The 55,588-nt window shown below is 73.3% G+C and carries 49 protein-coding genes and 4 pseudogenes (1 of these 53 cut by a window edge); 26 read left to right on the top strand and 27 right to left on the bottom strand.

Going from position 1 to position 55,588, the window contains the following annotated elements:
- From AB0F04_RS22415 to AB0F04_RS22375, 9 genes are all read right to left on the bottom strand, one after another.
- Positions 1-771, bottom strand: the 5' portion of a protein-coding gene (locus AB0F04_RS22415) for a 3-hydroxyacyl-CoA dehydrogenase NAD-binding domain-containing protein (protein WP_362043821.1). 201 nt of this gene lie to the left of the window's left edge; the window shows 771 of its 972 coding nt (coding positions 1-771); the start codon lies at positions 769-771; the stop codon falls past the left edge of the window.
- Complete coding sequence (locus AB0F04_RS22410; RefSeq protein WP_362043819.1) at positions 768-1,514, bottom strand: acetoacetate decarboxylase; 747 nt, start codon at positions 1,512-1,514, stop codon at positions 768-770. Before AB0F04_RS22410 ends, AB0F04_RS22415 begins: the two co-directional genes overlap by 4 nt.
- Positions 1,515-1,521: 7 nt before the next feature.
- The gene (locus AB0F04_RS22405) at positions 1,522-2,298 is read right to left on the bottom strand and encodes a crotonase/enoyl-CoA hydratase family protein (protein ID WP_362043817.1); all 777 of its coding nucleotides are present in this window, start codon (positions 2,296-2,298) and stop codon (positions 1,522-1,524) included.
- A 31-nt stretch (positions 2,299-2,329) separates the two neighbouring features.
- Positions 2,330-3,499, bottom strand: coding sequence for a CoA transferase (locus AB0F04_RS22400; RefSeq protein ID WP_362043815.1), 1,170 nt, complete (start codon positions 3,497-3,499; stop codon positions 2,330-2,332).
- 152 nt (positions 3,500-3,651) lie between these two features.
- Positions 3,652-4,563, bottom strand: a complete 912-nt coding sequence (locus AB0F04_RS22395) for a LysR family transcriptional regulator (protein WP_362043813.1) — start codon at positions 4,561-4,563, stop codon at positions 3,652-3,654.
- A gap of 71 nt (positions 4,564-4,634) precedes the next feature.
- Positions 4,635-5,144 carry an inclusion body family protein gene (locus tag AB0F04_RS22390; protein ID WP_362043811.1) on the bottom strand — a complete coding sequence of 170 codons (510 nt, stop codon included), beginning with the start codon at positions 5,142-5,144 and terminating at the stop codon, positions 4,635-4,637.
- Positions 5,137-6,978 carry a thiamine pyrophosphate-binding protein gene (locus AB0F04_RS22385; RefSeq protein WP_362043809.1) on the bottom strand — a complete coding sequence of 614 codons (1,842 nt, stop codon included), beginning with the start codon at positions 6,976-6,978 and terminating at the stop codon, positions 5,137-5,139. Before AB0F04_RS22385 ends, AB0F04_RS22390 begins: the two co-directional genes overlap by 8 nt.
- Positions 6,975-9,032 carry an FAD-dependent oxidoreductase gene (locus AB0F04_RS22380; RefSeq protein WP_362043807.1) on the bottom strand — a complete coding sequence of 686 codons (2,058 nt, stop codon included), beginning with the start codon at positions 9,030-9,032 and terminating at the stop codon, positions 6,975-6,977. The genes AB0F04_RS22385 and AB0F04_RS22380 overlap by 4 nt, the downstream gene beginning before the upstream one ends.
- Complete coding sequence (locus AB0F04_RS22375; RefSeq protein ID WP_362043805.1) at positions 9,029-9,421, bottom strand: hypothetical protein; 393 nt, start codon at positions 9,419-9,421, stop codon at positions 9,029-9,031. The genes AB0F04_RS22380 and AB0F04_RS22375 overlap by 4 nt, the downstream gene beginning before the upstream one ends.
- On the opposite strand from AB0F04_RS22375, the gene AB0F04_RS22370 reads away from it, so the two are divergent.
- Complete coding sequence (locus AB0F04_RS22370) at positions 9,420-9,740, top strand: GYD domain-containing protein (protein WP_362043803.1); 321 nt, start codon at positions 9,420-9,422, stop codon at positions 9,738-9,740. The two genes, AB0F04_RS22375 and AB0F04_RS22370, sit on opposite strands and share 2 nt — an antisense overlap.
- Positions 9,741-9,776: 36 nt before the next feature.
- Here the strand turns inward: AB0F04_RS22370 and AB0F04_RS22365 are convergent, their stop codons facing one another.
- Positions 9,777-11,033, bottom strand: a complete 1,257-nt coding sequence (locus AB0F04_RS22365) for an MFS transporter (protein WP_362043801.1) — start codon at positions 11,031-11,033, stop codon at positions 9,777-9,779.
- A gap of 97 nt (positions 11,034-11,130) precedes the next feature.
- On the opposite strand from AB0F04_RS22365, the gene AB0F04_RS22360 reads away from it, so the two are divergent.
- Both AB0F04_RS22360 and AB0F04_RS22355 read left to right on the top strand, forming a co-directional pair.
- Positions 11,131-11,511 (top strand): ArsR family transcriptional regulator, encoded by a 381-nt coding sequence (locus AB0F04_RS22360; protein WP_362043799.1) that lies wholly within the window; start codon positions 11,131-11,133, stop codon positions 11,509-11,511.
- Between the two features lie 128 nt (positions 11,512-11,639).
- Complete coding sequence (locus tag AB0F04_RS22355; RefSeq protein WP_362043797.1) at positions 11,640-12,542, top strand: hypothetical protein; 903 nt, start codon at positions 11,640-11,642, stop codon at positions 12,540-12,542.
- On the opposite strand, the gene AB0F04_RS22350 is transcribed toward AB0F04_RS22355, so the two are convergent.
- Positions 12,539-16,342, bottom strand: a complete 3,804-nt coding sequence (locus AB0F04_RS22350) for a WD40 repeat domain-containing protein (protein WP_362043795.1) — start codon at positions 16,340-16,342, stop codon at positions 12,539-12,541. The two genes, AB0F04_RS22355 and AB0F04_RS22350, sit on opposite strands and share 4 nt — an antisense overlap.
- A 281-nt stretch (positions 16,343-16,623) precedes the next feature.
- Between AB0F04_RS22350 and AB0F04_RS22345 the strand changes: the two genes are divergently transcribed.
- The 3 genes from AB0F04_RS22345 to AB0F04_RS22335 are packed head-to-tail and all read left to right on the top strand — an operon-like array spanning position 16,624 to position 19,312.
- Entirely contained in the window at positions 16,624-17,463 is an 840-nt protein-coding gene (locus tag AB0F04_RS22345; protein WP_362043793.1) for a glycoside hydrolase family 16 protein, read from the top strand.
- Between the two features lie 29 nt (positions 17,464-17,492).
- Complete coding sequence (locus AB0F04_RS22340) at positions 17,493-17,912, top strand: hypothetical protein (protein ID WP_362043791.1); 420 nt, start codon at positions 17,493-17,495, stop codon at positions 17,910-17,912.
- Positions 17,909-19,312 carry a hypothetical protein gene (locus tag AB0F04_RS22335; protein ID WP_362043789.1) on the top strand — a complete coding sequence of 468 codons (1,404 nt, stop codon included), beginning with the start codon at positions 17,909-17,911 and terminating at the stop codon, positions 19,310-19,312. The genes AB0F04_RS22340 and AB0F04_RS22335 overlap by 4 nt, the downstream gene beginning before the upstream one ends.
- Before the next feature lie 12 nt (positions 19,313-19,324).
- Here AB0F04_RS22335 and AB0F04_RS22330 read toward each other — a convergent pair whose 3' ends face one another.
- Positions 19,325-19,471 (bottom strand): hypothetical protein, encoded by a 147-nt coding sequence (locus AB0F04_RS22330; protein ID WP_362043787.1) that lies wholly within the window; start codon positions 19,469-19,471, stop codon positions 19,325-19,327.
- A 290-nt stretch (positions 19,472-19,761) separates the two neighbouring features.
- On the opposite strand from AB0F04_RS22330, the gene AB0F04_RS22325 reads away from it, so the two are divergent.
- Positions 19,762-19,974, top strand: a complete 213-nt coding sequence (locus tag AB0F04_RS22325; protein ID WP_362043785.1) for a hypothetical protein — start codon at positions 19,762-19,764, stop codon at positions 19,972-19,974.
- A 3-nt stretch (positions 19,975-19,977) separates the two neighbouring features.
- Here the strand turns inward: AB0F04_RS22325 and AB0F04_RS22320 are convergent, their stop codons facing one another.
- Positions 19,978-21,459, bottom strand: a complete 1,482-nt coding sequence (locus tag AB0F04_RS22320; protein ID WP_362043783.1) for an MFS transporter — start codon at positions 21,457-21,459, stop codon at positions 19,978-19,980.
- A gap of 62 nt (positions 21,460-21,521) precedes the next feature.
- Here AB0F04_RS22320 and AB0F04_RS22315 point away from each other — a divergent pair, with 62 nt between their 5' ends.
- The 3 genes and pseudogenes from AB0F04_RS22315 to AB0F04_RS22305 all read left to right on the top strand — a co-directional run.
- Positions 21,522-22,493, top strand: coding sequence for a WYL domain-containing protein (locus AB0F04_RS22315; RefSeq protein ID WP_362043781.1), 972 nt, complete (start codon positions 21,522-21,524; stop codon positions 22,491-22,493).
- Between the two features lie 280 nt (positions 22,494-22,773).
- Positions 22,774-23,544 (top strand): annotated as a pseudogene (locus AB0F04_RS22310) (histidine kinase); the annotation flags it as partial.
- Between the two features lies 1 nt (position 23,545).
- Positions 23,546-24,016, top strand: a pseudogene (locus tag AB0F04_RS22305) (serine hydrolase); the annotation flags it as partial.
- A gap of 16 nt (positions 24,017-24,032) precedes the next feature.
- Here AB0F04_RS22305 and AB0F04_RS22300 read toward each other — a convergent pair.
- The 3 genes from AB0F04_RS22300 to AB0F04_RS22290 form a co-directional block, all read right to left on the bottom strand.
- Complete coding sequence (locus tag AB0F04_RS22300; RefSeq protein WP_362043779.1) at positions 24,033-24,710, bottom strand: response regulator transcription factor; 678 nt, start codon at positions 24,708-24,710, stop codon at positions 24,033-24,035.
- Entirely contained in the window at positions 24,707-25,939 is a 1,233-nt protein-coding gene (locus tag AB0F04_RS22295; RefSeq protein WP_362043777.1) for a sensor histidine kinase, read from the bottom strand. The genes AB0F04_RS22300 and AB0F04_RS22295 overlap by 4 nt, the downstream gene beginning before the upstream one ends.
- A 109-nt stretch (positions 25,940-26,048) precedes the next feature.
- The gene (locus AB0F04_RS22290) at positions 26,049-28,256 is read right to left on the bottom strand and encodes an MMPL family transporter (protein ID WP_362043775.1); all 2,208 of its coding nucleotides are present in this window, start codon (positions 28,254-28,256) and stop codon (positions 26,049-26,051) included.
- 347 nt (positions 28,257-28,603) lie between these two features.
- Between AB0F04_RS22290 and AB0F04_RS22285 the strand changes: the two genes are divergently transcribed.
- Both AB0F04_RS22285 and AB0F04_RS22280 read left to right on the top strand, forming a co-directional pair.
- Positions 28,604-28,807, top strand: coding sequence for a cold-shock protein (locus tag AB0F04_RS22285; protein ID WP_003991681.1), 204 nt, complete (start codon positions 28,604-28,606; stop codon positions 28,805-28,807).
- 151 nt (positions 28,808-28,958) lie between these two features.
- Positions 28,959-30,407 (top strand): DEAD/DEAH box helicase, encoded by a 1,449-nt coding sequence (locus AB0F04_RS22280; RefSeq protein ID WP_362043773.1) that lies wholly within the window; start codon positions 28,959-28,961, stop codon positions 30,405-30,407.
- Positions 30,408-30,813: 406 nt separating this feature from the next.
- Here AB0F04_RS22280 and AB0F04_RS22275 read toward each other — a convergent pair whose 3' ends face one another.
- Entirely contained in the window at positions 30,814-32,868 is a 2,055-nt protein-coding gene (locus AB0F04_RS22275) for an RICIN domain-containing protein (RefSeq protein ID WP_362043771.1), read from the bottom strand.
- 312 nt (positions 32,869-33,180) lie between these two features.
- Between AB0F04_RS22275 and AB0F04_RS22270 the strand changes: the two genes are divergently transcribed.
- Positions 33,181-34,170, top strand: coding sequence for a LacI family DNA-binding transcriptional regulator (locus AB0F04_RS22270; RefSeq protein WP_362044275.1), 990 nt, complete (start codon positions 33,181-33,183; stop codon positions 34,168-34,170).
- Here the strand turns inward: AB0F04_RS22270 and AB0F04_RS22265 are convergent.
- Together AB0F04_RS22265 and AB0F04_RS22260 are read right to left on the bottom strand one after the other, a co-directional pair.
- Positions 34,167-34,514, bottom strand: a pseudogene (locus AB0F04_RS22265) (LysR family substrate-binding domain-containing protein); the annotation flags it as partial. The gene AB0F04_RS22270 and the pseudogene AB0F04_RS22265 overlap by 4 nt on opposite strands.
- A 54-nt stretch (positions 34,515-34,568) precedes the next feature.
- Positions 34,569-35,501, bottom strand: coding sequence for an NAD(P)-binding domain-containing protein (locus AB0F04_RS22260; RefSeq protein WP_362043769.1), 933 nt, complete (start codon positions 35,499-35,501; stop codon positions 34,569-34,571).
- Positions 35,502-35,549: 48 nt separating this feature from the next.
- Here AB0F04_RS22260 and AB0F04_RS22255 point away from each other — a divergent pair, with 48 nt between their 5' ends.
- From AB0F04_RS22255 to pip, 3 genes are all read left to right on the top strand, one after another.
- Positions 35,550-35,900: a helix-turn-helix domain-containing protein gene (locus AB0F04_RS22255; protein ID WP_362043768.1), complete on the top strand. Its 351-nt coding sequence runs from the start codon at positions 35,550-35,552 to the stop codon at positions 35,898-35,900.
- A gap of 155 nt (positions 35,901-36,055) precedes the next feature.
- The gene (locus AB0F04_RS22250) at positions 36,056-36,685 is read left to right on the top strand and encodes an ankyrin repeat domain-containing protein (protein WP_362044273.1); all 630 of its coding nucleotides are present in this window, start codon (positions 36,056-36,058) and stop codon (positions 36,683-36,685) included.
- A gap of 75 nt (positions 36,686-36,760) precedes the next feature.
- Positions 36,761-37,723 carry a prolyl aminopeptidase gene (gene pip, locus AB0F04_RS22245; RefSeq protein ID WP_362043766.1) on the top strand — a complete coding sequence of 321 codons (963 nt, stop codon included), beginning with the start codon at positions 36,761-36,763 and terminating at the stop codon, positions 37,721-37,723.
- Positions 37,724-38,462: 739 nt separating this feature from the next.
- Here the strand turns inward: pip and AB0F04_RS22240 are convergent.
- Positions 38,463-39,806 carry a BTAD domain-containing putative transcriptional regulator gene (locus AB0F04_RS22240; protein WP_362043764.1) on the bottom strand — a complete coding sequence of 448 codons (1,344 nt, stop codon included), beginning with the start codon at positions 39,804-39,806 and terminating at the stop codon, positions 38,463-38,465.
- 121 nt (positions 39,807-39,927) lie between these two features.
- Here AB0F04_RS22240 and AB0F04_RS22235 point away from each other — a divergent pair, with 121 nt between their 5' ends.
- The 5 genes and pseudogenes from AB0F04_RS22235 to AB0F04_RS22215 all read left to right on the top strand — a co-directional run bounded on the left by AB0F04_RS22235 (position 39,928) and on the right by AB0F04_RS22215 (position 44,849).
- On the top strand, positions 39,928-40,434 hold the full coding sequence (locus AB0F04_RS22235) for a hypothetical protein (protein ID WP_362043762.1): 507 nt from the start codon (positions 39,928-39,930) through the stop codon (positions 40,432-40,434).
- Between the two features lie 72 nt (positions 40,435-40,506).
- Positions 40,507-40,641: pseudogene (locus tag AB0F04_RS22230) on the top strand (amidohydrolase family protein); the annotation flags it as partial.
- Between the two features lie 172 nt (positions 40,642-40,813).
- Positions 40,814-43,018, top strand: a complete 2,205-nt coding sequence (locus AB0F04_RS22225) for an MMPL family transporter (protein ID WP_362043761.1) — start codon at positions 40,814-40,816, stop codon at positions 43,016-43,018.
- 5 nt (positions 43,019-43,023) lie between these two features.
- Entirely contained in the window at positions 43,024-44,214 is a 1,191-nt protein-coding gene (locus AB0F04_RS22220) for a sensor histidine kinase (protein ID WP_362043759.1), read from the top strand.
- On the top strand, positions 44,211-44,849 hold the full coding sequence (locus AB0F04_RS22215; RefSeq protein WP_362043757.1) for a response regulator transcription factor: 639 nt from the start codon (positions 44,211-44,213) through the stop codon (positions 44,847-44,849). Before AB0F04_RS22220 ends, AB0F04_RS22215 begins: the two co-directional genes overlap by 4 nt.
- A 5-nt stretch (positions 44,850-44,854) precedes the next feature.
- Here AB0F04_RS22215 and AB0F04_RS22210 read toward each other — a convergent pair whose 3' ends face one another.
- The 3 genes from AB0F04_RS22210 to AB0F04_RS22200 all read right to left on the bottom strand — a co-directional run bounded on the left by AB0F04_RS22210 (position 44,855) and on the right by AB0F04_RS22200 (position 48,982).
- Positions 44,855-46,288 (bottom strand): VWA-like domain-containing protein, encoded by a 1,434-nt coding sequence (locus tag AB0F04_RS22210; RefSeq protein ID WP_362043756.1) that lies wholly within the window; start codon positions 46,286-46,288, stop codon positions 44,855-44,857.
- A complete protein-coding gene (locus AB0F04_RS22205; protein ID WP_362043754.1) occupies positions 46,285-47,526 on the bottom strand; it encodes a MoxR family ATPase in 1,242 nt (413 codons plus the stop codon). The genes AB0F04_RS22210 and AB0F04_RS22205 overlap by 4 nt, the downstream gene beginning before the upstream one ends.
- 106 nt (positions 47,527-47,632) lie before the next feature.
- Positions 47,633-48,982 (bottom strand): hypothetical protein, encoded by a 1,350-nt coding sequence (locus AB0F04_RS22200; protein WP_362043752.1) that lies wholly within the window; start codon positions 48,980-48,982, stop codon positions 47,633-47,635.
- A 224-nt stretch (positions 48,983-49,206) separates the two neighbouring features.
- Here AB0F04_RS22200 and AB0F04_RS22195 point away from each other — a divergent pair, with 224 nt between their 5' ends.
- From AB0F04_RS22195 to AB0F04_RS22180, 4 genes are read left to right on the top strand one after another with little or no spacing between them, the layout of a single operon-like run.
- The gene (locus AB0F04_RS22195) at positions 49,207-49,611 is read left to right on the top strand and encodes a sortase-dependent protein (RefSeq protein WP_362043750.1); all 405 of its coding nucleotides are present in this window, start codon (positions 49,207-49,209) and stop codon (positions 49,609-49,611) included.
- Positions 49,608-50,267, top strand: a complete 660-nt coding sequence (locus AB0F04_RS22190) for a class F sortase (RefSeq protein ID WP_362043748.1) — start codon at positions 49,608-49,610, stop codon at positions 50,265-50,267. Before AB0F04_RS22195 ends, AB0F04_RS22190 begins: the two co-directional genes overlap by 4 nt.
- Positions 50,264-50,755 carry an RNA polymerase sigma factor gene (locus AB0F04_RS22185; RefSeq protein WP_362043746.1) on the top strand — a complete coding sequence of 164 codons (492 nt, stop codon included), beginning with the start codon at positions 50,264-50,266 and terminating at the stop codon, positions 50,753-50,755. The genes AB0F04_RS22190 and AB0F04_RS22185 overlap by 4 nt, the downstream gene beginning before the upstream one ends.
- Positions 50,739-51,263, top strand: a complete 525-nt coding sequence (locus AB0F04_RS22180) for a hypothetical protein (protein ID WP_362043744.1) — start codon at positions 50,739-50,741, stop codon at positions 51,261-51,263. Before AB0F04_RS22185 ends, AB0F04_RS22180 begins: the two co-directional genes overlap by 17 nt.
- A 21-nt stretch (positions 51,264-51,284) precedes the next feature.
- On the opposite strand, the gene AB0F04_RS22175 is transcribed toward AB0F04_RS22180, so the two are convergent.
- Positions 51,285-52,259, bottom strand: a complete 975-nt coding sequence (locus AB0F04_RS22175) for a cytochrome c oxidase assembly protein (RefSeq protein ID WP_362044271.1) — start codon at positions 52,257-52,259, stop codon at positions 51,285-51,287.
- 321 nt (positions 52,260-52,580) lie between these two features.
- On the opposite strand from AB0F04_RS22175, the gene AB0F04_RS22170 reads away from it, so the two are divergent.
- Positions 52,581-53,432 (top strand): putative RNA methyltransferase, encoded by an 852-nt coding sequence (locus AB0F04_RS22170; RefSeq protein WP_362043742.1) that lies wholly within the window; start codon positions 52,581-52,583, stop codon positions 53,430-53,432.
- Here the strand turns inward: AB0F04_RS22170 and AB0F04_RS22165 are convergent.
- The 3 genes from AB0F04_RS22165 to bla are packed head-to-tail and all read right to left on the bottom strand — an operon-like array spanning position 53,426 to position 55,435.
- Positions 53,426-54,100, bottom strand: a complete 675-nt coding sequence (locus AB0F04_RS22165) for a DUF4328 domain-containing protein (RefSeq protein ID WP_362043740.1) — start codon at positions 54,098-54,100, stop codon at positions 53,426-53,428. The genes AB0F04_RS22170 and AB0F04_RS22165 overlap by 7 nt on opposite strands.
- A gap of 4 nt (positions 54,101-54,104) precedes the next feature.
- The gene (locus AB0F04_RS22160; RefSeq protein ID WP_362043738.1) at positions 54,105-54,467 is read right to left on the bottom strand and encodes a DUF952 domain-containing protein; all 363 of its coding nucleotides are present in this window, start codon (positions 54,465-54,467) and stop codon (positions 54,105-54,107) included.
- Entirely contained in the window at positions 54,464-55,435 is a 972-nt protein-coding gene (gene bla / locus AB0F04_RS22155; protein ID WP_362043736.1) for a class A beta-lactamase, read from the bottom strand. The genes AB0F04_RS22160 and bla overlap by 4 nt, the downstream gene beginning before the upstream one ends.
- Between the last annotated feature and the right edge of the window lie 153 nt (positions 55,436-55,588).

Here is a 55,588-nt window from a genome sequence, read left to right as displayed (position 1 = left end):
CATCGACTTGCCGATGTGCTCGACCAGGTGCCGGTAGCCGCCGGGTCCGCCGCCCAGGTGCGCGCCGAGGAACGGCCCGACGGTGGCCCAGCGCAGGCCCAGCGAGTTGATCACGACCTTGTCGAGGTCCTCGGGGGTCACCACACCCTCCTGGACGAGGTACGCGGCCTCGCGGCTGAGGGCGTTCTGCAGGCGGTTGCCGACGAAGCCGGGGATCTCCTTGCGCTCGACGACCGGGGTGCGGCCGACCGAGGTGTAGAAGTCCACCGCGTCCAGCACGGCGTCCTCGCCGGTGCGTATCCCGGGCACGACCTCGACGAGCGGGACCAGGTGCGGCGGGTTGAAGGGGTGGCCGATCAGCACCCGGGCGGCGTCCTCGTCGGACAGCTCCCCGGTGAACGCGCTCGACGGGATCGCCGAGGAGGAGCTGAGCAGCAGGGCGTGTGCGGGTGCCTCCCGGGCGAGCGTGGCGAACAGGTCCTTCTTGAACCCGGCCCGCTCGGGGCCGTTCTCCTGGACGACGTCGGCGTCCCGGACGGCCTCGGTGACGTCGGCGGCGAGGTGCACGCGGCCGGCGAGGCCGGTGACGTCCAGGCCGCGGGCGGCCAGATGCGGGGCGTAGGTGGCCAGGGCCTCGTCCACGGCCTCGGCGAGGTCGGGGCGCGGGTCGCTGACCCGTACGGTCAGGCCGTGCGCGGCGAACAGCGTGGCCCAGGACAGTCCGATGGTCCCGGCGCCGATCACCCCGGCGGTACGGAAGGCGCGGTTCATGACGCGGCTCCCTTCAGGTAGTCGTGGACCGGCTCGACGCCTGCCAGCGTCAGGTCGGTGAGGATGTGGCTGGCGGAGACGACCTCCAGCACCGGCAGGTCGGCCAGCGGGGCGAGCACGTGCTGGAACAGCTGGAGCCGGGCGGGGCCGGTCCAGGCGCCCTTGACGGTGACGTCGGTGATGCGGGTGCGGACGAGTTCCTGCACACGCGGCAGACCGTCGTAGCCGGGGATCGTCTTCAGCATGAAGGTGGGCACGGTGATCTGTGCCTCGGCCTCGGACCGGTCCAGCTCGTGGTGCTTGTAGCCCATGGTCGCGGTGGCCACCCGCAGGCTGCCGTGGTCGAGGGTGCCGACGAGCGCGCCGGAGTCGATGTACAGCGCCGGGGAGCCGATGACCTTCGGGTAGGCGGAGACCTCGCGGCCGGAGGCGGTCGCCGGGAAGTTGTCCAGGTGCATCGCGTGCAGGTACTCGCCCCGCTCGCCCTCGAAGCGGACGGGAATCGCCTGGCCGGCCTCGGTGTAGGGACCGTATCCGCTGACGTCGCCCATCTTCATGACCTCGAACCGGACCAGCGGCTCGTCGATCCGCAGGGGTTCGGGGACGACGGCCCGCAGCGCGTCGGGGTCGGTGCGGTAGACGACGTTGAGGTATTCGCGGTCGGTGAAGCGCGGGACCATCGGCGCGTACGCCGGGCTGGTGAGGGGGGTGGTGACGTGCTGTCGTACGTCTGCGGCCTTCATGTCCGGCTCACCGCCCGGTCCACCGCGCGGGGCGGCGCTCGGCGAAGGCGGTCATGCCCTCGCGTACGTCGTCCGAGGCCATCAGGGGCTTCGTCTGCGTGCGCTGGAAGGCGAAGGCCTCCTCGTCGGACGCTCCCTCGGCGGCGCGCACGACGCGCTTGACCGTCGCGAGGGCGAGCGGGGCGTTCTCCGCGACCCGTTCGGCGAGCCGCAGCGCCTCGGCGACGGCCTGCCCCTTGGCGGTGACCCGGTTGGCCAGGCCCAGTTCGCCGGCCCGGCGGCCGTCGACGGGATCGCCGGTCAGCAGGAACTCCATCGCCAGGTGGTGCGGGATGCGCCCGGGCAGCCGGATCACGCCGCCACCCGCGGCGATCAGGCCGCGCTTGACCTCGGGCAGGCCGAACCGGGCGTCCTCGGCGGCGACGATCAGGTCGCAGGCCAGGGCCAGTTCGAAGCCGCCGCCCATGGCGAAGCCCTCCACGGCGGCGATGAGGGGCTTGTCCGGCCGGGCCTCGGTCAGGCCGCCGAATCCGCGGCCCTCCACCTCGGGCGACTCGCCGCGCAGCGCGGCCTTGAGGTCCATGCCGGCGCTGAACGTGCCGCCCTCGCCGGTCAGGACGCCGACCCGCAGGGCGGGGTCGGCCTCCAGCTCGTCGAGAGCGGCGGCCAGCGCGGTGGCGGTCGCCGCGTTCACGGCGTTGCGGGCCTCGGGACGGTCCAGGGTGATGAGCAGGGTGGAGCCGATGCGTTCGGTGCGCACGACGGGAGATGTGGGGGTGCTCATGGCTGTTCCTCCTGTGACGATCAGCTGACGATCAGCGGGTGGTGGCGTCGAGTTCGGCGAAGACGTCCTCGGTGTCCTGGCCCGCGACGGGGGCGAGGCGGCGGATCGAGCCGGGGGTGGCGGAGAAGCGCAGCGGGATGCCGATGGTGCGGACCGTGCCCTCGGTCGGGTGCTCGACGCTGTCGAGCAGGTGGCCGTCACGGACGTAGGGGTCGTCGTGGGCGCGGTCGAGTTCCAGCACCGGGGCCATCGGGATGCTGTGCTTGGCGCACACCTCGGCCCACTCCTCGGTGGTCAGCGCCGGTGCGCAGGCCGCCAGCAGCTCGGCCAGGTCCTCGTGGTCGGCGCTGTCGATCGCGTCGCCGTTCACACGGGGGTCCTCGGCGAGGTCCGGGCGTCCGGCGGCGGTGAAGAAGTCCCGGTAGTTGTGCGGGTTGTACGGCATGACACAGGCCAGGCCGTCCTTGGTGCGCACGGCCTTGTGGCCCTTCAGCATCGACAGCGCGAAGCCGGTGGGGCCCGTCTCGGGCACGTGGGTGTGGCCCGCGAGGTGCTCGACCAGGTTGAACGCGATCAGCGTGTCGGTCATCGGGATCTCGATGAGCTGGCCCTGGCCGGTGTTGTTCCGGTGCAGCAGGGCGGCCAGCACGCTGTAGGCGATGGTCAGCGAGGAGACCTTGTCGCCGATGATGGTCGGCAGGTAGACGGGCTCGCCGAGCGCCCGGTCGGCGATGTCGACGAGGCCGGAGGCGGCCTGCACGGTCTCGTCGTAGGCGGCGTTGCCGGCCCGGTCCGAGTCGCTGCGGAAGCCCTGGGCGTGCGCGTAGACGAGGCCGGGGTTGCGGGCGGCGATGTCGTCGTAGGACAGGCCCAGGCGGTGCAGGGCGCCGGGGCGCATGTTGGTGATCAGGACGTCCGCGGTGTCGATCAGCCGCAGGGCGCGCTCGCGGTCGGTGTCGTCCTTGAGGTCGAGGGCGACGCTGCGCTTGTTCCGGTTGACGTTGAGGTTCAGCGGGGTCATGCCCGGGGTGGTCTTGTAGTGGCCCACGCGGACGGTGTCGGCCGGGGACTCGATCTTGATCACGTCGGCGCCCAGGTCGCCGAGGATCTGGGCGGCGTAGGGGCCCATCACCACGGTCGAGAGGTCGATCACGCGGACGCCCTGCAGCGGGCCGGCGACGGTGTCGTTGATGTCCGTCATCGGTTTCTTCACTCCTTCGCTCGCCATGTGTGTGTATCTGGAAACTAAGTTAGCGCGGCGAGTCGGCGAAGGGAAACGAATGGCGTGACCGAATAGCGAAAAGCGGTATGACCACAGTGGTCATACCGCTTTTCGTGAAGGTTTTCCGGAGGTTATGAGTGGAGCGGCTCGGCGAAGATCTCCCGGGCCGCCTCTACCACTTCCCGCAGGTCACCGCCGTTGGCTCGGTCCTTGCGCCAGATCAGCCCGGTCTCCAGACGAGGGTGGAAATCGGAGAACGGGAGGACGGTGACGCCGTCCAGACGGTAATTCTGCACGGGACTTCTGGGGTCCAGCATGGAAATGGAGAACGCCAGACCACTGGAAACTATTTCGGAGATTCCCTCGAAGGTGGCGGTGCCCAGTTCGATGCGCTTTTTGATGCCGAGTTCCGCGAGCTGCTGGTCGAGGCCGCGGAAGTAGGCGTTCGTCACCGCCGTCGGGGAGCCCGCGTAGGCGAGTTCCGCCAGTTCCGCGAGGGCGACGGACTCGCGCCCCTCGAACAGGTCCCGGGGCACGACAGCGCCGAGCCGCTCCGACATCACCGGCATCTGCTCCAGCGCCGGATCACCGCCGGCCGGGAGCCGGGCCAGGGTCAGCGCCAGCCTGCCGTCGCACACGGCGTCGACGAGCCGGTCGGTGCCGCCGGGCCAGCGTTTGATCTCGAACCGCTCGCCGACCCGCTCGGCCAGGGCGTCCATCCGTTCCCGCAGGTCGGGATGGACCCCGGTGGGCACGCCGAGCAGCAGGGTGGTGCGCTGCGGCCGGGCCGTCTCGTCCAGCCGCCACTTGATGGAGTCGACCTGTTCCAGCACCCCGCGGGCGATCGGCAGCAGCGCGTTGCCGGCCTCGGTGAGCCGTACGTGATGGGTGTCCCGGTCGAACAGCCGGTGCCCGACCTCGTTCTCGAGGTCCTTGATCCGCCGGCTCAACGGGGAGGCCGCCATGTGCAGTTTGCGGGCCGCGGTGGAGAAGTTCAGCTCTTGGGCGACGGCGAGGAAATAGCGCAGGTGCAGGAGCTCCACGGGATCAAGCGTAGCCTCTGCGCCCGTGCCCCTCGCCGCCGCCGGAGACGTCAGGTGTCAGACGTCAGGCGTCAGGCCTCTTCGATCGTGATGAAGGGGTCCCACTGGAAGTAGCCCTTCAACTGCCGGTGTCGGTCGAGAATCTGGAAGAAGAAGTGGTACGTGACCTTGCCGGTCCTTTTGACGGTCGTGCGCCAGTAGTGGTCCGCATAGCGCTGGGTCTCGAACTCCGGCCTGCCTTCCGTGCCCTCCTTCGGCAGGGGGTAGACGCCGTCGACGACCTCGATCTCCGGAGTGCGGATGAGCTGGTGCTGGGGGTCGCTGCTGACGTACCGGTAGAGCAGGGCCTTGTAATCGCTGCCGAGGGAGAGGGTCGTCTCGCGCCAGCGGATGCTGTCGCCCGGCTCGGCCCGCAGGTTCAGCTCGGCGCCGGACGTGCCGACGATGTGGTCGTGGCGGGTCGTCATGTAGATCAGGCTCTGGTCGACCTGGGTCGGCGCCTCGGGGTTCCGGGAGGCGCCCGGGTTCCGCTCGACGATCGTCGCCGCGTCGAACGCGATCAGGACGTTGAGATCAGCCATGTGACTGCTCCTTCTCGTGGGAAACCTTGTAGGCCATGGCCCTCGGATAGTCGTGCCGGTGCAGACGGACCCGGACCAGGAGTGGTCCGGCGTTGAGCGGATCGGCCGGGTCGGCGAGGCGGTCCAGGAGGTCGTCCAGGTCCCCGGCGTGCGCGACGACCACCCCGTTCGCCGGGGTGTCCCGGCCGGTGAAGACGTCCGCCAGGCGGTCGTAGTGCCAGGGGTGCAGGACGTTGTAGTGGTCCGGCTCGTGGTCCCGGTCCGCGTAGTACGACGGGTGCACCAGCATCTGCTCGATGCCGTAGAAGTGGCCGTTGTCCATGACGAACACGACGGAGCGCAGTCCGAGCCGGGTGTGGGTGGAGAGTTCCTGGCAGGTCTCCTGGAAGGCGCCGTCCCCGACGAACACCATGGGGCGGGCGTCCTCGCGCTCGGGGGCCAGGGCCGCTCCGGTGGCCGCGCCGACCGACCAGCCGATGGACAGCCAGCTGACCTGGGAGAGGAACCCGCCCGCGGGCAGGGACAGGTTCATCGAGCCGATGAGGGAGAACGCCGCGTCGGAGACGACCGTCCAGTCGTCCGCGCTCTCGTGGTTCAGGAAGTGGTTGATCCGGTCGAAGACGCCGTCGTAGGTGAGGCGTTCGGAGCGCCGGTGGGGCGAGCGTGCGGTGCGGAGCGAGGCGCGGTGGTCCTCCAGGGCCGCCGGGCGGTGGCCGCGCGAGCCGTGGTGGCCGTAGGGCTGGGCGTAGTAGTCGGCGGTCAGGCCCCCGGAGCCGTACGCCTTGACCAGCGCGTCCTGGAGGGCGGGCAGCAGCTGTTCGAGCCGGACGTCGGGGAAGTAGGTCGTGCCGATGCTGACCCCGCCGTGCGCGGCCATCACCCAGTCGCCGCCGACGGACTGCTCGCCGCCGAGGTTCTTCGACGTGGACCAGGCGCCGAGGCCGATCCGGCAGGTGGCCCAGTCCTTGAAGACGCCGTGCACGTCCGGGTGGCCGGCGTGGCCGTTGTAGACGCCGTGGAACTGCGGCAGGTCCTCGTCGACGACGGCCTTGGCGCCGACGGTGGTGCAGAACGGCACCCCGGTGGCCTCCACCAGGTCGGTGAGCTGTCCGGCGAGCCGGAACCGGTCGATCTCCTCGCCGGCCCAGATGATCGGACGGGGCCTGCCGTCCGGGCCCGGATGGTCCTCGACGAGGGTGAGGACCGCCTGCACGGCACTGTCCAGCATGGTCCGGCCGCGTGCGCCGAACGGCCGGTCGCGTCGGACGAGCGGCGCATCGGCCTCGGGGCAGGACTCGTCCCAGAGGTCCTCCATGACCTCCAGGTAGACCGGCCTGCGCTCGGAGAGGCACGCGGTGAGCGCCGCGTCGATCTGGCCCGGCGCGAGCCCCGGGTTGGAGATGACCTGCGCGTCGACGGTGACCTGCCGGTAGGCCTCCAGGTTGCTCTCGGCGCGGGGGCTCATGTGCGAGGTGAGCAGACCGAGGGCACGGTAGTTCTGCCACTGCTCGTAGGGCGGCGAGGCGTTGACGGCGATCAGCGGGACCTGCTCGACGTAGGCGCCCCCACAGGCGTTGAGCAGATTGAACGCGCCCACGCTGTAGGTGACGGCCGCCGCTCCCACGCCGTGGATACGGGCGTAGGCGTCGGCGGCCTGGCCCGCGCCGCCCTCCGTCGGGGTGCCGACCCACTCGATGTCGCCCTCGGCGCGCAGGGTCGTCAGGAACGGGCCGAGGTGGTTGCCGGGGACGCCGAACAGGTGGGTGATGCCCAGCTCGGCCAGCCTGAGCGCGAGATGGCGGGCGACCGTGCACGGCGGGCTGATCGCGATCACGAGCGCTCCCCCTCCCGGTGGGGACCCGGGGTGGTGACGGCCGGGGCCCGGTGGACGGCGAGGGCGGCGCGCACGGCGCTCTCCAGTGCGCCCTCGATCCAGGCGTGCTTGAGGGAGGTGTGCTCGCCGGCGAAGTGCACCGGGCCCTCGGGCCGGGAGACGTCCAGGTGGAAGCTGGTCATCTGGTGGGCGGTGTAGATGGCGGCCTCGCCGAAGGCGTACGGATCGCGGGCCCAGCTCTTGGTGGCGCCGCGGCCGGTGAAGAACACCTCGATGCGGCGGCCGTGCAGGGCCTGGAGGTTGCGCAGGGCGTAGACGTAGCGCTCGGAGGCGCGCATGGAGTCCCAGCGGGCGGCGTCGTCGGACCAGCAGTAGGAGGCGAGGACGACACCGCCGGTGCTGCCCTCGACCCGGTGCGACGGGTAGTACATGAACCGGTTGGGGTTGTCGGCGGCCGAGCCTCCGCCGAAGCAGTGGGTGGCGGGGCGGACGGCCGGGCCGCGCAGCGGCAGGCCGCTGTTCAGCTCCCGCATCTCCTCGGTGACGCTGCTGTCCTTGACGGCGGCTCCGAGCAGCTCGGTGTTCCCGCCGGAGAAGGTGAGGAGGGGCCCGCTGTCCGTCTCGGCGAGCGCCGGGCCCGGCCCGCTCTGCCGGTAGTACTCGTACAGTCCCGGCGCGATGCGGCCGAGTTCCTCGCGCCAGTCGTCCTCGGTGAACTCCCACCACCGGTGGCTGAACTCCAGCAGCACCTTGGTGGCCTGGTCGTAGTGGGTCTCGATGATCGCGCGACGCTTCTTGTACGACATCGACGGGACGATCTCCACGAAGCGCAGGGCGGAGAAGGGCACGGTGACGATCGCCAGGTCCGCCGTCCACAGCCGGGGCGGGGCCTGGAGATCGTCCTCGGCGACGGTCTGCACGGCCACGCCCCAGCCGTCGGGCCCGACGGCGCCGGTGCCCTCGGGGTCGGTGTCGCGGCTGGGGTCGTGGTACTCCAGGCGGATCATGCGGTGACCGAGCCGCACCTCCTCGCGCAGCCCCTGGTGCAGGGCGTGCGGCAGGCGCCAGCTGCCGCCGGGAATCTCCCAGTAGCGCACGCCGGGGTTGATGTCGCTGCGGCTGAGGAAGCTGTGGAAGAACGACAGGTGCAGCCGCGAGGACATGTTCTCCAGGGTTCCGACGGCCTCGATCGCCTCGTCGCTGAGCCCGGCGTGGTCGCGCAGGAAGCCGCCCATGGAGTAGCCGTCGAAGTCGCGGATCACCCGGGCCCAGCCCTCGACCCACTCGTCGTACGGCTTGTCGACGCGCCTGCCGTCGACGACGTCGGAGTAGTAGTCGCGCACGGTCTCCAGCGCCTCGTCGACCATCTTCACGACGGGGGCGCGGACTTCGTCGCCGGTGAGGTGGAAGCCCTCGTTGATCCGCTCGGGCGTGCTCGCGTAGTCGGAGCGCCTGACCTGGACGCGGTTGGTGCGGATCCAGGAGTTGCCGCGCTTGTCGGGCTCGCGGAAGCCGGGGCTGTCGTCGCCGTAGGTCCACGTCCGGCCGGTGGGGGACGTGTACGTCACCGGGGGTGGGGCGATGTCGGGGCCGCTGCCGGTTTCCGGATCGACGTCCACGTTGTAGAACTGGCGGCGGCCGAGCCCGAGTTTGTCGACCAGGGCGAGGACGAGCGGGTGGAAGTCGGGAAGCCGCATGGCACCGGCTTCGGCGTACTGGGCGGGGTCGTCGAAAGGCTGATGGTGTTTGGTGGCGCGAAAGGTTTTGATGCGCCCGCCGACGCGGCCGGCGTTGGCCTCCAGAATCGTGACGTCGTGGCCGGCGTCCTTGAGTAATCGCCCGGCGACGAGTCCGGTGATTCCGGCACCGACGACGAGGATTTTCTTGCGCGGGTGGCGGGTGGGGCCGAGGCGGCCGGTGTCGATCAGAGTGTGCAGGTAGTCGAGCTTGAGGTCCTCGCCGTCCGGCCCGACGAGGAGGAGTTCACGGGCGAGCTCGAGGCAGGTCTGCCAACGGGCGCGGGTGGCGGAGTCGTCCCGAGGTAAGTCGGTCATAGCCAGCGATCGTAGATATGCCGGAACGATTTCCCGGACGCCCCGGAGAACAACGACTTGAAATAAACGATCGCGCAGCCGGGCGGAATCTCGACAGGATCTTCCGCCCCCTGCGAGAACGGATGTTCCGCCAGGGACGGAAGGGAAGGAGAAATGAAGTCGGTTCGAATACCCATTCGCGGAATATGAACCTCCTGAAAAACCCGACGGTCGAGGTCGCGCCAGCGGATTCGAGGCGGCGTGGTCCCCGTCGGCCGGTTCCCGCCGGGCGCGAGATGACCCCGCGACGGCTGCCAACGGGTGAATCCGGGCCCCGCGCGCAGGGCGATCGCCGGCGCACCGGGAAGGCATGCCGCACCTCCGACAAGCGATGGGCGGGAGACAGCCATGCCGAAGTTCCTCATCCAGGCCGGTTACACAACCGAAGGCACCAAGGGACTGCTCAAAGAAGGCGGCAGTGGGCGCAGGGCCGCCGTGGAGCAGGTCGTCAGCGGGCTCGGGGGGCGGGTCGAGGCGATGTACTTCGCCTTCGGGGACGACGACCTCGTGATGATCGTCGACTTCCCCGACAGCGTCTCCATGGCCGCCGTCAGCCTCACCGTCAAGGCCAGCGGAACCGTCCGCACCCGGGCGACGCCGCTGCTCACCGTCGAGGAGATCGACGAAGCCGCCCGCCGGGAGGTCACCTTCCGGGCAGCGGGAGCATGAGGGGGCTCACGCGCGCGGCGAAGCCGTGAGGACCCGTCACACCGGCTCGGACACCCGGCGCCGGCCGGAAAGGACGACGAGCCCGCCGACGACGGCGAGTCCCGTCAGGACGGTGCCGAAGAGGGTCGCGCCGGCCGGCAGTCCCACCGCGTCCATCAGGTAGCCCGTGGACACCGGAAGCAGGCCGGCCGGGACGTAACCGCCCACGTTGAGCGCGGCGTTGGCCTCGGCGAGGCGCTGCGCCGGGACGGTGGAGTTGAGCAGCGACAGACCGCCGAGCTGGCCCATGCCCTGGCCGGCCCCGGCGAGCAGGGCGGAGGCGACGAGCAGCACGACCGACGAGGCCCGCACGGCGGCGATCAGCGCGGCCATGCTGAGGGTGGTGCTGATCGCACCGGCGGTCAGGATGGTGCGCCGGGGCAGCTTGCGCACGGCGAACTGGACGCCGGTGGCGGCGAGGAACATGACGAACGCCATGGCTCCGGCGACGATCCGGCTGGTGGTGCCGAGCAGTTCGGTCAGCAGGGTGGGACCCAGCGACAGCACGAAGGACGTGGCGGTGATGCCGGGGGCGAACACCGCGATGCCGAGGGTGAGGTGGATGCCGTTGCCGTGCGGGACGCCGGGCACGCGCACCCAGGCGCCCTCGCCGCGGGCGGCGGGGCGGCGTAGCGGCATGCGCAGCACGGCGAGGACGGCCGTGACCAGCAGGACCGCCTCGACGGCGAAGACGGTGGCGGTGGGGGCCGGGAGCGTCTCGGACAGCAGGCCGGCGAGCAGCGGGCCGAGGCCGGCGCCGAAGACCATCGCGCAGGAGGCGAGCAGGGCGGCCAGCCGCTTGCGCTCCGGACCCGCCACGTCCGTCACGGCGGCCATGCCGGCGGAGACGACCGCGCCGACGGCGATGCCGGTGAACAGCCGGGCGACGATCAGTGCGGCGACCGTCGTGGCCGTCGCGAAGATCGCGCAGGCGGCCAGGGCGAGCCCGAGGGCGGGCAGCAGCACCGTCTTGCGTCCCAGCCGGTCGGAGACGACACCCGACACGAGCAGCGAGCCGAGCAGTCCGACGATGTAGAACGCGAAGACGACGGTCAGGGTGCCCTTGGAGAACCCGATGTCGCGCTGCCACAGCACGTACAGCGGGGTCGCCGCGTTGGACAGCACGAAGACGGCGGTGACCGGCCAGGCCGCCAGCCACACCCACCAGGTGGGCGTGCGGGCCGTGGCCGGCTCCGGCGGTGCGGCCTGCTGTTCGTCCGCCGTCTCGGCGGACAGGGTCCGGCTCTGCGACATGGGGTGCTCCTCCGGCGAGGCAAGTACGAGTTTTTTCGAACTTAGCACGCGGTACGATTGAACTCGTACAGCAGATCTCGGTGATAGGGAGCTGACCATGTCTGCGACGGTTCGACCGACGCCGGTCGTCGAGGCGGTGCCGGAGCCGGAGGACCTGCCGGAACCGCTGCCCGAACCGGCGGTCGGGGAGCTGCGGCTGGAGAGCGTGCTGGGCGCGCTGAGCGACCCGCTGCGGCTGCGGATCGTGCGCAAACTCCTGCTCGAGTCGGAGGCGTTCGACCACTCCTGCGGCTGGTTCGGCCTCGACCGCCCCAAGTCCTCCCTCACCCACCACTTCAAGGCACTGCGCGAGGCGGGCGTCACCCGCCAGCGCCAGTACGGCCTGGAACGCCGCAGCCACGTCCGCGTCGCCGACCTCAACGCCCGGTTCCCCGGTCTCCTGGACCTGGTGGCGGCCTGGACCCCCGACAGGCCGTGAGCTGACCCGGGACCACCACGGCCGGCCCTGGCGCGTTGTTCGGGTTGCGGTACGGCTCGCCGAACAATGCGCGCCGCGGCTGAACTGGACCTGGGGAACCAGGTCGCAGCAGGGAGAGGAGCCGTCGGATGGGCAGGGGCAAGGGCGTCGTCGTCGCGGTCGCCGGGCTGGTGCTGGCCGTCGCGGGATGCGGGGGCGGCGGGACGGACGAGAAGACCGGCAAGAGGGCGGCCGATGCGGCCGAGTCGAAACCGAGCCGGGCGCCGTCCGGGAAACTCGTGCAGTGGGCCGGGAAGATGTGCGAGTCGGCGGTCGCGCTCAAGGAACTTCGGGCGGACAGCGCCGCGGACCTGAAGGAGATCCGGGACTCGGACGACGAAACGGGCTTGCTCGCACGGTCCCGCGCCGTCCACTACCTCTTCGCGACGCCGTCGGACGTGGAGACCGCGGCGAGTGATCTCGACGGCCTCGGCCCGTCGGGCGTTCCCGCGGCCGACCGGCTGCTCGCGGCCTGGCAGAAGAAGGTGAAGGGTGTCGCCACCGAACTCGACGAGGTCTCGCCGGCCGTGCCCCTCGAACAAGCCGAGGCCACCGCCGCGGACGTCGACAAGAAGGTGCAGTCCCTCACCCCGCCCCAGCCGGACCTGCCCGCGCTGGCGAGGAAGGATCCGCGGCTCGCCGCCGCCTACGAGCGGGCGGAGCAGTGCGCCCCGGGCTGGAAGCCCCACGCCGACGGGAGCCCCGCGCCCGGGTCCACCGGCCCGCTGCCCGAGGCCGCGGACGGCAAGGACTACGCGGCCTGTTCGGACGGCGCGTGCGAGGTGCTGGTGACCTCCACGGCCGAGATCAGGGCGCGAGGGAAGAACCTGCACGTCTCCGTGTCGGGCGACTCCGTCACCTTCCAGTCGGACGACGGCTCCCTGGCCCAGCTCGGTGGCGCGGGCGGTGAGGCGGGGTTCGGCGACGCGGTGAAGGCCACCGTCGTCGCCCACAACGAGGACGGTGCCGTGATCGAGTTCGCGCGGCCCTAACGCTCCTCGCACACCTCCCGGTACCCGAGCCGCGGCAGGTGCTCCTCCCAGACGACCCCGGTCAGGACCCCGCCGGTGTGGTCGCAGACGTAGTCCGCGGCGCGGTCCGGGTCGAGGGTCCACACCCGGGCCGTCAGGTCGTAGCCGGCGGAGGCGATCGTGTCGCCCCGGGGGCCGAACGCGACGGTGGTGACGGTGTCGAGATGGCCGGTGAGCTCCTGGCCGTAGGGCTCGGTGCGAGCCGGGTCGGACACGTCCCACAGGCGGACCGTGTGGTCGCCACCGCCGGTCGCCAGCGTCTTCCCGTCCGGGGCGAAGGCCAGGGCCCGGACCGCCGCCCGGTGTCCGGCCAGCTCCTTGCCCGACGAACGCGCGGCACCGCCGCGTTCCACGTCCCACAGCCGGACCGTGCGGTCGTCGCTGCCCGTGGCCAGTGTCCTGCCGTCCGGGGCGAAGGCCACCGCGTTCACCGCCTCGTCGTGTCCGGTGAGGGCGGCGCCCGCGGGACGGGCCGACGTTCCCACGCGCACGTGCCAGAGGCGGGCCGTGGAGTCCTCGGCACCGGTGGCGAGGAGGCGGCCGTCACGGGAGAAGGCCACCGACGTGACGGCGTCCGTGTGGCCGCGCAGCGGTGCGCCGAGCGGGCGTGCGCGGTCCCTCAGCCGGACGTCCCACAACCGCGCCGTGTCGTCCTCGCCTCCGGTGGCGAGCGTGTGGCCGTCCGGCGCGAACGCGACGGCGTCGATCCCGCCCTCGTGCGCGGGCACGGGTGCGCCGAGCGGGGCGGGTCGGTCCGGTGTGGAGACGTCCCACAGACGTACGGCGCCGTCCGCGCTGCCGCTGGCGACCGTGCGGCTGTCCGGGGCGAACGCGACGGACAGCACCCGGTCCTCGTGGCCGAGCGTCCGCGGCAGCCGGCGCGGACGGTCAGGGCGGCTCACGTCCCACAGGCGGACCAGTCCGTCGTCGGTGCTGGCGGCGGCGAGCAGGCGGCCGTCGCGGCTGAGGGCGACGGCGGTCACCGGGTTGGTGAAGTCGGTGAGGACGGTCGGCGGCCGGTGCCACAGCAGGACGCCGCCGTCGGCTCCGGCACTGGCGAGGGTGCGGCCGTCGGGACTGAAGGCGACCTCCCAGACGGCCTCCGTGTGGCCGGTCAGCGGCTGTCCGAGCCGCTGCGGGTAGGCGGGGTTGGCCACGTTCCACAGCAGCGGCGCGTCGTCCTCACCCGCGCTGGCCAGCGTCTCGCCGTCGGGGCTGAACGCGACCGACATGACGGGCGCGGTGTGCCCGGTGAGCGGTTCGCCCAGGGACTCGACGTGGTCCGGGTCGGACGCGTCCCACAGGCGTACGGTCTCGTCGAAACCGGCGGTGGCCAGGGTGCGGCCGTCGGAGGAGAAGGCAAGGGTCCACACCGGGTCGGTGTGGGCGCGCAGCGGCTCGCCCAGCGGTGCGATGCCGTCGTGCGTGCCGTACCGCCACATCCGCACGCTGCCGTCGTAACCCGCCGTCGCCAGCGTCCTGCCGTGCGGGGCGAACGCGACGGCGCGGACGCTGCGGTCCCGTGACTCGTCGGCCGTGGCGGGCTTCCCGAGCGGCTCCGGGCGGGCCGGATCGGAGACGTCCCACAGCCGTACGGTGCCGTCGTCACCGGCCGTGGCCAGGGTGCGGCCGTCGGGCGCGAAGGCGGCGGTGACGATGTTCTGCCCGTCGTGGCTCGCCCGCGGCCTGCCCACGGCGCGCGGGCGCTCCCGGTCGCGCAGGTCCCACAGGCGGACGGCGCCGCCTTCGCCGGTGGCGACCAGCAGGTCGCGGTCGCCCGGCGCGAAGGCCACCGCACCGACCCGGCCCGTGCCGAGGCGCAGGGGTTCGCCCAGGGCCCGGCCGCCGGTGTCCCACAGCCGGACGGTGCCGTCGTGGCCGCCGCCGGCGAGAGTGCGGCCGTCGGGTGCGAACGCCACGGAGCTGACCACACCGTCGTGGCCGGGCAGCCGCGTGGCCAGCACCCGGCCCGCGTCCGAGGCCAGCCGGGTCCGCAGGTCCGGCGTGGAGCGCATGCCGTACGCGGCGACGTCGAACCGCGCGGCCAGCCCGGCGTTCGTGTCGCGGACCCGGTCGGCCTCGGCGGTGAGCTGTCCGAAGACGGCGTCGTCCCGTTCGGTCTGCGCCGTGGCCCGGGCCTGGAGGGCGACGACGGCGGTGCCGGTGGCGAGCAGGGCGAGCGCGGCGAGGACGGCCACGACCGTGCGGCGCAGGAGCGCGGCACGGTGCCGGCGGCGGAGGGAGGAGGTGAGGAAATGTCTCTCCAGCGGGGTGAGTTCGTCGTCGCCCGGGTCCTGGTGTGCCGTGTCGCGCGGGAAGGCGTCGCGGGCGGCGCTCAGCCGCGAGCCCGCGTAGAGCGCGGCGTTCTCCTGCCCGAGGTCCTGCCAGGTGCGGGCGGCCTCGGAGAGCGCGCGGTGCACGCGCAGCCGGTCGCGTTCGGCGTCGATCCACGCGCGCAGCCGGGGCCAGGCGGTGATGAGGGCCTCGTGGGCGAGGTCGGCGGTGCCGTCGTCGAAGGTGATGAGGCGGGCCCGGGCCAGCCGTTCCAGCACGAGCCGGGTGTCGGCGGGGTCGCCGAAGCCGAGTTCCGCGTGGTCGGTGGGGCGGCGGGTGTCGGGAGTGCCGTCCCCCGGAGCCACCAGGCGCAACAGGATGCGCCGGGCCAGTTCCGCCTGGTCGTCGGTCAGTTCCCCGTAGACCTGCTCGGCGGTCCGTACGACGGCGCCGTGCAGCCCGCCGGCGGACTCGTACGCGGCCTCCGTCAGGGCACGGCCGCTGCGGTGGCGCCAGGTCTCCAGCAGGGCGTGCGACATCAGCGGCAGCCCGCCGGGGGCACCCTCGACCTCGTCCAGGAGCCGGTCGGTCAGGGCACGTTCGACGATCAGGCCGGCTGCGGCGGCCGGGCGGACGATGGCCTCCCGCAGCTCCGCGCGGCTCATCGGCCCGGCGAGCAGTGTGGCGTCCTGCAAGGCCGCGGTGAGCCCGGGGTGTTCGGCGCAGCGGGCGAGGAAGTCGGCCCGCACCGCTATGGCGACACGCAGCCTGCTGTCGGCGTCGGTGGCGGCGACGAGGCGGTCTATGAAGGCGTCCCGGTCGGCCGGGTCGGCGCCGAGGGTGTACAACTCCTCGAACTGGTCGACGATCAGCCAGGTTTCGGCGTCGGTGTCGGGTACGGGTTCCAGCCGGTCGGCGTGGGTGCGCAGCGGGTCCGTGCCGGGAGTGAGGATCCGCACGGCCGCCGGAGGCACGTCCTCGTCGGAGGCTGCCCTCAGCCGCGGGATCAGACCGGCCCGCAGCAGTGAGGACTTGCCGCTGCCGGAGGGGCCGAAGACAGCGGTGAAGCGGTGCTTGCGGTTCAGCTCGACGAGCCGCTCCAGGAGTTGGTCCCGGCCGAAGAACAGTTCGGCGTCGCCCGGCTCGAAACGGGTCAGACCGCGGTAGGGCGGCCGGGCGGTGTCGGCGGCGGCGGCCCCGGCGGCCAGTTCGTCCGACGCCTCGCGCCAGCGCCGCTCCCACTCGGCGATGTCACCACCGCACGCCTTCACGTAGGCGAGCGTCACCGCGCGGGTGGGCAGCTGCTTCCCGGCCGCCGCCTGCGACAGGGTGGTCACGCCGTAGCGCGCCCGCCGGGCCATCTCCCGGTAGGTGGGCCTGCCGGCCGACTCGCGCAGCGCCCGCAGCCCGGCGGCGAACCGCTGCACCGGCCCGGCCTCCGGATCCAGCTCTCCCTCGGACCGCCCCGGCCCCGCTTGTCCCGGCATGCCTCCGCCCCTCCCCGCGTACGCCCTCCCCTGACCATCGGCGGTATTCCCGTACGGGACACGGGCGTTCACTCGATTCTCACGCTTCCTCCAGGCCACTCGGTGCCGTTCGCGCCGCGGGGTTGTTCGGTGCTGGTGAGGGGCCAGCCGAACAACCGCGCACGGCGGTCGAATGGCTCCAGGACGCGGCCCGGACGGGCCATGGCGCGGCGGTCCGAACCCCGCGAGGGGAGGGTTCGGGCCGCCGTCCGCACACACCCGCGACAGGCTGGAGGAGAACCATGTACGGACGACATCGCGCCCGGCACCTCGCCGTGGGGCTGGGCGCGGCGGCACTGACGCTGACGCTCACGGCGACGGCGGCGCCCGGATCCGCGAGCACCGCGGCGGAGCGGCACGGCTGGGGCGACCCGCTCGCCGCCTGGTCGGACGAGTTCGACTACGGCTCCGGATCCGCTCCGGCCGTACCGGACCGCGCCAAGTGGCGCCTGGCGGGCGGCGGTCCGGACAAGTGCTGGCCCGGCCACGCCGGCAACGGCCGCCGCTGCGACGCCAACACCCGCGTCGTCGGCGGAGTCCTGCGCATGACCGGCGAGACGGACGGCGACACCGGCTGGCTCGCCTCGCAGTACGGGCAGAGGTACGGCAGGTGGGAGGCGCGCGTACGCTCCCGCCCCACCGCGCCCGACAACGGCCGGACGTACCACCCGCTGCTCATCCTGTGGCCGGACTCGAACAAGCACCCCGAGGACGGCGAGTACGACTACCTCGAGAACGGCGCCCCGGGCGAGGACTGCGCCGAGGCGTTCCTGCACCACCCCCACCCCGAGGACGTCCCCGTACAGCAGGAGCACGCGCGCAAGTGCGGCGTGGACCTGTCGCAGTGGCACAACATCGCCGTCGAGTGGACCCCGGCCCACCTGCGCGGCTTCATCGACGGCGAGGAGTGGTTCCGCTTCTCCGGCGGCGCGAACGAGGACCGGGACTGCGTCCAGTGCGCCCCGTCGATGCACCAGACCATCCAGCTCGACAACTTCCACGGCGACGGCCTGCAGAGCGCCGTCCACGAAGTGGACTGGGCGCGGGTCTACGACCTGCCGGACGACGAGAGCGCGAGGTGACCGCGATGCCGGACCCCACGACGACACGCATGCCGAAGTCACTGATGTGGATCCTCGTCCTGGTCTGCGTGCACGGGATCGGAACCTTCTTCGGCGCCTGGGCGATCATCGACGAGAACCAGAACAAGCTGGACCACGGCCAGGACCCCCTGATGCCGATGCCCATGGCCTGGTTGCTGGCGCTGTTCTGCTGTGGGCTGGCGGCGCTCCACCTCACCTGTGTCGTACTGGCGCGCGGGCGACGCCCCTGGGTGCGGGTCGCGCTCATCGTGTGCCTGTCCATCGCGTCGCTGGGGGTGGTCTTCGCCGCCCTCGGTTCGCTGGCGGCCGGAGCACCGAGCCTCCCGGCCTTCCTGTTCGCGCTCGCGGACCTGGCGGCCCTGTGGACGGTGAGCGGCGGGACCGGCCGCCGGTACTTCTCGGCACGCGCGGAGGTGCGGACTCCATGACGTACCGGACGTACGAACCCCCGAGGGGGTCCGTCGACCCCCTGGCGGTGGCCCTCGGCAACGCCACCCTGCTCGGCACCGGCTATCTGCTGCTGCGTCGCAAACGGCTGGCGGCGACCGCCGTGCTCGGCGCGGCCGTGCTGCTGCACCTCACGGCCAGGACCGCCGAGGCCCGCTACGAGGTCCTGCTCCTCGCGTGGTGGGCAGCCGGCATCGCCCACGGCTGGTTCATGGCCCGACGGCGCCCCGAGCACGCCGTACGTCCCGGTCAGCGCGCGGGCACGCTCGCCCTCGCCCTCGCGGTGGTGCTGACCGCCACGCTGCTGCGGATCGACGCGTACGGCATCGAGGAGCGGGTGACCGAGGCCCGCGAGGACGGCGACTGCCGGGCAGCCGTGGCGGCGCAGGGCGGGGTGTGGTGGGGCCACCGGCTGGCGGGCGCGCCGGTGGTGGAACCCGGCGACGCGGTCGTGGCGGCCTGCCACCGGCTCGACGGGGCGGCGTCCGTCCTGGCCCGCGCCGCACGCACCGGCAGCACCGAGGACCTGGGGCGGGGCTTCGGCACCCTCACGGGTGTCCTGAACGACGGCCCCGGCAACGAGCAGACCGTCAGCACGACCCTGGACACCTTCCTCGACGCACTGCCCACCGACGACGCCTGCGGCACCGCCGCCCTCACCGCCTGGCTCCGCGGCCGCGGCCCCAGCCACGACGTCCTGGACCGCTCCGCCGGTACGGCGGCCCGCACCGAACCCGCCGCCCTGGTCGGCTGCGGCGACCACCTCATGACCGAGGACGCCTGGCCGCGGGCGCGGGACCACTACCAGCAGCTCCTCGACACCTACCCGGACGACTCCCGCACGGACGAGGCACGCGGCGGCGTGCGCAAGGCCACCCTCGCCATCGAACTGAACCGCGTGCGCGGCCTGGTGGACGACACGTATGACGCGTCGTCCGGCTACTGCGCCAAGCCGGCGAAGTACAGCGGCGCCCCGGCGTACCGCAAGGGCTCCGGCCGCGCCCTGTTCCTCGGCGACTCCGAGTACACCGGCCAGCTCCCCGGGTCCTGGCGCACCGGCGACCCCGCCAAGGCCGCCCTCGTGGTCTGCGCGGACGAGGCGGAGAACGGAGCCGCCGTGCAGACGTGCCGCTACGAGAACAAGAAGTCGAAGTACCTCCCCCACCAGGTGACCTTCCACAAGGTCAAGATTCCCCTGAAGGTCTACGCACTGCGCACCGGCAAGCGCCTGGACCCCCGCTCGGTCCAGATCGGCGGCGGCAGCTGCCCGAGCGTGCTGCGCTACGAGTACTACATGTACGACCTGGGCCCGGGCGACCAGTTCGTCTCCACGTCCAAGTCGGGGGTACGGGACGCGTTCCGGCCGGTCCTCGGACGGTGAGGCTGCCTCCGGTCAGGCCCGGCTCATGCGTCCGGGCGTGGCCCGGGCCGGGAGCAGCCCATGGGCGGTACCGAACAGGACGGGGGCGGCCACGGCCAGTCCCAGACCGGCGCCCAGGGCCACGACGGAGCACGTCCCGGCGGCGAGCGTCAGCAGCACCTGGCGCGGTGTCGCACCGGACAGTCGCAGGACCCGGAGGTCGTGGAGGCACAGTCAGACCATGGTGAGCCGCTGTGGCAGCAAGGGCAGCCCATAGCCTGCGCTGTCCGCAGACGCCATCCGTCACTCCGAGTGCCGTCCGGCCAGGCGGACGAAGGCCTGCGGACAGTCCGGCTGCTCCAGGCCGAGCAGCCCGCGCCGGCGGTCCTCGTCCTCAGCCAGTACGTCGAGCAGACCATCGCCGACGAACTGCTCGACGACCGGAAGACTTCGCCGACGCCGCCGCCCGCGTGGCCTCCGGCGCGACGGTCGTCGACCCCGAGGTCGTACGCCGGCTCCTGGCCCGCCGCCTGGTCGTCACGGACGCCGCCGTCGCCAAGCACATCGCGAGCATCCTCCAGAAACCCGGCCTCCCCCATCTGCCCCCGACGACCACCGCCGGGTGCCGGCGGTACCGGCGGGCCCGGACCCGCTGGGCGGTCAACGGGCGGGCCGGCCAGTGAGGTTCACTCGTCGGCCTGCTCGGCCGCGGTCCTCGGGAGCGCGAGCATCACGAGTGCCGCGACGACGTAGAGCACCGCGGAGACGACGAGGACGACGGCGAGCGCATGACCGTAGCCGGCCGGTTGGGGTGTGCCGGTCGCCGATCCGGTGACAGTCGTGAAGAAGACCGTGCCGAGGACGGCGATGCCGACGGCGCCGCCGATCTGGTTGACGGTGGAGAGCACGCCGCCCGCGGCGCCCGCGTGGCGTCCGGGGACGCCGGCGAGGACGACGTTGACGAGGATGGGGGCGGCGAAACCGAGCCCGAGGCCGCCGATGAAGAGGGCGAGGGCAAGGTGCCAGTATCCGGGATCGTTGCCGTCCCTGATGACCGCCCACAGGACGAGATGGGACGCCGCGATGGTGAGCGAGCCGGTGACGAGCAGGGTCCTGCCGGCCCTGGCGGCGAGAGCGACACCGAGTCCCGAGGTCATGATCGAGCCGAGCGCGTACGGCAGGATCACCAGACCGGTCTCCCACGCGGTGCGGTCCGTGCCCATCTGGAGGTAGACCGACAGGGTGAGGAAGAACGACCCGATGCCGCCGAAGAAGAGCACGGACGCGCTCAGGCCGACCGTGAAGGAGCGGATGCGGAGCAGAGCGGGATCGAAGACTGGTTCTTCCCCGCGTCCGGTGAGGCGACGTTCGTGGACGAGGAAGATCGCCAGCACGGTGATTCCGGCGGCGAGGAGGGCGTAACTGGCCCAGGTCCATCCCCAGCTCTCCGTCTGGATGACCGGCAGGAGCAGGAGCAGGATGCCTGAGCCCGCGAGCAGCGCGCCCGGGAGATCCTGCCGCGCGGTCGAGGCGGAGCGGGACTCCGGCAGCACCTTCGCGCCGATGACCAGCGCCAGGATGGAGACAGGAATGTTGATCCAGAAGATCGTGCGCCATCCCAGATCGAACAGGTCGCCGTCGACGAGCAGCCCGCCCAGCAGCGGTCCGGCGACCGACGCGAGCCCCTGCACCGCTCCGTAGGCGCCGAACGCCTTGGCACGCTCGCCGGGGGCGAACGATGCCCGGATGATGCCGAACACCTGCGGAACCATGATTCCCGCGGTCAGTCCCTGCGCGGCTCGCATGCCGATGAGCGTTCCCGGGCCGGATGCCAGCGCGCAGAGGGCGGAGGTGACCATGAACCCGGCCAGCCCGGTCATGAACAGGCGCTTGCGGCCGTACTGGTCACCGAGCCGTCCGCCGGTGATCAGGCCCGCACCCAGGGCGAGGACGTAGGCGGCGATCACCCACTGGATCTGAGCGTCGCCGGCCCCCAGGTCCCGGGCCATCGCCGGGGCCGCGACGGTGACGATCGTCGCGTCGAGAAGGTCCATGAAGGAACCGAAGAGCACCACCAGAAGCGCTGCGTTCGCGCCAGCGCCGGAGACGAGTGCCGAGGAAGCGGCGGGTGCGCGCGTGTCCTCGTGGGGAGTCTGTGAAGCGGCCATGCCGGCCACCATGGCAGGCATAGTTGCCATCGAGTGACCGCTTCATGTGAGGGGATGAGCCAGTGACCGCCACCTCCGCACGGACGCTGAAGCTGCTGTCGATCCTCGGGGTCGGCGCGACGCTGACCGCCGGGGAACTCGCCACGAGGCTGGGGACGTCGGCACGGACCGTGCGACGCGACATCGACACGCTCAGAGAGCTCGGGTACGAGATCGAGGCCGTGCGCGGGGCCGGCGGAGGTTACCGGCTCGGCCGCGCCACCCGCTTGCCGCCGGTCGTCTTCGACGAGGAGCAGGCCGTCGCGGCGGCCGTCGCGCTCCAGACAGTCCCCACGATCCTGTCCGGCATCCGCGAGAACGCGGCCCGCGCCCTCAGCACGCTGCGGCAGGCCATGCCTGCCCGCAGCCGCGTCAACGCCGAAGCCTTCACCGTCTCCGCGGCGCGCAACTACTGGGAGTTCCCCGCAGCGCCCATCGACGCAGAGATCGTCCGCGTCATCGGAGGCGCGATCAACCGGCAGCACATCGTCCGCGCGGACTACACGGGCGAGGACGAACCGACGACCCTCACACTGGAACCGCACGACCTCGTCGTGTGGGCGGCACGGTGGTACCTCGTCGCGTTCCAGCCGGACGCCGACCGATGGCGCGCGATGCGCATCGACCGCCTCGAACCACGTATGCCCACGGGGAGGACCTTCGACCGCCGCGACGTCCCGCACGGCGATCCGGTCGCGTTCGTCATGACCACGCACGACCGAGGCGACACCCCGGCGGAATGGCCGTGCCGCGGCTCGGCGCTCATCGCGCTGCCCACGCCCGTCGTCGCCCGGTTCGCCCCCGGCGGATCGACGGTCGAGCACCACACCGACTCCGACTGCCGGCTCACACTCGGTGCGTGGTCATGGGCCGGGCTGGCAGGACTGCTCCTGACCTTCGACGCCGACCTCATGGACATCGAACCGGCAGAGCTGAGGAAGGCGCTCAGCTCCCTGCGCACCCGCATCGACGAAGGACTCGGGCGCTCTGGGTGAGTGCACCGGGATGTCTCCGCTGCACTCCCCCGCCCCGCCGGGAAGACATGCCCCACACCGGACAACCGACGGGCGGCTGCTCACCGTCGACGAGATCGACGAGGCCACCCGTCGCCAGGTCACCTTCCGGGCCCCCGGGGCGTGACGCGGCCCGTTACCGTGTGCAGGCGTGGGGGGAATACACAGGGACATACGGAAGTGGTGGCAGCGCGCCCGGGCACTCGGGGCGGCCAATCCCCTGGTCGTCGACATCGGCATCGCGCTCCTGGTCCAGGGCGCGATGACCATGCCGTTCGTCGTGCCGAGGGCGGCCGGTGCGCCGCCGGCGACCTGGGCGGCGTACGGGCTGAGCACACTCACCGTCGTGCCCCTGGTCTGGCGGCGGCGCGTCCCCGTCACCGTGCTGTTCGCGGTGCTGGCCGCCAACGCGCTGTACCGGCTGACCGTGGACGGCCCCGGGCAGCCGCTCCCCTACACCGGGCTGGTGGTCGTGTACACGATTGCCGCACTGTCGTCGGCGCGGAAGCGGCTGGTCACCGGCGGGGTGCTGCTGGTCGCCGTGCCGGTCGGAGTGTGGCTCAACACCCGCTCCGCCCGTGAACTGACCTTCTCCCTCTTCGTGTTCGCCGCCGCCTACGTGTTCGGGCGGCTGACCGACGCCCGGCAGCGGGCCCACCGTGTCGAGGCCGAACAGGCCGCCGCGCGCGAACGGGCCCGGATCGCACGGGAGATGCACGACGTCCTCTCCCACGCCGTGAGCCTGATGATCGTGCAGGCCGAGACCGGACCGGTGGCGGTGCGGGCCGCGCCCGAGCGGGCCGTGGCCGCCTTCGACGCCATCTCCGCGACCGGGCGCGACGCCATGACGCAGTCGCGGAACATGCTGGGCGTGCTGCGGGACGACGCCGACGAGCCCGGTCTCCTCGACCGGGTGCGCGGAAGCGGGCTCGACGTGACGTACCGGGCCGTAGGGGACGTCCGGCCCGTTCCGGAGGGCGCCGGGGCCACCGTCTTCCGGGTGGTCCAGGAGGCCCTGACCAATACCCTCAAGCCCCGGTACGAAGCCGCGCATCACCAAGCCGCACAACCACGGCTACCAGACCATGCGGCTCGACGACGGCACGACCGGGCTCCGGGACGTCTCCGTGTGGGGGACGACGGACGGCTGGGCGGCCGGGGACCTCATCTCGACCACCGCCGACCTGGAGCGGTTCACGCACGCCCTGTTCGGGGGGCGGATCGTACGCGGGCCGCTGCTGGACGAGATGTTCACGCTGCCCCAGGTGACCGACTTCGGGACCGGGGAGCCGGCCGCCTACTCCGCGGGCCTGTCCATGAAGGTGCTCGGCGGGCGGGAGGTCTGGGGCAAGACGGGCGGGCGCTGGGGATACAACGCCGCCATCGCCTCCACCCGCGACGGCTCCCGCACCCTCGCCTACAGCGTCAACTCCACCGACGCCAAGGGCCGGGGCATGAACCGGACCGCCGAGAAGATCATGGTCGCGGCCTACGGCATGCCGTAGGCGGCCGGTACGCCGCTCACGCCGGTGGTGTCGCCCGTACGAGCCCCGTCTGGTACGCGATGACGACCAGCTGTGCGCGGTCCCGGGCGTGCAGCTTGGTCATCGCCCGGTGGATGTGCGTGCGCACGGTCAGCGGGCTGAGGATCAGGTCCTCGGCGATCTCCGAGTTGGACCTGCCCTCCGCGGCCAGGGCCATCACCTCGCGTTCGCGGACGGTGAGGTCGGTGAGGCGCTCCGGCGGTGCCAGGTGGGTGCCGGGGGCGGGGGCCAGGAGGAAGCGGGTGATGAGGGAGCGGGTGGCGACGGGCGACAGGAGGGCCTCGCCGGAGGCCACCGTGCGCACGCCGTCCAGCAGGGTGTCGGCGGTGACGTCCTTGCCGAGGAAGCCGCTGGCTCCGGCGCGCAGGGCCTGGGCGACGTAGTCCTCGGTCTCGAACGTGGTGAGGATCAGGACACGCGTGGCGGACAGCTCCGGATCCGCGCACAGCTCGGAGGTGGCGGTGAGGCCGTCGGTGCCGGGCATGCGGATGTCCATGAGGACGATGTCCGGGCGCAGCTTCCGGGTCAGACCGACCGCCTCGGCACCGTCGGACGCCTCGCCGACCACCTCCATGTCCGCGCAGGAGTCGATGAGGATGCGGAAGGTGGCCCGCAGCAGGGCCTGGTCGTCGGCGAGCAGCACCCTGATGGTCATGCGGTGGTCCCTTCGGTGAGGTGGGAGGAGGGTTGCAGGGGCAGCGCGGTGGTGACCTCGAAGCCGCCCTGGGGGCGGGGGCCGGCGCACAGTTCGCCGCCGATGGACAGGGCGCGTTCGCGCATGCCCATGACGCCGAAGCCGCGGCCCCGGGCGGCCTCCGGCACCCTGGGACCGTCGTTGGTGACGGTGATCAGCAGACGGGAGCCGGTGTAGACGAGCAGCACGTGGGCGGTCTCGGCGGTGGCGTGCTTGGTGACGTTGGTGAGGGCTTCCTGCACGATCCGGTACGCGGTCAGGTCCACGCCGGGCGACAGCGGCCGCGGTTCCCCTCGCGTGGTGACGGTGACCTCCAGGCCCGCCGACTCGCACGCCGAGACCAGCTCCGGCAGCCGGGCCAGGCCCGGGGACGGCTCCAGCCCGGCGGAGCCGGGGGCGTCGTCGTCGCGCAGCAGGCCGAGCGTGGCCTTCAGTTCCCGCAGCGCCGAGGACGTGGTTCCGGTCAGGTCGGTGAGGATCTTCCGGCTCTGTTCGGGGCTGGTGAGCGCGAGGTGCGCGGCCGTGCCCGCCTGGGCGTTGGCCAGGGCCATGTGGTGGGCCACCACGTCGTGCAGCTCCCGGGCGATGCGCACCCGCTCCTCGGTGACGCGCAGGCGGGCCTCCTCCTCCCTGGTGCGCTCGGCGTGTTCGGCCCGGGCCCGCAACGACTGGAGGTAGGCGCGCCGCAGCTGCGTCATCTTGCCGGCGGCGAGCGGCAGCATCAGCCAGAAGATCGGGCCGATCGTCCGCAGCAGCAGCGAGACGTGGTTCATGGAGCCGGAGAACACCGCCGCGAGCGTCACCGCGAGCAGGGCGGAGAGGCCGTAGACGCGGGTGGCCCTGCGGTCGGTGAGCGCCGCCAGCCAGTAGAGGGCCGCCATGACCGGTGCCAGCAGCAGGGGCGTGACCAGGTAGCCGAGCGCGACCGCGGCCACCGTGCAGGTTCCTGCCACGACGACGGCGGTGCGCGGGTGGGTGCGGTGCTTGAGCAGGACGAGGCAGGCCACACCCATGAGGGCGGTGGCGGTCTTGTCATGGTCCGGCGGGTCGGCGCCTGGCATGGTGAGCGTTCCGCCGAGGGCGGTACAGCCCATCAGCGCCAGGACCGTCGCCAGATCGACGAGGAACACATGGCGTGCCGAGAATTCCTCGAGGCGATCCTGGTAGCGCCGCTCCGGGCTGATGTTCATCGGGCTCTTTCGGTCGGTGGGGCTTCGACCATCGTGGTCGACGCCGGGCGGGAAGGCCCGAGGGGCCGCCCGTGTCCTTCGCCACGGGCGGCCCGGGGGTGCGGGTGCCTCAGGTGCGGGCCGGCTCCAGGTCGCGGGCGGGGTCCGCGGCCGGTGCCGGCTCCGGCCGGCTGAGGGCCTCGCCCTCCACGTCGACCCGGGGCAGCGCCCGGTCCAGCCACTTCGGGAGCCACCAGGCCTTGTCGCCGAGCAGGGCGAGAACGGCCGGCACGATCGCCATCCGCACGACGAAGGCGTCGAAGAGGACCGCGGAGGCCAGTCCGAAGCCGATCATCTTGATCATGGAGTCGCTCTCGCCGATGAACCCGGCGAACACGGCGATCATGATGAGGGCGGCGGCCACGACCACCCGGGCGCTGTGCCGGAAGCCGGACGTGACCGCCTGGGCGGGCGACTCGCCGTGGACGTGGGCCTCCCGCATCCGGGAGACGAGGAACACCTCGTAGTCCATCGCGAGGCCGAAGACGATCCCCACCAGGAAGATCGGCATCAGGCTCATGATCGGGCCGGTCTGCTCCACGCCGAGGAGCTCCGCGCCGTGGCCCTGCTGGAAGACCACCACGACCGCGCCGAGGGAGGCCAGCACCGACAGCAGGAAGCCGAGGGCCGCCTTGAGCGGGACGAGCAGGGACCGGAAGACCACCAGCAGCAGCACGACCGCCAGGCCGACCACGACGACCAGGTACGGGACCAGCGCGGCCTGGACCTTCTCGGCGATGTCGATGTTCATCGCGGTGGTGCCGGTGACCTCGTAGGTCGCGCCGGTGCCGGACTCGAGGCCGGGGCGCTCGTCCCGGATGGTGGTCACCAGGTCCTTGGTCTTCTCGTCCGTCGGCGCGGTGGCCGGCACGGCCGAGAAGACCGCGGTGTCGCCGGCTTCGTTGAAGCGGGCCGGGGAGACGGACACGACGCCCTCGGTGCCGCCGATCTCCTTCGCGATCGTGCCCGCGGCGGCCTTCGGGTCGGCGGCCCCCCTGGCGTCCACGACGACGGTCAGCGGCCCGTTGAAGCCCGGCCCGAAGCCCTCGGCGAGCGCGTCGTAGGCCCGGCGCTCGGTGGCGGAGACCGGCTTGGCCTCGTCGCCGGGCATGCCGAGCTGGAGGCCGGCGGCGGGCAGGGCGAGGGCGCCGAGGCCGACGACGCCGAGGAGCAGCACGGGCAGGGGGCGGCGCAGCACGAACCGCGCCCAGCGGGTGCCGGCGTTGTCCCCGGTGCTCCCCTCGATCCGGCCGCTCCTGCGGGCCCGCCGGGTGAGCACGGCGTTCGGCCAGAAGCCGAGGAGGGCGGGGACGAGGGTGAGGGCGACCAGTACGGCGACGACGACCGCGCCCGCGGCGGCCAGCCCCATCTTGGTGAGCATCGGGATGCCGACCACGGCGAGCCCGGCCAGCGCGATCACGACGGTGAGCCCGGCGAAGACGACCGCGGAACCGGCCGTGCCGACGGCCAGCGCCGTCGCCTCCTGCGGTGTGCGGCCCTTGGCGCGCTCCTCCCGGTAGCGGGAGACGACGAACAGGGCGTAGTCGATGCCGACGGCGAGGCCCAGCATCATCGCCAGGGTGCCGGTGGTCGTGGACAGGCCCAGCGCACTGGACAGCGCGAGGATGGTGGCCATGCTGACGCCGACGCCGACGACGGCCGTGAGCAGGGGCAGCCCGGCGGCGGCCAGCGAGCCGAAGGTGACCAGGAGCACCACGGCGGCGATCGCGACACCGATCACCTCGGCCGCGCCGCCCGGCCCGCCCTCGGCGCCCAGCGCGCTGCCGCCCGCCTCGACGGTCAGGCCGGAGTCCCGGGCCCGGTCAATGGTCCGTTCCAGGTGGTCGCGGCTCGCGTCGGTGAGGTCGTCGGCACCGACCTTGTAGGTGACCGTGGCGAAGGCCGTCGTGCCGTCCTTGCTGATCGTCTTCGCCGCGAACGGGTCCACGGCGTTCGCGACCTGCGTGCCGTCGCCGAGCCCGGCCACGGCCTTCTCGACGGTCTTCCTGTTCCCGGCGGCCGTGACCTTCTCGCCGCCCGGCGCGATGAAGACGACCCTGGCCGTCGCGCTGTCGGCCGTGGCCCCGGGGAAGCGCTGGTCCATCAGGTCGAACGCCTTCTGGGACTCGATGCCGGGCATCGAGAACCCCTCGTCACCGGCCGCCGGGGCCTTGAGGGAGCCCAGCCCCACGGCGGCCAGGACGGCCGCCCAGACCAGGGCGACGTACCAGCGCCGCCGGAAGGCCAGACGGCCCACTCGATACAGGAAAGTTGCCACGGCAGGAGGTCTCCACATCTGGTGTCGGACGTCTGCCAAGCCTGTCCGTGGGGGGCCTGTCCCGTCGTCGTGCGCCTGCCGACAATCTCCGGTACTCGGAACGCAGTACGCGGGGGCGCCGGGTCCACCCCGGGTACGAGATTCCCGAGCCTTCTGAACCGGCCTGTGCTACCTTGGCTGGCGTTGCAGTTTTGGTTCCCAGAGACTTCGAGTGCTCTTTCGACCTTTGTCGACGCGAGCACTCTTTTTTGTTTCCGAGGATTCTCGGATCTCCTTAGGGTGATCATTTCGGCGACTACGGGTCCGCAAGGTGCGGGCCCTGAGTACTGCCCTCAAGGGAGATTCATATGGCTACCGGCACCGTGAAGTGGTTCAACTCGGAAAAGGGCTTCGGCTTCATCGAGCAGGAGGGTGGCGGCCCGGACGTCTTCGCCCACTACTCGAACATCGCCACCTCTGGCTTCCGTGAGCTCCAGGAAGGCCAGAAGGTCACCTTCGACGTCACGCAGGGCCAGAAGGGCCCGCAGGCCGAGAACATCGTTCCCGCCTGACGCGTACGCGCATGCCCTGACCGGGGCCCGCACCCTCGCGGTGCGGGCCTCGGCTCGTTTTGTTTGTCTCCGGCTCAACTCTTGCGAATCCCGCGGCACTTCGCTGCCGCGGCGCATTCCTCGACGCGTGCCGCATCGAGGAAGGTTCCCCATGGACCGTACGGCTCGCAGGAACAACGGCTCTCCCCCTTCCCGCGGCAGCGGGTCCCGCTCCCGTAAGCCGGGTGGCCAGGGCACGGCCTCCCGCCCGTCCGGCGGCGGCCGCGGCGGGCGCCGCCCCGCCCCCAGCCGGGAGTTCGCACCGCCCGCCACCGTCACCCCGGCGCTGCCCGCCGTCGAGGCGTTCGACGACCTCGACCTGCCCGAGCGGCTGCGCGCCGCGCTGCGCGCCGAGGGGCTGACCGCGCCGTTCCCGATCCAGGCGGCGACGCTGCCGAACTCCCTGGCCGGCCGGGACGTCCTCGGCCGTGGCCGCACCGGCTCGGGCAAGACCCTGGCCTTCGGGCTCGCCCTGCTGGCCCGGGTCGACGGGCGGCGGGCCGAGGCCCGGCAGCCCCTCGCCCTGGTCCTGGTACCGACGCGCGAGCTGGCCCAGCAGGTCACCGACGCCCTGACCCCCTTCGCCCGCGCGCTGCGGCTGCGTCTCACCACCGTGGTCGGCGGCCTGCCGATCGGCCGGCAGGCGAACGCGCTGCGCAGCGGCGCCGAGGTCGTCGTCGCCACGCCCGGACGCCTCAAGGACCTCATAGACCGAGGTGACTGCCGTCTGGACCACGTCGACATCACCGTCCTCGACGAGGCCGACCAGATGACCGACATGGGCTTCATGCCGCAGGTCACCGCCCTGCTCGACCAGGTGCGGCCGGGCGGGCAGCGGATGCTGTTCTCGGCCACCCTGGACCGCAACGTCGACCGGCTGGTGCGCACGTACCTGCACGACCCGGTGGTGCACTCCGTCGACCCCTCCGCGGGCGCCGTCACCACGATGGACCACCACCTGCTGCACGTGGAGGACGACGACAAGCACGCCACCACGACCCGGATCGCCGCCCGCGACGGACGCGTGATCATGTTCCTGGACACCAAGCACGCCGCCGACCGGCTGGCCAAGAAGCTGCTGGCCGTGGGCGTGCGGGCGATGGCGCTGCACGGTGGGAAGTCCCAGTCCCAGCGGACCCGGACCCTGGCCCGTTTCAAGGACGGCCAGGTCTCGGTGCTGGTGGCGACCAACGTCGCCGCACGCGGCATCCACGTCGACAACCTCGACCTCGTCGTCAACGTGGACCCGCCCGGCGACCACAAGGACTACCTGCACCGCGGCGGCCGTACGGCGCGGGCCGGGGAGTCCGGCACCGTCGTCACGCTGGTCCTGCCGCACCAGCGGCGGGAGATGAACCGGCTGATGGCCGACGCCGGGATCACCCCGCAGGTCACCCGGGTCCGCTCGGACGAGGCCGAGCTGAGCCGCATCACCGGGGCTCAGGAGCCCTCGGGCGTGCCCGTCGTCCTCGCCCCGCCGGCCGCCGAGAAGCCCGCCGCGCGCACGGGTTCGGCGTCGAACGGACGGCGGAACAGGCCGTCCCGGGGGCGCCGCCGCTGAGGTGCCGGGCCGGGTGGCGCCGGTGCCCGCCCCGGGCCGCCGCGAAAGCGCCGGACACGGGCCGGCGGTGCCCGCCTGCCCGGGGGCACGTCCGCCGGCCAGGCGGACGCGGCGGCGCCGCTGCCCGCCCCGGCCCCTGTGTCCCGAGGCCGCCGCCGAAGCGCCGGGCACGGCCCTTCGGATGCCGGCCCGGCCGCGCTGCCGGGCTCCCCGGGGCCTCCGCGCAGACACCGTTGATTCCTCGGTCCGCTCGTGACCCCGCCGTCCCCCTCGGGGGTCGCCACGGCCGTCCGCTGCCGCCGGACGGGCGGACGGGCAGCACGACGCCCCCGCCGCGTCGCACAGGGCGGCGGGCGGCGGGGGCGTCTCGGCTCAGGCGTGCGGAGGCCTCAGGCGTGCGGAGGCGTCAGCCGTTCGTCACGTCCGTCACCGTCCAGCGCTGGTTGGAACCGGAGTTGGGCTGCCACACGCCGACAGAGGCGCCGTCACTGGTGGACTGGCCCGCGACGTCGGGGAGTTGGCCGGTGGCGGCGTTGACGAGGGTCCAGGTGCCGTCGCCGGTCGTGGACATGATCCACTCGGCTGCCCTGTCGCGGCTGCCCTCGTCCGGCTCGGCGACCAGGGCGCCGTCCCGGACGGCCAGCCGCTTGCCGGAGGCGGTCTCCGTGAGGACGTACCGCTTGCGGTTGTCCTTGCCGCGGATCTGCTCGACCCGCCACCGCTGACCGCTCGGGTCGCTCGCGTTCGCGCCCTTGATGACCAGGCCCGTGCCGTTGCCGGCGATGGTGAGGTCCTTGCCGCTCTGGACGCCGGTGAGGCGGTAGGTGTGGCCCTCGCGCAGCTCGGCGGCGTCCTTCGCCACTCCGGAGACGCCCTTGACGAGGAAGGACGTCACCGACTGCGCGGGCACCGTGAGGGTGGCCTGCTTGCCGGAGACGCGGACGGGCTTGTGCTTCTCCAGCTTGCCGTCGGCGCTGGTCACCACCGGGGTGACCGTGGCGCGGGAGGAGACCCGGCCGAACTTCGACAGGTCGAGCGTGACCTCGCGTGCCTCGGTGGCGCTGTTGACGTGCACGACGGTCGCCGCGTCACCCTTGCGGGAGATCGCCGCCGCGCTGGAGGTGTCGTTCGTCTTGATCAGCCGGTCGCCGGGCTTGATGAAGTGCGTGAAGTTGCGGGCCGTGTCGAACTTGGTGTTGGTGTAGACCGGGCAGGTCTTCAGGGTGTCCTTCGAGGTGCAGCTGAACGGGAGCTGGATCTCGCCCCAGTTGCCGCCCTTGGCGGACTCGCCGCCCGGCTTCATGTTGTCGTAGTCCTCGACGGGCTGCCAGAACACCCAGGCCTTGGGCTCCAGTTCCCGCAGGTCGTCCACCATGCGCTGGGCGAGGCCCAGGCCGGGCCGCATGTCCGTGAAGCTCTGGCCGTCGCCCCAGTCGCCCTCGACCTCGCTCATCCACAGCGGCTTGTCGGCGGCCTTGGCCAGGTCGCGGACGGTGGTGCGCTGGCCGGTGCCGTAGGTGTGGACGTTCATCTGGGCGACGAGGTCGCGGACCTCCTGGGGGTAGGAGTTCCAGTTCGTCGCGAACGTGCCCGGGTTCGTCTCGTCCATCGCGGATATCTCCGCGTGCGAACGGGACTTCTCCAGGACCGGGGCCAGGGCGCGGATCACCTTCTGCTGGAGCTCGGGGCCGATGTGGGCGCCCTCCTGGCGGCCTCCGACCGGCTCGCCGTCGGGACCGAGCTTGGTGCCCCAGTAGTTCGTGTTCGGCTCGTTGAAGGGGTCGAGGGTGTCGACCTTGATGCCGTGCGCCTTCTCAAGACGCTCGGTCGCCCCCACCAGGTACTCGGCGAAGTCGTCGACCGACCCGGGCTTCAGCTGGTCCTTGCCGGCGTCGAAGTTGCCGGAGACGTAGCCGCTCTCGGTCATGAACCAGGGCGGGGAGTTGCTGAAGGTCTCCCAGTGGGTGATGTCCTTCTTGATGCGGTCGACCCACCAGCGCTGGGTCTTGTCGGCCTTCTTGTTCCAGTCGGCGGGGTCGTCCGCGTCCCACCAGTCGACGTCCTCGCGGGTGGTGCCCGCCGGGGCCTTCCACCAGCCCTCGACCGCCCCGCCGGCCCGCAGGTAGTCCTTGACGTCGGGGGCGTTGCCGCCGCCGATGTTGTAGCGGGCGATGTTCAGGGCGAGGCCCTCGTCGCCGAAGAGCAGCTTGTAGAGCTTCTCGCGGATCGCGGGCGGGTAGTCGCCGGTGGCGTTGGCGAACCAGACCAGGCTGGTGCCCCAGCCCTCGAACTTCTCCCCCGCGTAGGAGGGGTCGGGCCGGACGGTGACCCCGGCGGCCGCGGCCCGGGCCGGCTCGGCGTGCGCGGCGGGCAGGGTCGTCGTGGCCAGGAGGGTCCCGGTCGCCACGGCGGTGACGCCGATGGCCCCGAGGAGCCTTCTCCGACGGGTGCGGTGTGCCATTCGAGTACTCCAGCTCTTCTGCGTGCCGCGCGTCCCGGCGGCCGCAGAGATCGGGGCCTGCGTGGTGCGACTGGTACGGGTTCGGTTGCTTCTCGTACGATTTCGCCTAGGCAATGTTTACGTAAACATCCACTGGCGGGATGTCTACACTGTCCGAATCTCAGGGGTCAAGGACTCGTTCCGGACCGAAATCCGCGCCCGGTGCGCTGCGAGGGAAGCGAGGGGCAGGTGGGCACGGTGAACGGTGAGAGCGAGCCGGGCGGCACGAGCCGCACGAGACGGCGTGCGGCCCGCCCCCGGCAGGGCGCCTCCATGGCCGACGTCGCCCGGCTCGCCGGGGTCTCCTCCCAGACGGTCTCCCGCGTCTCGAACGGCTTCCCGGGCGTCACCGCGGACACCCGCGCGCAGGTCCTGGCCGCCATGCGGGAGCTCGGCTACCGGCCCAACAGCGCGGCCCGGGCGCTGCGCCGGGGCGAGTTCCGCACGCTCGGCGTGATCACCTTCTCGCTCTCCACCATGGGCAACATCCGCACCCTGGAGGCCATCGCCACCTCCGCCGCCGAGCACGGCTACGCCGTCACCCTGCTGCCCGTGGCCGTCCCCACCCAGGACGAGGTGAACGGCGCCTTCTCCCGGCTGGGCGAGCTCGCCGTGGACGCCGTCATCGTCATCATGGAGATCCACCTGCTCGACGCGGCGACGGTCTCCCTGCCGCCCGGCGTGCAGGTCGTGGTGGCCGACTCCGACGCCGGCGACCGCTACACCGTCGTCGACACCGACCAGGCGGGCGGCGCCCGGGACGCCGTACGGCACCTGCTGGACCTCGGCCACGACACGGTCTGGCACCTGGCCGGTCCGGAGGGCTCCTTCGCCGCCCAGCGCCGGGCCAACGCCTGGCGCGACACGCTGACCGCGGCGGGCCGGGTTCCGCCACCGCTGGTCCGGGGCGACTGGTCGGCCGAGTCCGGCTACCGGGCGGGCCTCCTCCTCGCCGACGACCCGGACTGCACAGCGGTGTTCACGGCCAACGACCAGATGGCCCTGGGCCTGCTCCGCGCCCTGCACGAACGCGGCCGCCGCGTCCCCGACGACGTCAGCGTCATCGGCTTCGACGACATCCCCGAGTCCGCGTCCTTCCTCCCGCCCCTGACGACGATCCACCAGGACTTCGCGGAGGTGGGGCGGCTGTGCGTGGAGGGGGTGCTCAGCAAGATGCGCCAGGACGGGGTGGAGCACGGGACGACGCTGGTGCCGACGCGGTTGGTGCGGCGGGGGAGCACGGGGGCGTGGCGGGAAGGCTAGGGTCCGTCCGGCGGATCTTGGGTGAGGGTTGCCAGCAGGTGTGTGACCGGAGGGCTTTGGTCGTTCTTGCGCCAGGCGACGGCGACTCTCGTGCGAGCGGTGCTGGGCTCGATCCTGCGGAAGGCGACGCCTTTGAGGCGCATGCGCCGGATGCCCGCCGGGGCCAGGGAGACGCCCAGACCGGTTTCGACCAGCGCGCACACGGTTTGCCACTCCACGGCGTACTGGGCTACCTGCGGTGTGAAGCCCGCTGCGGTGCACAGGCCGGTGATCTGGTCGTGCAGCTGCGGGCCGACCGCCCGCTCCGGTCCGGCGGAACGGGCGGGGTGCCCGCGGTCCGCGAGATGCTCGCGGGGTGCGGGCGGGCGTTCGGCCTGCCCGCCCGCCCCGCGTAGCGGTCAGCGCCGTCCGATGACCTCCGCGACGCGGATGAAACCGTCCTGCCCGTGCCCGAGCCCGACGGCGCGGCGGGCCATGCCCTCGGCCGCGCGCATGACACCGGCGTCGATGCCGTGCGACTCGGAGACGTGGACGATGTGGGACATGGACGACACGGCCGAGGTCAGCGGGTTGCCCTCACCGGAGTAGGAGCCGTCGTCGGCGTCCACGGCGGTCTGTGCGAACAACGGCGGGAGGATCGCGCCGATGCCCTGGGCGAAGGGCGCCAGTTCCCTCGCGGTGATGCCCTCGGCCCTGGCCATCGCCATGGCGTGCGCATAGCCGGCCATGGCCGTCCAGAAGATGTCGAGCAGGGCGATGTCATGGGCCGCGGCCCGGCCCGGCTCCTCGCCGAGATGGGTATGGGTGCCTCCCAGCGCTTCCAGTACCGGGACGAGTTCGCGGTAGAGGTCCTCGGGTCCGCTGTGCAGGAGAACCGCGTCGGGCGTGCCGATGGTGGTCGCCGGGGTCATGATCGCGCCGTCCAGGTAACGGACGCCGTGCGCGGCCGCCCAGGCGGCGGTGTCGCGGGCCCGGGCGGGGGTGTCGGCGGTCAGATTCACGACCGTACGCCCCTTGAGGGCGGCTTCGACCTCGTCCTGGCGCAGCACGGCGTCGGCGGCGTCGTAGTTCACCACGCAGACGACGATCACCTCGCTCGCCGCCACCGCTTCGGCCGCCGACGCCGCGCCCACCGCACCGCGGTCGAGGAGCTCCCGGTCGCGGCCCGGCGTACGGTTCCAGACGGTGGTGCGCAGGCCCGCGTCGGCGAACGCACCGGCCAGGGCCCGGCCCATCGGGCCGAGACCGAGGACGGTCACCGCCCCGGCCGGGTGATCGGCGGGCGGCCGGGCGGAATGCGCCGAGGCCGGTGCAGCGCTGTGGGAAGGCATGCTGAACTCTCCTGAAGTGAAAGACACTTGATGACAAAGGGGGCGACTGTGACGCGTCGGCGCCAGGATCCGAACGTCTGCGGAGTGACCGCCGCGATCGCCGTGATCGACGGCAAGTGGAAGACGGCCCTGCTCTGGCTGCTGGAATCGGGCCCGCACCGCCCGGCGGAACTGCGCCGGCGACTGCCGGGCCTCTCCGAGAAGGTGCTGACCGAGGCCTTGCGGGAGATGGCGGCGGACGGACTGGTGCACCGTGAGGTGCACGACGTGCTGCCGCCGAAGACGGTCTACTCCCTCACCGACTCCGGCCGCGAACTCGCCGACACGCTGGCGCCGTTGTCCGACTGGGGCCACCGCCGCCTGGAAAGGCTGGCCGAGGCCGCCCGGCCGGCCTCCTGACGCGGGCGCCACCTCCGTCCCTTCCGCGCCCTGTGCCTCACCGGCCGCCCACCACCAGGTTCACCCGGCGTCCGCGTGCTGCCAAGTCCCCACAAAAAGGTGGGTGTTCCGGAGGCCCGATGATCCGGCTCGATTAGCGTGGTCCGGTGATCAGGATGCTTGAGTGGGACGGCCTCACCGACCGCGCGCGGTTCAGCCAGTGGTACCTGGACCGGCGGGACGGCTTCTCGGACAGGGCGCGGGACGCCGACTGGGGCCGGCTCTTCGAGGCGCTGGGAGAGTGGCCGGAGTGGGTCAACCTGCCCCGGCCCGGCAACCGCAGCGGCTTCTCCCCGCTGCATCAGGCCGCCTGGCACGGCGCCGACTTCGCCGTGGTGTCCCGGCTGATCGCACACGGCGCCTGGCGCACCCAGCGCACCCGGGACGGCCGCCGCCCCGTCGACATCGCCCGGGAGCGCGGGCACACGCACCTGCTGGAGCTGCTCGAACCGGTCACGGTGCGGCCCCTGCCCGCCCCGGCGGACGTCCTGGAGCAGCAGGTGCACACGCTGATGCGGCGGACGACGGGCCGGTGCTTCGAGGAGGTCGAGCACCTGCTGCCGCCGCTCGCTCCCCTCACGGAGGGGCACTCCGTGAAGGTCGTCTTCACGGTGGTCGGCATGATGGGCGGCTTCCGGTACCACCTCGAACGTGACCACGTGCACGTGCACGCCAGTTCACGGATGGACGCCGACGACGGGGACCACTACAAGGTGACGCCCGAGGGCTGGGACGAGATCAGGTAGTCGAGGGCATCGCACCGGGCGGGAGCGGGCTTTCCGGCACGCGAACCCGCACCAAGGCGAGAGGGGACATCCGGCATGACCGAGCTCTACCCCGCCGGCATCGAGCCGTACGCGCACGGCATGCTCGACGTCGGCGACGGTGACCGCGTGTACTGGGAGGCCTGCGGGAACCCCGCGGGCAAGCCCGCCCTCGTGCTGCACGGCGGGCCGGGGTCCGGAGCGGGGCCCTTCTGGCGCCGGCTGTTCGACCCGGCGGCCTACCGCATCGTGCTCCTCGACCAGCGCGGGTGCGGGCGGAGCACGCCCGACGCGGCCGATCCCGGGACCTCGCTCGCCGCCAACACCACGCACCATCTCATCGCGGACATCGAGCTGTTGCGGGAGCACCTCGGCATCGGGACGTGGCTGGTCCTCGGCGGCTCCTGGGGCGTCACCCTCGCCCTGGCCTACGCCGAGCAGCACCCCGGGTCCGTGTCCGGGCTGGTCCTCTTCAGCGTCACCAGCACCACGCGCCGCGAGGTGGAGTGGGTCACGCGGGACATGGGGCGGATCTTCCCCGAGGAGTGGGCCCGGTTCCGCGACGCCGTGCCGGAGGCCGAGCGCGAGGGGAGCCTGGTGGACGCCTACGCCCGGATGCTCGCCGACCCCGATCCCGCCGTACGGGAGCGGGCCGCGCGGGAGTGGTGCCGGTGGGAGGACGTGCACGTCTCCACCCTGCCGGGGCACCGGCCCGACCCGCGCTACGAGGACCCGCGCTTCCGGATGCGCTTCGCCCGGCTCGTCACGCACTACTGGCGGCACGCCGCCTTCCTGGAGGACGGGGCGCTGCTGCGCGACGCCGGGAAGCTGTCCGGCATCCCGGGCGTGCTGATCCACGGCCGGATGGACATCAGCGGGCCTGCGGACATCGCGTGGCACCTGGCACAGGTGTGGCCGGACGCGGAACTCGTCCTGATCGGCGGCGAGGGGCACGGGCTGTCGGGAACCTCCTCGACGGCGGCCGTGGTGGCGGCGACGGACCGGTTCCGGGACGCCTGAGGTTCCCGCGCCACCCTCTGGCGGCGAGCCGCCACGGTTCTGAGGGCTGCACGGTCCGCCGTCCGGCGGCCGCAGCGGTTCCGCCCGGCGACGGACCGCCTGCGGCGCCGCCCTCGACGCACGCCGGGGGCCCGCCGGGGACCGACCCGGCCCGGGACGCGTGAGGGCTCCGCCGTCCGCCGCCGGCGGGCCGCAGCAGTCCCGCTCGGCGTCGAGCGGCCTACGGCCACCCCCAACGCACGCCACAGTCCCGCCGAGGACCGACCCGGCCCGGGACGCGTGACGGCTCCACCGTCCGCCGCCGGCGGGCCGCAGCAGTCCCGCTCGGCGTCGAGCGGCCTACGGCCACCCCCAACGCACGCCGCAGTCCCGCCGAGGACCGACCCGGCCCGGGACGCGTGAGGGCTCCGCCGTCCGCCGCCGGCGAGCCGCAGCAGTCCCACTCGGCGTCGAGCGGCCTGCGGCCACCCCCAACGCACGCCGCAGTCCCGCCGAGGACCGACCCGGCCCGGGACGCGTGAGGGCTCCGCCGTCCGCCGCCGGCGGGCCGCAGCAGTCCCGCTCGGCGTCGAGCGGCCTGCGGCCACCCCCAACGCACGCCGGAGTCCCGCCGGGGACAGACCCGGCCCGGGACGCGTGAGAGCCCCCCGTCCGCCATCAGCGGACCGCCGTAGCCCCGTCCGGCAGCGGGCCGCCCGTCCACTCCGCCCGGCGACAGGGCTCCGAACCCCGCCCTCCCTCAGCTCACAGCACAGCCCTGTCCCGCCCCGCACGTGCGCAGGCTGCACCATCTGCGGCGGCCGCTCTCGTCGAGGAACAGCCAGCCGCAGTCGGGGGCGGGGCAGGCGCGGACGGTGAAGCGGCGGGGGTCGGTGAGGAGTTCGCCCGCCGTGCGGGCCACCGCGTGCAGGGGCAGGCGCAGTCCGGCGGACGGGGACGGCTGCCAGCGGCCCAGGCCGTCCTCGCCCCGGGTGAGGACCGAGAGACCAGCAGCCTCCTGCACCACCGCGGCGACCGCCTTGAACGCCCGGCCGTCCTGCGGGTCGGTCAGGCAGGCGTACAGGTCCGTGCGGAACCGCCGGGCCTCGTCGAGGGCGGTGGTGGCCTCGTCCGGCCGGCGCAGGGCCCGTTCCCGCAGCCGGGCGGTCTGCCGGTGCTCGATCAGGTCCAGGTGCCCGGCCCACACGGCGAGCGTGGCGTAACCGCGCAGCCACTCCGACCCGGGCAGCCGGTCCCCGCCCCACCCGGCGTAGGTGTTGCAGAACTCCAGCGCGGGGTGTCCGCTCGTGCTCCAGGGGAGCCACTGGTCGTCGACCCGCACCGCGTAGACGGGCCCGGGCGGCCGGTCCAGCCGGGGGTCGCCGCTGAGCATCCGCTCGTGCAGGGTGCGCAGTTCGCGGCCCGGCCCGATGCCGAGGTCGGTCGCGAGGAGGGCACGGGTGCGGTCGTAGAGCCGGAGCGCTTCGGCCCGGCGGCCCGTGCGGTGCAGGGCGGTCATCTGCGCGGCGACCAGGCGCTCGCGGGCCGGATGCTCCGGGAGCAGCGGCGTCAGGTCCGCGACGACCCGCTCGGGCAGCCCCATGCCGAGCTGGGCCTCCGCCCGTCGTTCCACCGCCGACAGCCGCAGTTCGCCCAGCCCGCCGTCGAGCCGGGAGCGCAGCCGGTCGTCGGCGACATCCGCGAGCAGGGGGCCCTGCCACAGCGCGAGGGCACGGTCGTAGTGGCCGATCCGCTCCACCGGGTCACGGGCGTCGGCCGCGTGCCCGACCAGCTCGGTGAACTCCCGCGCGTCGATCCGGTGCGGGCCCCGCTCCACGGCGTAGCCGTCGTGCCGGGTCTCGACGGACACCCCGTACGGCCGGAGTGCGGCGCGGAGCCGGCCGACGTAGGTGTGGACGGTGGCGCGGGCGGAGGCGGGCGGGGCGTCGTCCCAGAGCAGGTCGATGAGGCGGCCGGTCGGGACGGAGTGGCCGGCGTGCAGCAGCAGGACCGCCAGCAGGCACCGCTCCTGACGGCGGCTGCCGAGCAGCACCGGCCGCCCCTCGTGACGGGCGGCGAACGGACCGAGCAACTGGAAATCCATGACTGTCCGGCAGCGTAACCGGGCGGGCCGGGGCCCGGCGGCGGGAGTGGTGAGGCTTTGGTCAGAAGCAGGGGCCAGACTTCGGCGCACCGTCCTTTCACCCCTCCGCACAGGGAGAACCATGCGCCGAACCGCCCTCGCCCCCGTGGCACTTGTGGCCGTCCTCCTCGGCCCGCAGCCCGCGTCCGCCGCGACCGGGACCGGCTGGGAGCCCGCGCCCTCCGCACCGTGGGACGTCGCCGCCGGTGTGCGGTGCGACTTCCCCGTCCACGGCGAGCCCGTCGTCGACGAGGTCGTGCGGCGGGTGCTGAGCACCTACCCCGACGGCTCCGCGCGGCGGGTCGCCTACCGGGGCGATCTGGTCATCCGCGTCACGAACACCGGGACCGGCGCCACCCACGACGCCGACGCGAGCGGCTCGGCCGTCGTCGAGTACCGGCGCGACGGATCACAGCGCTGGGCCGTGCGCGGCCCGGTGTTCGTCGGTGTCGGGGAGGGCGGTGGCACCCTGCCGCGCGGCCTGTACATCGTCGACGGCGTCTACACGATGGACATCGGCGCCACCGGGTACAAGTCCGTGCACCTCGTCCACGGGACCACGGACGACCTGTGCGCCCGCATCGGCTGAGGTGAGCGGGGACCGCAGCGGGGGTGACACATCCCTCACCGGTCCCTCGCGCACGGCACTGGCCCCGCCGCCCTGCTCGGTTCCGACTTCCCCAACATCCCCTACCCGTACCTGGACCAGCTCCACGCCCTGGAGCGGCTGGGACTGGGGGACGCGTGGCTGAGGGCCGTGTGCCACGACAACGCGGCGGAGCTCTTCGGTCTCTGACCGCACCGGCCGACCAGGGAGCGACCGGCCTCGCGGCACCTTTCCATCAGCCGGGCTGACCCCCGGCCGGGGTGGGGGACACCCCCTGGGCCCGGGTCCACCGAACGGTGGACGGCAGGTTCAACCGACTGCCTCTGTCCGGCAACTGTCCTGTTCAGCAACGCTTTCAGGCATGAATCCACTGACTGTGCGCGTGGCGCGCTGGAGTGCGCGACATCCGTGGCGGGCGATCGTCGGCTGGCTGGTGTTCGTGGTGCTGTGCCTGGGGGCCGGCAGCGCCGTCGGCATCAACAGCGCGAAGACGGCGGACTACCGGGTCGGTGAGGCCGGCCGGGCCGAGACCCTCGCGGCCGAGGCCCGGCTGGAACGCCGGTCCGCCGAACAGGTGCTGATCTCCGCCCGTTCGGGCGGTGCCCTGCACCAGGCCACCGCCCGGGCCGCCGCCAAGGACCTGACCGACCGGATGCGGCGGCTGCCCGAAGTGGCGGGCGTGGCGGACCCGTTGCTGTCCGGTGACCGGCGGACCCTGATGGTCGAGGTGACGCTGAAGGGCGAGGAGCGCGACGCCAAGGACAAGGTCGACGCGCTGCTGGCGCAGACGGCGGCGGTGCAGAAGAGCCACCCCGGGCTGCTGCTGGAGGAGACCGGAAGTCCCTCCGTCAGCAAGGGCGTCGACCAGCAGCGCAGTGACGACCTGGCGCTGTCCGAGGCGATCACCCTGCCCGTCACCCTCCTCACCCTGCTGGTCGTGTTCGGGTCGGTGACCATGGCCGGGGTGCCGTTGCTGCTGGCGCTGTCGTCGATCGCGGCGGCAGTCGGCCTCTCGATGGTCGTCTCGCACGTGTCGCCCGACGCCGGGGTCGGGACGAACGTCATCCTGATGATCGGCCTCGCGGTCGGCGTCGACTACACGCTCTTCTACCTCAAGCGCGAACGGGAGGAACGGGCCCGCTCCGGCGGCCGGCTGTCCTCCGAGGCCCTGGTGGAGCTGGCCGCGGCGACCTCGGGGCGGGCGGTCGTGGTCTCCGGGTTCGCGGTGGTCGCCTCCACGGCCACGCTGTACCTGGCCTCCGACGTGATCTTCTCGTCCCTCGCGACCGGCACCATCGTGGTCGTCCTGGTGGCGGTGGCCAGTTCGCTGACGGCCCTGCCCGCGCTGCTGGTGAAGCTGGGGCGGCGGGCGGAGCGCCGGGCATCGCGGCGGGCGCAGCGGGGGAAGCCCGTCCGCAGGGGGCGGGGCCAGGGTGGCGGCGGCCGGATGTGGAACGCGCTGCTGCGACCCGCGGCCCGGCATCCCCTGGCCACCCTGTGCGTATCGGTCATGGCGCTGCTGGCGCCGGTCCTCCCGCTGGCCGGGCTGAAGATCACCGAGATGAGCCGGGACACGCACTCCCGCGAGATCCCCGCGATGCGGGTGTACGACCGGCTGAACGAGGCGTTCCCCGAGCAGCGGGTGACCCACCAGGTCGTCGTGCGGGCAGAGGCCTCGCGGTCGGCGGAGGTGACCGCAGCTCTGCGGGAGGTGGCCCGGCGGGCGGAGGCCGACCCGCTGTTCACCGGGGCGTCGCGGATCCGGACGTCGGCCGACGACCGCACCGGCACCCTCGAACTGAAGGTGCCCTACCTCGGCAACTCCGACGAGGCGTACGACTCCCTCGACCGGCTGCGGGACGACTTCCTGCCCGCCACCGTCGGCCGGATCAGCGGCGCCGAGTACGGCGTGAGCGGCGACGTCGCCCGCTACGCCGACTATCCCGCCCACCAGAACGGAAAACTGCCGCTGGTGCTCGGCGCGTTGCTGCTGGTGACGTTCGCCATGACCGTGTACGCCTTCCGCTCGGTGGTCCTCGGGCTGCTCGGCGTCGCCCTGAACCTGCTGTCCGCGGCGGCGGCGCTCGGGCTGCTCGTGCTGGTCTTCCAGGGGACGTGGGCGGAGGGCCTGCTGGGCTTCGAGTCCACCGGGTCGATCGGGTCGCGCGTGCCGCTGTTCCTCTTCGTGATCCTGTTCGGGCTGTCGATGGACTACCAGGTGTTCGTGGTGAGCCGGATCCGGGAGGCCGTACTCGCGGGTGTGCCGACACGGCAGGCCGTGCTGGACGGGATCCGGTCCTCGGCGAGCGTGGTGACCAGCGCCGCGGCCGTGATGACGACCGTGTTCGCCAGTTTCGTCTTCCTGCACATCATCGAGATGAAGCAGATCGGCTTCGTCCTGGCGGCGGCCGTGCTCATCGACGCGTTCGTGGTGCGCGTCATGGTCCTGCCGGCGGCGATGCTGCTGCTGGGCGAAGCCAGCTGGTGGCCGTCGCGGGCGGCACGGCGGGTGGTGTCCGCTCCGGAGAAAAGGCGCCCCTCCCACGCGGCGGCCGACGTACGTTGATCGGTATGACCGCTCTCGCCGGTTCCACCGCCGACGCCCTCTGGGCCGTCTCCCTGCGCCGCTGGAACGCGGTGTGCTGGATGCTGTTTGCCGTGATGGCCGTCGGGCTGGTCGCCATGAACCGGGCCGGCGGGAGCAAGTGCGCGGCGCTGGTCCTGCTCGGTGCCGTGGTGCTGTGCTACGGGGCCCTCGACCGCTTCCCGGCCAACCCCGTCGTACGGCCGCACGGGTACCTGTCGGTGCTGGTGGTGGCGCTGGGCGGGCTGGCGTATCTGCGCGGCAACTACGCGGCCCTGTTCATGGTGACGCTTCCGCACTACTGGATGTTCGGGCGGACGCCGAGGGCCGCGATGGTGTTCCTGGGGCTCGCCGCGGCAGCGACCCTGGCCGGGGGCGTGCTGCGGGACGACGGGTGGACGGTGGAGTTCTTCACCGAGACGCTCGTGTCCACGCTGCTCGTCGTCGCCGTCGGGGCGCTGATCGGGCTGTGGGCGCACTCCGTGGTCGCGCAGAGCGCCGAACGGGCCCGGCTGCTCGCGGAACTGGAGCAGACACAGGCCGAGTTGACCGAGGCGCACCAGCGCCAGGGCGCGGCGGACGAGCGGGAGCGGATGGCGCGGGACATCCACGACACCCTCGCGCAGGGCTTCGCCTCGATCATCGTGCTCGCCGAGGCGGCCCGGGCGGGGCTCGGCCCCGATCCGGCCCGCAGCGGCCGGCAGTTGCGGTCGATCGAGTCCACCGCCCGGGAGAACCTCGCCGAGGCGCGGGAGCTGGTCGGCTCGGGCCGGCGGCCGGACCAGACCGCGGCGGGCTCGGTGGCCCAGACCCTCCGCCGCACCCTGGACCGCTTCGCCGAGGACACCGGCCTCACCGTCGAGGCCGAGCTGGAGGACCTGGAGTGCGACCAGCAGACCAGGATCGCGCTGCTGCGCTGCACCCAGGAGTCCCTCGCCAACGTCCGCAAGCACGCCCGCGCCTCCACGGTCGGGGTGGTCCTGACCCGCCGGCCGTACGGGGTGGAGCTCGAGATCACCGACGACGGGGCCGGGTTCCTGGTGGAGGACTCGTCGGGCTTCGGTCTCGACGGCATGCGCAAACGAATGGCGGAGCTGGGCGGGAGGCTGACGGTGACGAGTTCGGTGGGGGACGGGACACGGGTGCTTGCGCTGATACCACTGGAGAGCGCGGCATGACGGACGGACCGCTGCGCATCATCGTCGTGGACGACCACACCGTCATGCGGGCCGGAGTGGTGGCCCTCCTCGCGTCCGGGACCGGCATCGAGATAGTCGGTGAGGCGGGTGACGGCCGGGCGGCCCTCGAACTCGTCGAACGGCACCAGCCCGATGTCGCCCTGGTCGACCTGCGGATGCCCGTCCTGGACGGCGTGGCCACCACCACCGAGATCGTGGCGCGTTTCCCCCGCACCAGGGTCCTGATCCTCACCACGTACGACACGGACGCCGAGATCGAGCGGGCGGTGGAGGCCGGGGCGATCGGCTACCTCCTGAAGGACACCACCCGTGAGCAACTGGCCGACTCGATCCACGCGGCGGCCCGCGGGGAGACGGTGCTGGCGCCCCGGGTCGCCGAACGCCTGGTCGCGCGGATGCGCCAGCCCGCCCAGGTTCCGCTCACGGCCCGCGAGTCGGACGTCCTGAACGCGGTCGCGGACGGCCTCACCAACGCCGAGATCGGCCGCCGCCTCGTCATCGCCGAGGCCACGGTCAAGACGCACCTGCTCCGCCTGTTCGCCAAACTCGACGTCAACGACCGGACGCGGGCGGTGGTGGTGGCGATGGAACGGGGCCTGCTGCAGCGGCCGTAGGGCCTTCAGGAGCCGATGTCCACCACCCGGGCCCATTCGGGGGGTGAGTCCGGGACGTACTCGGGGTTGGACTCGTCGTAGGCGTGGCTCTCGTACTGGCGCGGGAAGAGGCCGATCACCGTGCGGCACGGGGGCCGGGTGTCCGGCCAGGGGGTCTGGCCATCGGTCAGGACGACGATGACGTCCGGGGACGGGCGGGTGCGCAGGGCGCGGGTGAAGCCTGCCCGCAGGTCCGTGCCGCCGCCGCCCGTGAGCGCGATGCCCTCCTCACGGCACAGGCGGCGGGCGAGCCCGGCCGAGGCGTCGCAGGGCACGACCGTGACCAGGTCGCGACGGCCGCCCACGGCCCGGGCGATCGCGGCGACCTCCAGGAGCGCGCTGCCCAGTTCGGCGTCGCTGACCGAGCCGGAGGTGTCGATGACGACCGACACGCGGGGCGGGCGGCGGCGCAGGCTCGGCAGGACCGTGCCGGGCAGGGCGGTGGAACGCCGGGCGGGGCGGCCGTAGGTGTAGTCCTCGCCCGCACCGGGGCCGGACGCGGCCGAGCGGACCGCCGCGCCCAGCAGCTCCCGCCACGGCTGGGGCGGGTGGAAGGCCTCCTCGGCCCAGCGCCGCCAGTTCTTCGGGGCCCTGCCGGGGCGGCCGGTGATGCCCTGCGCGACCCGGAAGCGGACCGCGTCGCGCTCCTGCTCGCTCAGGCCGTGCGCACCGTCCGCGCCCAGTTCCCACTCCCGGTCCAGGCCGTCGGCGCCGCTGCCGCAGTCCAGCCAGGCCAGGTCCTGCATCCTCGGACCCACGGTGAACTGCCGCAGGTACTCCTCCATCAACTCACCCTCGGCCAGGCCGAGATCGCCCGGTTCGACGATGCCGTCGGGGCGGGTCAGGCCGTCGCCGTAGACGTCGTCGTTGATCTCGAAGTCGGCGGCGATGTTCATCCGCAGCCGCTCCCCCGGGCCGTACAGACCCCGCTCCTTGGCGACCCGGTCGCTGCGCCCGTGATGGTCGCGCAGCAGGTGCGACACCTCGTGCACCCACACGCCCGCCAGTTCCTCGACGGGCGTACGGTCCACGAACCCCGGCGACACGTAGCACCGCCAGTACCGGTCGACGCCCATCGTCGGCACGCGCCGCGACTCCACGACGTGCAGGGCGAAGAGGGCGGTCGCGAGGTAGGGACGGACGCGGGCGGCGTGCAGCCGGGCCGTGAACAGCTTGTCCCGGTCGAGAGTTCCGGACGCGGGCCCGGGGATGGTCTCGCGGGCGGTCCCGGGTCCGCCCGCCCTCACCGGCCCGCCGTCGCCGCGACCGGGTCCGCCGTCGGCCGTCGCCACCGGCCCGCCCTGGCCGCGACCGGGTCCGGGTCCGGGTCCGCCCGGGGGCGTCGTCAGCGGCCCGCCCTCGCCCGAGCCGTGCCCACCGCCGTTCGTCGTCGTCTTCATCGCCCCGCCTTCGCCGCGGCCGCGACCGCGGCCGTCGTGCGGTCCGCCCTGCGGGACAGGGTCACCACTCCGGCCAGACGCTCGATCGACGCCGGGACGTCCCAGTCGTCGCGGCGCAGGGACGCGAGGGTGGTCGCGGGGACGACCAGCACGTCCGGCGGGCCGGTTTCCAGGGCCTTGACCAGGAGCGTCCAGGCGGCGTCCCAGCGGGGCCGCTCCGGGCGGTTGCGTACCGCCGCCACGACCCCGTCCAGCGCGGCCTGCCGCAGATCCCCGCGCTCGGGCAGCACCGCACCGGCCGGGTCGGCCAGCAGCGCCTCGGGGTCCGGGAGGTCCATCCGGTCCAGGCTCGCCAGGAGTTCGAGGCCGGGCCCGTCCCCGACCGTGCCCCTGACCAGGAGTGAGAGGACGTCACGTGAGGAGCCGGCCGCGGTCGCGAAGGCGATCAGATGCAGCGTCATCTCCCAGCTGCGCGGGGACGGCCAGGGCCCGCCCCGGCGCGTCTCGCCGCTGGGCAGCCGGTGCGCGAGGGCGGGACGGGCGGCCAGCAGCCCGCACACCGCACGGCGGGCGAACTCCACGGCCTCCGGCAGCTTCTCCGGGTCGAGCCGGGGCAGGGTCGCCCGCGGCCAGATCCCGCCCAGGCCGCGGACGACGACGTCGGTGTCGTGCGTCCACTGCAGGTGGACGAAGCGGTTGGCGAGCGGCGGGCTCAGTTCCCAGCCGTCGGCGGCCGAGGAGCGCGGGTTGGCGGCGGCCACGATCCGTACGCCCGGCGGCAGCCGCAGCGCGCCGATCCGCCGCTCCAGCACGAGCCGGAGCAGGGCGGCCTGCACGGCGGGCGGCGCGGTGGACAACTCGTCGAGGAACAGCAGCCCCCGCCCGGCCCGCACCAGCCGTACGGCCCAGTCCGGCGGGGCCAGCGGCACGCCCTGCTCGGCCGGGTCGTCGCCGACGATCGGCAGCCCCGAGAAGTCGGACGGCTCGTGCACGCTGGCGATCACCGTGGTCAGCGGCAGGTCCAGGGCCGTGGCGAGCTGGTTCAGGGCCGCGGTCTTGCCGATGCCCGGTTCGCCCCACAGCAGCACGGGCAGGTCGGCGGCCACGGCCAGGGTGAGGGCCTCCAGTTGGCTGTCGGGGCGCGGTTCGGTCGTGGTGTCCCGCAGCAGGGCCAGCAGGTCGCCGGCCACGTCGAGCTGGTCGGCGGTGTCGGACAGGGACGAGGTGTGAGTGCGCATGTGTGATCACCAGTTGCCGGTGGTGGGCCGTCTCGGTGGAGCGAAGAGCAGTCGTGGGCAGGGCGGTCGACCCCGGTCGGGTCAGGTCGGGTCGGAGCGGGGTGCGTCACATGTGGCGTGGGTGCGGGCCGTCGTCGCGGGAGCGGCGGCGGTCCCAGGGGCGCAGGCTGCCGGGCGAGGGACCCTCCAGTCCCGCCCGGAACAGCCCGTGGGCGATGCGCCGCCGCGCGGCCGTCTCCAGCACGTCCCGCAGCGGCCCGTCGCGCAGCACCGCCTCCGGGCCGAGCAGGCTCTCGACCGCGGCGAGCGCCCCGGCGGTGTCGCCGTGGTGGAGGCGTTCGCGGACGCCGGGAAGGCACTCGGGCCTGCGGTGTGCGTCGTCGACGGCCCGCAGACAGGGCAGCGGGGGTCCGCCGAACGCGGCGAGCAGTTCCTCCCGCCGGACCTCGGCCGGGTCGTGGTCGAGGGCGGCCAGGACACCGTCGACCAGCCCGATCCGGTGCCGGGCGCCGCGGCATTCCACCACCCGTGGATCACCCGCCCGCTCCGGCACCGGCCGGGTGCCGGACCGCTGCGCGCCCAACGCCGAGGCGACCAGCGGGTGCAGGCACCCGGGGTCGATCGCCCCGGCCCGCAGCAGGTCGAGGTCGGGCAGCACCCAGGTCGCCGCGTCGGGCAGCACGGGCAGCGAGGGGTCGGGGGCGCGTGCGTACGACAGGGCGGTCCGCTCGCCGCCGTCGGAGACGTCGAGGACGACGCGGTGCCGTGCCCCGAGCCGTACGCCGACCCTGCCGCCGGACCGGCCCTCGGCCCGCAGCAGGATCGCCGCCTCGGCCGCCCACCGGTCCACGGCACACCGCTTACCGTCGGGCAACGGCCCGGCAGGCGGCGGCCCGGCGGTTTCCGGGAGCGGACCGCCGTCGCCGGCCCGCTCCCGCAGTTCACCGGTCCGGCGCGCGTCCCACAGATGACGGTGCAGGTCGAGCCGGAAGCGCCGGCTGGGCCGGGGGTGCGGATGCCGCCGGTCTCTCTCGTGCCTGCGGGAGGCGTCCCACAGGGCGAGGCTGATCCGCTGCCCGGCGTCCGCCCAGGCGGGCGGCGTCCGCGCCACGAGATGCAGCGCTTCCGTGCCCGTGCCGTACCGGGCGAGGGTCAGGGTCAGGCCCGGCCGCAGCAGCCCGTCGGGAGCTACCCGAGGCATGTGCCAGCGCAGCAGGTCGGGAGCGAGGTGGCGGAGGTCTGCGCGGAGCAGGGCGGCGAACTCACTGCCGTGGCGTCGCGCGAGGAGACGGGGCCGGAGGTCGACGTCGACGTTCGCGGCGGCGCAGGCACCGGCCCAGTCACCGGCACGGCGGCGCGCCGTCGCGGTCTCGATCATGGAGGGCGGCACGGCGAACTCGCGCACGCGCGGCCAGAAGGAAAGCGGGACGTTCCCGTTCGCGAGGTCGGTGAGCATCAGCACTCACCTTGCGCGGACGGGTCCCCCAATCTGTTCATGGAGTGAGTGGTCATCGCGTCGGATGCTAGCGGCCCCGACTCCCGGGCGCAGCCGGGTATTCCGGAGCCACCGCGACGACTTTGCCATCTCTTTACAACCCGGTCCGCCGCCGCCTCGTCTCTCCGCACGATCTGTCACCCAGCCCGCCGACCGTCGGGCGGACGACGAAGGAGTGCGATTCCATGCGCCGAACTGTCCTCAGCGCCCTGGCCCTCGCGGGCACCGCCGTACTGCTGGGCACGGGGCCCGCGTTCGCGGACGGGGCGACGACCCCGAGCCCGGTCCCGTCGGCCGCCTCACCCACCGCCGGGCCCGCGGAGAGCGCCGAACCGACCCGGGCGCCCGAACCGACCCGGGCGCCGGCCGAGGACGAGCCGACCCCGGCGCCGGCCGAGGACGAGCCGACCCGGGCGCACGACGACGGCCAGGTCTCCGTCCGGCCGAGCGGCGCGCCCGACACCGGTGTGACGGCGTCCCGGGACGCGGGGACGGGCGGCACGGCGATCGGCGCGGGCGCCGCCGCGGTGCTGGCCCTGGGCGGCGGCACCGTCCTCGTCGTACGCCGCCGCCGGGCGACCGGGGCGTGAGCCCGTTCTCCAGGCGCGTGTTCACGGCCGGGGCTCTGGCGTCCCTGCTGACGGCGTGCGGCGGCCACGGAACCACCGGCCCCGAAGCCACCGGCCCCGACACCGCCGGTCACGACAGCACCGCGCGCCGGCCGGGCACCACCGCCGGGCCGGTGCCGGTCGACGGCGCACGCCCCCTGGCCCGTTCGGTCCCCGTCCGGCTCCTGATCCCGGCCATCGGCGTCGACACCCCGGTCATCCGGCTGGGGCTGGCGGCCGACGGCACGGTGCGGGTGCCGCCGGTGACGGACCACGACCGCGCGGGCTGGTACCGGCACTCGCCCACCCCCGGCGAGACCGGCCCGTCGGTGCTCCTCGGCCATGTCACGGTCGGCCCGTACGGTGACGGCGTCTTCCGTCACCTCGCCCGGCTGCACCGGGGCGACCGGATCGGGGCGCGCCTTGAGAACGGCACGACGGCGGAGTTCGCCGTCACGGCCGTGCGGACCGTCCCGAAAACCGACTTCCCGGCGGACGACGTCTACGGGAACGTGGACCGCCCCGAGCTGCGGCTGATCACGTGCGGCGGGGCACGCACCGGGGACGGCTACGCGGACAACGTGATCGTGTTCGCGGCGCTGAGCGGCGCGGACACCCCCACCCCTGGAGAGCGTTGAAACGGTCCCGAGAGAAGGCGGCTTCCGAGCTGTTCGCCGCTCTCTACCCGCGCCTCGCCGGCTGGTGCCGCCGGCTCGTCGACGACGACGGAACGGCCCACGAGATCGCCTCGGAGGCGTTCACCCGGCTCTGGGCCCGCTGGACGTCCGTCGCGGAACCGCGCGGGTTCCTCTACGTCACCGCGGCCAACCTGGTCCGGGACCACTGGCGCAAAATGGAGCGCGAGCGCCGGGCCCTGCACCGCGTCACCTCGGAGGCCGCCGTACGCCCGCCCGACGAGCAGAGCGACCCGTCCGTGCGGCTGCTCGTGCAGTCGCTGCCGGAACGACTGCGCGTCCCGATCCTCCTCCACTACTACGCTGACATGCCGATCCGGGAGGTGTCCGCGCTGACCGGGCGCAAGGAAGGCACCGTCAAGGCCGATCTGCACGCGGCCCGGGAACTGCTCCGCGTCCACCTGAGGAGAAGCCTTGACCACTCGTCTTGACGGCGACCCGGGCGACCCGGAGCACGCCCCCGACGACCCGCTCGCCGTGATCCTGCGCCCCTCCTCCTCCGACTACCTGGGTGCTCCCGCCGGCCAGTACCAGGCGATCCGCCGCCGTGCGGCCCGTCGCCGCCTGCTGCGCGGCGCGGCCGGGGCGGGCCTGTGCTGCGTCGCCGCGGCCCTCATCGCTCTCCCCCTGCGCCACACCGCGTCCGAGCACCCCCCGACCCCGACGATCCCGATGGCCCCGCCCACCACGAGGCCGGCGCCGGCCACCGACTCGGCACCTCCCACCCCCGTGCCGTCCCCGTCCGCCTCCCGCTCCCGGCCCTCGCCCCCGGGCACGGACGCCCCCCGCACGGCCAGGCCCGGCACGCCCACCCCCGAGGAGGCGACCGACCCGAGGGAGCCGTCCCGCGCCCCGTCGGCCACCCCCACGTCGGTCCGCCCCGTCCCGTCGGCGGCCCGGCCGGCCACGGACCGGGAGAGGGCGCCGGAGACCCGCTGACCGGCACCGGCCGGGCCCGGGTCAGTCCCCCGGCCGCTGCCGCCGCATCCGCTCCGCCACCTCGCCCGCTTCGGTCTCCCACCAGGGCCGGACCAGTTCGGCGGACCCCTCCGGGGTGGCCACGGACCCGAGTTCGCCGTCGAGACGCCGGTCCAGTACGGCCGTCCGGGCGCGCTCGTCACGCACCCACCGGACGAGGACCGCCAGCAGGAAGGGGACCGCGACCAGTTCGGCGATGCCCAGCATGGCGCCGCCGCCGAGCTGCTGGTCGTGGAGGACGTCGGGGGACCAGGGCGGCGCGTGGTGCAGGTACCAGGCGCCCGCGATCAGGGTGCCGTGCGTCATGATCACCAGTCCCGGGAGCGCGTCGACGACCCCGTCCAGGAAGACCAGGGCCGCCCGGACCGGGTGGGTGCACCAGGCGGGCAGGGCCTGCTCGCGGGACAGCACCGGCAGGACGAACAGGCAGCCGGCCGCCAGCAGATGGAGGTACATCAGCTCGTGCAGCCAGCCCACGCGCAGCGCCGTGGCGAAGTACGGCGTGAAGTAGAGGGTCAGTTCGGTGGCCGGCACCAGCGCCGTGCTGACGAGGGGGAACGTCAGCAGCCCGACCAGTCTGCCGGTCAGCACCCGCCGCAGCCGCGCCGCACCGCGCTCCGGCAGCGCCTCCACCGCGAGCCGCAGCGGGTCGCCCAGGGCGAGACCCAGCGGCGCGAGCAGGTCGAGTCCGACGTTCTGCACGGCGGCCGGCCAGAACAGTTCACGGTCGTAGACGGCCAGGCCGGACATCGTGGCCACGACGATCGCGCCCAGGCCGAGCAGCACGAACGCGGCGAGCCGCGCGGGCGGCCAGGCTCCGCCCCGCCCGCGCACCCGGACGACACCCCAGCCATAGAGCCCGCCCAGCACGCCGACGAGCAGCAGGGCGGGCACGTCCAACTGCCACGATCCCAGCAGCCGTCCGGGAGTCGCCTCCGGCAGGTACACAGCCGACAGTTCGCTCACGAGCGGACGATAGCCGCCGAAGTTCAGGGGGGCGGCGGCAGGGTGGACGAGCGCGCACGGCGACTCGTCATGACGTCCGAAAGCCTTGGTAGCCTGGCCGTATGGCACTTGCATACAACGCTCTGCCGCACTGCTTCCTCTGACGCCGCGGTGAGGACGGCGACGTGAGTCGGTCACGTCGCCGTCCTCGGCGTGCCCGCCCCCCTGCCGCCGGTTCACGGTGGCCGGCCGGCGCGCGCCGACGCCTCACCGTTCGCCGCCCGCACGCGACGCGCCGCCCCGCCGCGGCCACCGCGTAACGAGGAGCATCCCTTGCCTTCCGATCGTCTTCTGTCCGTCCTGACCTGCCCGCTGTGCCCGGCCGCCCTCGAACACACCGCCGGTGCCCTGCGGTGCGCGAGCCGGCACACCTTCGACATCGCCCGCCACGGATACGTCAGCCTGCTGACCGGCCACCGGCGGGCCCCGAGCGCCGACTCCCCCGGCATGGTCCGCAGCCGCGCCGCGTTCCTGGGCGCCGGGCACTACGGCCGGCTCGCCCGCACCCTCGCACGCCTCGCCGCGGAACTGGCCCCGCCCGACGGCGTCGTGCTGGACGCCGGGGCGGGCACCGGCCACTACCTCGCCGAGGTCCTCGACGTCCTGCCCCGGGCGCTGGGTGTGGGGCTGGACAGCTCCGTTCCCGCCCTGCGCGCGGCGGCCCGCGCGCACGCCCGTGCCGAGGCCGCCTGCTGGGACGTGTGGCGGCCGTGGCCGGTGCGCACGGGCAGCGCCGATCTCGTGCTCAACGTCTTCGCACCCCGCAACGGGCCCGAGTTCCACCGCGTCCTCGGCCCGGACGGGGCGCTGCTCGTCGTCACACCCACCGGACGGCACCTGCGCGAACTGCATGAGCCGGTCGGGCTGCTGGCGGTCGACCCGAGGAAGGAGGAGCGCCTGCGCCGGTCCCTGGACACCCGCTTCCGGCTCGATCGCACCGAGCCACTGGAGTACGCCATGCGTCTCACCCCCGGGGACGTCACCGGCCTGGTGGGCATGAGTCCGACGGCGCATCACCTCACCGCCGCGCAACGGGACGACCGTATCGGCCGGTTGCAGGCGCCCGTGTCGGTGACGGCCTCCTTCGCCGTGTCGGTGTTCCGGCCGCTGCGGGCCGCTCAGTAGCCCTTGCCGGCGATGTGCTCCCGCTGCGCCGTCGTGAGCGTGTGGACCATGAGGGCCGCTGCCCCGGCCGCGGCCACGATCACCAGATCGGCGGCGAGCAGGGGCAGAACACCGTGGTAGGCACGGGCGATGACCTCGTCCGTGTCGTCGGCGTAGATGATCCCGACGCCGCCTGCCAGGCCGGCCAGCCACAGGCCCCACCACCAGTTCACGACGGCGGGCAGCCGCCGCTCGGGGAAGACCGTGCGGTGGACGTCCGCGACGACGCCCCGGGGTATCCACAGGTTCACCACGGGCACGACCCAGCCGAACCACAGCCAGCCGTAGCCGTAGCGGGGGTTCGCGCCGGAGAGAGCCTTGGCGTTGTCGCGCACCCGGTCCAGCCAGAACAGGAACGCGATCGCGCAGACGGCCGTGACGCCGGCGCCCGCGGAGGAGACCAGATGGTAGGAGTCCTCCAGGGAGTTCAGCGGACGGTGCACCCCGCCGCCCTGGTCGGGCGGGCCGGACGCCGGCTCGCCCGCGACGGCGAGCCGGATGTGCCACACCGCCCGGACCAGCCAGGCGGCTCCGGCGAGGGCGAGGGCCACGACGGCGCAGCGGGCCGTTCCCCGGACGGGGCGCAGGCCGGGCGGAGGGTCATGGGGGGAAGACTTCTGTTCGATCACCTCGTCATCCTGTCGCACGCAGCTCGGCGGCCCTGCCCTCCTCGTCGAACCGCACCTGAAGGACGTGGTCGACGGCGTCCCGGTCGAGGGGGCCGAAGACGTGCGGGAACAGGACGTCACCGGAGACGCCGGGCGGCGGTGCGGGGGCCGCCGCCTCCCACTCGACCCGGGCGGTGAGCCGCGCCTCGTCGAGGGCGAGCACCAGCAGGGGCCCGGGCGCGTCCCGGTAGAAGGCGTTGACGACGGCCAGCGTGGTCGCCTCGTCCGGGGAGCAGTGCACGAAACCCTCCTCGGCGAGGGAGGCCGGCGCGTACGTCCGGCCGGTGGCGGTGGTCCAGACGGTGTGCGGTACGACGTGATAGATCATGACCCCGTTATAGACGGCGACGGCCGCCCCGGGAGCCCCAGGGCGGCCACGGTCCGCCGGGTCGCCTCGGCGATCAGGGCGTCCGAGGGCTCCGTTTCGGGTCCGGGCCGGTCGGTCATGACGGCCAGGACGAGCGGCGCGGTGCGCGGCGGGTGGACGACCGCGATGTCGTTGGCCCGGCCGTAGCGGCCCGTGCCGGTCTTGTCGGCCACCTTCCAGTCGCGCGGGAGCCCGGCCCGGATGCGGCGGGCGCCGACCCCGGTGGCGTTGCGCGAGAGCCAGTCCATGAGGAGCCGGCGTTCGCGGGCGGGCAGGGCGGTGCCCAGGAGCAGGGCGCGGAAGTCGGTGGCGATCGCCTGCGGGGTGGTGGTGTCGGCGGGGTCGTCCGGCGGCACGTCGTGCAGTTCGGGTTCGTAGTGGTCCATGCGGCTGACGGTGTCGCCGAGCCGGCGCAGGTAGGCGGTGAGCTTCGCCGGGCCGCCGATGTCCCGCATCAGGAGGTTGCCGGCCGTGCCGTCGCTGTGGCGGACCGCGGCGTCGCACAGCTCGCGCAGGGTCATCCCGCCCTTCACGTGCCTGCCGGTGACCGGCGCCGTGGAACGCAGGTCGGCCTCGGTGTAGGTGACGCGCCGGTCCAGGCCGCTCAGGGTGCGGTGGTGCAGGACGGCCGCCGCGGCCAGCGCCTTGAACGTCGAGCAGAACGCGAAGCGCTCACCTGCCCGGTGCACGACGGTGGCACCGGTGCCGGTCGCGAGGGCGTAGACGCCGACGCGGGCGCCGTACGCGCGCTCCAGGTCCGCCAGCCGGGGACGGTGGACCGGCGGCCTGCCCGACGGCGTGGTGGAGGGCGTTCGGCTCCTGCTCGCCTCGGCGACCGGCCGGTCGTCCGTACCGCAGGCGGCCAGCGGCAGCACCCCCACGGCGGCCAGGAGGGCACGACGGGACGGGTCGGTCTGGGCGGAGTGCATACGCGGTGCTCCTGTCACGGCGGCGGGCGGGGGGCGCTCCCACCACGGCGGGAGGCGGCGTGCTCCCGTCACGGCGGTCGGGCGGGGCGGGCTCCTGTCACAGCGGCGGGCGGGGCGGGCTCCTGTCACAGCGGCGGGCGGGGGCGCTCCCAC

This window comes from Streptomyces sp. NPDC029041 (assembly GCF_040637515.1).
In the GTDB taxonomy this organism is placed as follows: Bacteria; Actinomycetota; Actinomycetes; order Streptomycetales; family Streptomycetaceae; genus Streptomyces.
The sequence above is the reverse complement of the archived record's forward strand: the minus strand, read 5'-3'. Positions and strand labels throughout refer to the sequence as shown.

What these genes read in the sequence shown, in the direction of transcription:
- AB0F04_RS22335 (WP_362043789.1), top strand. Translation starts at nt 17,909, where the DNA reads ATGACGTACCGGACGTACGAACCCCCGAGGGGGTCCGTCGACCCCCTG.
- AB0F04_RS22400 (WP_362043815.1), bottom strand. Translation starts at nt 3,499, where the DNA reads ATGACGGACATCAACGACACCGTCGCCGGCCCGCTGCAGGGCGTCCGC.
- AB0F04_RS22195 (WP_362043750.1), top strand. Translation starts at nt 49,207, where the DNA reads ATGCGCCGAACTGTCCTCAGCGCCCTGGCCCTCGCGGGCACCGCCGTA.
- AB0F04_RS22370 (WP_362043803.1), top strand. Translation starts at nt 9,420, where the DNA reads ATGCCGAAGTTCCTCATCCAGGCCGGTTACACAACCGAAGGCACCAAG.
- AB0F04_RS22215 (WP_362043757.1), top strand. Translation starts at nt 44,211, where the DNA reads ATGACGGACGGACCGCTGCGCATCATCGTCGTGGACGACCACACCGTC.
- AB0F04_RS22320 (WP_362043783.1), bottom strand. Translation starts at nt 21,459, where the DNA reads ATGGCCGCTTCACAGACTCCCCACGAGGACACGCGCGCACCCGCCGCT.
- AB0F04_RS22340 (WP_362043791.1), top strand. Translation starts at nt 17,493, where the DNA reads ATGCCGAAGTCACTGATGTGGATCCTCGTCCTGGTCTGCGTGCACGGG.
- AB0F04_RS22250 (WP_362044273.1), top strand. Translation starts at nt 36,056, where the DNA reads ATGCTTGAGTGGGACGGCCTCACCGACCGCGCGCGGTTCAGCCAGTGG.
- pip (WP_362043766.1), top strand. Translation starts at nt 36,761, where the DNA reads ATGACCGAGCTCTACCCCGCCGGCATCGAGCCGTACGCGCACGGCATG.
- AB0F04_RS22355 (WP_362043797.1), top strand. Translation starts at nt 11,640, where the DNA reads ATGGGCAGGGGCAAGGGCGTCGTCGTCGCGGTCGCCGGGCTGGTGCTG.
- AB0F04_RS22295 (WP_362043777.1), bottom strand. Translation starts at nt 25,939, where the DNA reads ATGAACATCAGCCCGGAGCGGCGCTACCAGGATCGCCTCGAGGAATTC.
- AB0F04_RS22275 (WP_362043771.1), bottom strand. Translation starts at nt 32,868, where the DNA reads ATGGCACACCGCACCCGTCGGAGAAGGCTCCTCGGGGCCATCGGCGTC.
- bla (WP_362043736.1), bottom strand. Translation starts at nt 55,435, where the DNA reads ATGCACTCCGCCCAGACCGACCCGTCCCGTCGTGCCCTCCTGGCCGCC.
- AB0F04_RS22300 (WP_362043779.1), bottom strand. Translation starts at nt 24,710, where the DNA reads ATGACCATCAGGGTGCTGCTCGCCGACGACCAGGCCCTGCTGCGGGCC.
- AB0F04_RS22210 (WP_362043756.1), bottom strand. Translation starts at nt 46,288, where the DNA reads ATGAAGACGACGACGAACGGCGGTGGGCACGGCTCGGGCGAGGGCGGG.
- AB0F04_RS22410 (WP_362043819.1), bottom strand. Translation starts at nt 1,514, where the DNA reads ATGAAGGCCGCAGACGTACGACAGCACGTCACCACCCCCCTCACCAGC.
- AB0F04_RS22200 (WP_362043752.1), bottom strand. Translation starts at nt 48,982, where the DNA reads ATGCTCACCGACCTCGCGAACGGGAACGTCCCGCTTTCCTTCTGGCCG.
- AB0F04_RS22365 (WP_362043801.1), bottom strand. Translation starts at nt 11,033, where the DNA reads ATGTCGCAGAGCCGGACCCTGTCCGCCGAGACGGCGGACGAACAGCAG.
- AB0F04_RS22260 (WP_362043769.1), bottom strand. Translation starts at nt 35,501, where the DNA reads ATGCCTTCCCACAGCGCTGCACCGGCCTCGGCGCATTCCGCCCGGCCG.
- AB0F04_RS22235 (WP_362043762.1), top strand. Translation starts at nt 39,928, where the DNA reads ATGCGCCGAACCGCCCTCGCCCCCGTGGCACTTGTGGCCGTCCTCCTC.
- AB0F04_RS22160 (WP_362043738.1), bottom strand. Translation starts at nt 54,467, where the DNA reads ATGATCTATCACGTCGTACCGCACACCGTCTGGACCACCGCCACCGGC.
- AB0F04_RS22360 (WP_362043799.1), top strand. Translation starts at nt 11,131, where the DNA reads ATGTCTGCGACGGTTCGACCGACGCCGGTCGTCGAGGCGGTGCCGGAG.
- AB0F04_RS22220 (WP_362043759.1), top strand. Translation starts at nt 43,024, where the DNA reads ATGACCGCTCTCGCCGGTTCCACCGCCGACGCCCTCTGGGCCGTCTCC.
- AB0F04_RS22280 (WP_362043773.1), top strand. Translation starts at nt 28,959, where the DNA reads ATGGACCGTACGGCTCGCAGGAACAACGGCTCTCCCCCTTCCCGCGGC.
- AB0F04_RS22350 (WP_362043795.1), bottom strand. Translation starts at nt 16,342, where the DNA reads ATGCCGGGACAAGCGGGGCCGGGGCGGTCCGAGGGAGAGCTGGATCCG.
- AB0F04_RS22270 (WP_362044275.1), top strand. Translation starts at nt 33,181, where the DNA reads ATGGCCGACGTCGCCCGGCTCGCCGGGGTCTCCTCCCAGACGGTCTCC.
- AB0F04_RS22375 (WP_362043805.1), bottom strand. Translation starts at nt 9,421, where the DNA reads ATGGCTGTCTCCCGCCCATCGCTTGTCGGAGGTGCGGCATGCCTTCCC.
- AB0F04_RS22205 (WP_362043754.1), bottom strand. Translation starts at nt 47,526, where the DNA reads ATGCGCACTCACACCTCGTCCCTGTCCGACACCGCCGACCAGCTCGAC.
- AB0F04_RS22225 (WP_362043761.1), top strand. Translation starts at nt 40,814, where the DNA reads ATGAATCCACTGACTGTGCGCGTGGCGCGCTGGAGTGCGCGACATCCG.
- AB0F04_RS22240 (WP_362043764.1), bottom strand. Translation starts at nt 39,806, where the DNA reads ATGGATTTCCAGTTGCTCGGTCCGTTCGCCGCCCGTCACGAGGGGCGG.
- AB0F04_RS22345 (WP_362043793.1), top strand. Translation starts at nt 16,624, where the DNA reads ATGTACGGACGACATCGCGCCCGGCACCTCGCCGTGGGGCTGGGCGCG.
- AB0F04_RS22390 (WP_362043811.1), bottom strand. Translation starts at nt 5,144, where the DNA reads ATGGCTGATCTCAACGTCCTGATCGCGTTCGACGCGGCGACGATCGTC.
- AB0F04_RS22380 (WP_362043807.1), bottom strand. Translation starts at nt 9,032, where the DNA reads ATGACCGACTTACCTCGGGACGACTCCGCCACCCGCGCCCGTTGGCAG.
- AB0F04_RS22405 (WP_362043817.1), bottom strand. Translation starts at nt 2,298, where the DNA reads ATGAGCACCCCCACATCTCCCGTCGTGCGCACCGAACGCATCGGCTCC.
- AB0F04_RS22285 (WP_003991681.1), top strand. Translation starts at nt 28,604, where the DNA reads ATGGCTACCGGCACCGTGAAGTGGTTCAACTCGGAAAAGGGCTTCGGC.